At 65.6% G+C, this 57671-nt stretch carries 50 protein-coding genes (1 of these 50 running past the window's edge); 33 read left to right on the top strand and 17 right to left on the bottom strand.

Going from position 1 to position 57671, the window contains the following annotated elements; genetic code table 11:
* The first annotated feature begins 324 nt into the window (after positions 1–324).
* Positions 325–2922, top strand: coding sequence for a TonB-dependent receptor (locus L8F97_RS15855; protein ID WP_242152356.1), 2598 nt, complete (start codon positions 325–327; stop codon positions 2920–2922).
* A 58-nt stretch (positions 2923–2980) separates the two neighbouring features.
* Here L8F97_RS15855 and L8F97_RS15860 read toward each other — a convergent pair whose 3' ends face one another.
* Both L8F97_RS15860 and L8F97_RS15865 read right to left on the bottom strand, forming a co-directional pair.
* Positions 2981–3772 carry a sensor histidine kinase gene (locus L8F97_RS15860; RefSeq protein WP_242152359.1) on the bottom strand — a complete coding sequence of 264 codons (792 nt, stop codon included), beginning with the start codon at positions 3770–3772 and terminating at the stop codon, positions 2981–2983.
* A 76-nt stretch (positions 3773–3848) separates the two neighbouring features.
* Positions 3849–4526, bottom strand: a complete 678-nt coding sequence (locus tag L8F97_RS15865) for a response regulator transcription factor (protein ID WP_242152362.1) — start codon at positions 4524–4526, stop codon at positions 3849–3851.
* 128 nt (positions 4527–4654) lie between these two features.
* On the opposite strand from L8F97_RS15865, the gene L8F97_RS15870 reads away from it, so the two are divergent.
* On the top strand, positions 4655–5734 hold the full coding sequence (locus tag L8F97_RS15870; RefSeq protein WP_242152366.1) for an AI-2E family transporter: 1080 nt from the start codon (positions 4655–4657) through the stop codon (positions 5732–5734).
* Here L8F97_RS15870 and L8F97_RS15875 read toward each other — a convergent pair.
* Complete coding sequence (locus L8F97_RS15875) at positions 5731–6738, bottom strand: L-threonylcarbamoyladenylate synthase (protein ID WP_242152369.1); 1008 nt, start codon at positions 6736–6738, stop codon at positions 5731–5733. The two genes, L8F97_RS15870 and L8F97_RS15875, sit on opposite strands and share 4 nt — an antisense overlap.
* Positions 6739–6785: 47 nt before the next feature.
* On the opposite strand from L8F97_RS15875, the gene L8F97_RS15880 reads away from it, so the two are divergent.
* Positions 6786–7610, top strand: coding sequence for an arylamine N-acetyltransferase family protein (locus tag L8F97_RS15880; RefSeq protein WP_242152372.1), 825 nt, complete (start codon positions 6786–6788; stop codon positions 7608–7610).
* 108 nt (positions 7611–7718) lie between these two features.
* Here the strand turns inward: L8F97_RS15880 and L8F97_RS15885 are convergent, their stop codons facing one another.
* A complete protein-coding gene (locus tag L8F97_RS15885) occupies positions 7719–8075 on the bottom strand; it encodes a GntR family transcriptional regulator (RefSeq protein WP_242152377.1) in 357 nt (118 codons plus the stop codon).
* Between the two features lie 38 nt (positions 8076–8113).
* Positions 8114–8692, bottom strand: a complete 579-nt coding sequence (locus L8F97_RS15890; protein ID WP_242152380.1) for a nitroreductase — start codon at positions 8690–8692, stop codon at positions 8114–8116.
* A gap of 117 nt (positions 8693–8809) precedes the next feature.
* Here L8F97_RS15890 and L8F97_RS15895 point away from each other — a divergent pair, with 117 nt between their 5' ends.
* The 9 genes from L8F97_RS15895 to L8F97_RS15935 all read left to right on the top strand — a co-directional run bounded on the left by L8F97_RS15895 (position 8810) and on the right by L8F97_RS15935 (position 17676).
* A complete protein-coding gene (locus tag L8F97_RS15895; RefSeq protein ID WP_242152383.1) occupies positions 8810–10615 on the top strand; it encodes a peptide MFS transporter in 1806 nt (601 codons plus the stop codon).
* A gap of 69 nt (positions 10616–10684) precedes the next feature.
* Positions 10685–12025: a phosphoglucosamine mutase gene (gene glmM, locus L8F97_RS15900; RefSeq protein ID WP_242152386.1), complete on the top strand. Its 1341-nt coding sequence runs from the start codon at positions 10685–10687 to the stop codon at positions 12023–12025.
* Positions 12025–12255: a DUF1272 domain-containing protein gene (locus L8F97_RS15905; protein WP_242152415.1), complete on the top strand. Its 231-nt coding sequence runs from the start codon at positions 12025–12027 to the stop codon at positions 12253–12255. The genes glmM and L8F97_RS15905 overlap by 1 nt, the downstream gene beginning before the upstream one ends.
* The gene (thiD, locus tag L8F97_RS15910) at positions 12252–13376 is read left to right on the top strand and encodes a bifunctional hydroxymethylpyrimidine kinase/phosphomethylpyrimidine kinase (protein WP_242152418.1); all 1125 of its coding nucleotides are present in this window, start codon (positions 12252–12254) and stop codon (positions 13374–13376) included. Before L8F97_RS15905 ends, thiD begins: the two co-directional genes overlap by 4 nt.
* Complete coding sequence (locus L8F97_RS15915; protein ID WP_242152421.1) at positions 13376–14020, top strand: ribonuclease HII; 645 nt, start codon at positions 13376–13378, stop codon at positions 14018–14020. The genes thiD and L8F97_RS15915 overlap by 1 nt, the downstream gene beginning before the upstream one ends.
* A gap of 150 nt (positions 14021–14170) precedes the next feature.
* Positions 14171–14650 carry a hypothetical protein gene (locus L8F97_RS15920; RefSeq protein WP_242152424.1) on the top strand — a complete coding sequence of 160 codons (480 nt, stop codon included), beginning with the start codon at positions 14171–14173 and terminating at the stop codon, positions 14648–14650.
* A 300-nt stretch (positions 14651–14950) separates the two neighbouring features.
* Positions 14951–16087, top strand: a complete 1137-nt coding sequence (locus L8F97_RS15925) for a site-specific DNA-methyltransferase (protein WP_277925028.1) — start codon at positions 14951–14953, stop codon at positions 16085–16087.
* 96 nt (positions 16088–16183) lie between these two features.
* The gene (gene folP / locus L8F97_RS15930) at positions 16184–17236 is read left to right on the top strand and encodes a dihydropteroate synthase (RefSeq protein WP_242152427.1); all 1053 of its coding nucleotides are present in this window, start codon (positions 16184–16186) and stop codon (positions 17234–17236) included.
* Positions 17237–17277: 41 nt separating this feature from the next.
* Positions 17278–17676: a Rap1a/Tai family immunity protein gene (locus L8F97_RS15935; protein WP_242152430.1), complete on the top strand. Its 399-nt coding sequence runs from the start codon at positions 17278–17280 to the stop codon at positions 17674–17676.
* A gap of 3 nt (positions 17677–17679) precedes the next feature.
* On the opposite strand, the gene L8F97_RS15940 is transcribed toward L8F97_RS15935, so the two are convergent.
* Positions 17680–19101, bottom strand: a complete 1422-nt coding sequence (locus L8F97_RS15940; RefSeq protein WP_242152434.1) for a sigma-54-dependent transcriptional regulator — start codon at positions 19099–19101, stop codon at positions 17680–17682.
* 140 nt (positions 19102–19241) lie between these two features.
* Between L8F97_RS15940 and L8F97_RS15945 the strand changes: the two genes are divergently transcribed.
* The 7 genes from L8F97_RS15945 (at position 19242) to L8F97_RS15975 (ending at position 26618) form a co-directional block, all read left to right on the top strand.
* Positions 19242–19379 carry an aa3-type cytochrome c oxidase subunit IV gene (locus tag L8F97_RS15945; RefSeq protein WP_242152437.1) on the top strand — a complete coding sequence of 46 codons (138 nt, stop codon included), beginning with the start codon at positions 19242–19244 and terminating at the stop codon, positions 19377–19379.
* Positions 19380–19386: 7 nt separating this feature from the next.
* Positions 19387–20508, top strand: a complete 1122-nt coding sequence (locus tag L8F97_RS15950) for an NAD(P) transhydrogenase subunit alpha (RefSeq protein WP_242152439.1) — start codon at positions 19387–19389, stop codon at positions 20506–20508.
* Complete coding sequence (locus L8F97_RS15955) at positions 20508–20867, top strand: PH domain-containing protein (protein WP_242152444.1); 360 nt, start codon at positions 20508–20510, stop codon at positions 20865–20867. The genes L8F97_RS15950 and L8F97_RS15955 overlap by 1 nt, the downstream gene beginning before the upstream one ends.
* 9 nt (positions 20868–20876) lie before the next feature.
* Complete coding sequence (locus L8F97_RS15960) at positions 20877–21188, top strand: NAD(P) transhydrogenase subunit alpha (protein ID WP_242152446.1); 312 nt, start codon at positions 20877–20879, stop codon at positions 21186–21188.
* Positions 21189–21287: 99 nt separating this feature from the next.
* Positions 21288–22799 carry an NAD(P)(+) transhydrogenase (Re/Si-specific) subunit beta gene (locus L8F97_RS15965; protein WP_242152449.1) on the top strand — a complete coding sequence of 504 codons (1512 nt, stop codon included), beginning with the start codon at positions 21288–21290 and terminating at the stop codon, positions 22797–22799.
* A gap of 258 nt (positions 22800–23057) precedes the next feature.
* The gene (locus tag L8F97_RS15970) at positions 23058–24011 is read left to right on the top strand and encodes a MarR family winged helix-turn-helix transcriptional regulator (RefSeq protein WP_242152452.1); all 954 of its coding nucleotides are present in this window, start codon (positions 23058–23060) and stop codon (positions 24009–24011) included.
* A gap of 231 nt (positions 24012–24242) precedes the next feature.
* On the top strand, positions 24243–26618 hold the full coding sequence (locus tag L8F97_RS15975; protein WP_242152454.1) for a TonB-dependent receptor: 2376 nt from the start codon (positions 24243–24245) through the stop codon (positions 26616–26618).
* Between the two features lie 154 nt (positions 26619–26772).
* On the opposite strand, the gene ung is transcribed toward L8F97_RS15975, so the two are convergent.
* The 3 genes from ung to purD form a co-directional block, all read right to left on the bottom strand.
* A complete protein-coding gene (gene ung, locus L8F97_RS15980) occupies positions 26773–27474 on the bottom strand; it encodes a uracil-DNA glycosylase (protein WP_242152457.1) in 702 nt (233 codons plus the stop codon).
* Positions 27475–27514: 40 nt separating this feature from the next.
* Positions 27515–27820 carry a hypothetical protein gene (locus L8F97_RS15985; protein ID WP_242152460.1) on the bottom strand — a complete coding sequence of 102 codons (306 nt, stop codon included), beginning with the start codon at positions 27818–27820 and terminating at the stop codon, positions 27515–27517.
* A gap of 297 nt (positions 27821–28117) precedes the next feature.
* Positions 28118–29380, bottom strand: coding sequence for a phosphoribosylamine--glycine ligase (gene purD / locus L8F97_RS15990; protein ID WP_242152463.1), 1263 nt, complete (start codon positions 29378–29380; stop codon positions 28118–28120).
* Here purD and xseA point away from each other — a divergent pair.
* The 4 genes from xseA to L8F97_RS16010 all read left to right on the top strand — a co-directional run bounded on the left by xseA (position 29379) and on the right by L8F97_RS16010 (position 35067).
* Entirely contained in the window at positions 29379–30758 is a 1380-nt protein-coding gene (gene xseA, locus L8F97_RS15995; RefSeq protein ID WP_242152466.1) for an exodeoxyribonuclease VII large subunit, read from the top strand. The genes purD and xseA overlap by 2 nt on opposite strands.
* 14 nt (positions 30759–30772) lie before the next feature.
* Positions 30773–30970 carry a DUF2093 domain-containing protein gene (locus tag L8F97_RS16000; RefSeq protein ID WP_242152469.1) on the top strand — a complete coding sequence of 66 codons (198 nt, stop codon included), beginning with the start codon at positions 30773–30775 and terminating at the stop codon, positions 30968–30970.
* On the top strand, positions 30970–31890 hold the full coding sequence (locus tag L8F97_RS16005) for a M23 family metallopeptidase (RefSeq protein ID WP_242152471.1): 921 nt from the start codon (positions 30970–30972) through the stop codon (positions 31888–31890). Before L8F97_RS16000 ends, L8F97_RS16005 begins: the two co-directional genes overlap by 1 nt.
* A gap of 210 nt (positions 31891–32100) precedes the next feature.
* The gene (locus tag L8F97_RS16010) at positions 32101–35067 is read left to right on the top strand and encodes a TonB-dependent receptor plug domain-containing protein (protein WP_242152473.1); all 2967 of its coding nucleotides are present in this window, start codon (positions 32101–32103) and stop codon (positions 35065–35067) included.
* 80 nt (positions 35068–35147) lie between these two features.
* Here L8F97_RS16010 and clpB read toward each other — a convergent pair whose 3' ends face one another.
* On the bottom strand, positions 35148–37727 hold the full coding sequence (gene clpB / locus L8F97_RS16015) for an ATP-dependent chaperone ClpB (RefSeq protein ID WP_242152474.1): 2580 nt from the start codon (positions 37725–37727) through the stop codon (positions 35148–35150).
* A gap of 652 nt (positions 37728–38379) precedes the next feature.
* On the opposite strand from clpB, the gene L8F97_RS16020 reads away from it, so the two are divergent.
* Positions 38380–38682, top strand: coding sequence for a hypothetical protein (locus tag L8F97_RS16020; RefSeq protein WP_242152477.1), 303 nt, complete (start codon positions 38380–38382; stop codon positions 38680–38682).
* Between the two features lie 92 nt (positions 38683–38774).
* Here the strand turns inward: L8F97_RS16020 and L8F97_RS16025 are convergent, their stop codons facing one another.
* Together L8F97_RS16025 and purE are read right to left on the bottom strand one after the other, a co-directional pair.
* The gene (locus L8F97_RS16025) at positions 38775–39845 is read right to left on the bottom strand and encodes a 5-(carboxyamino)imidazole ribonucleotide synthase (protein WP_242152478.1); all 1071 of its coding nucleotides are present in this window, start codon (positions 39843–39845) and stop codon (positions 38775–38777) included.
* 30 nt (positions 39846–39875) lie between these two features.
* Positions 39876–40355, bottom strand: a complete 480-nt coding sequence (purE, locus tag L8F97_RS16030) for a 5-(carboxyamino)imidazole ribonucleotide mutase (protein ID WP_409929055.1) — start codon at positions 40353–40355, stop codon at positions 39876–39878.
* 104 nt (positions 40356–40459) lie between these two features.
* Between purE and L8F97_RS16035 the strand changes: the two genes are divergently transcribed.
* The 4 genes from L8F97_RS16035 (at position 40460) to L8F97_RS16050 (ending at position 43996) form a co-directional block, all read left to right on the top strand.
* Positions 40460–41464, top strand: a complete 1005-nt coding sequence (locus L8F97_RS16035) for a fumarylacetoacetate hydrolase family protein (RefSeq protein ID WP_242152482.1) — start codon at positions 40460–40462, stop codon at positions 41462–41464.
* Between the two features lie 23 nt (positions 41465–41487).
* Entirely contained in the window at positions 41488–43170 is a 1683-nt protein-coding gene (gene treF / locus L8F97_RS16040) for an alpha,alpha-trehalase TreF (protein WP_242152484.1), read from the top strand.
* Between the two features lie 10 nt (positions 43171–43180).
* Positions 43181–43597: an ACT domain-containing protein gene (locus tag L8F97_RS16045; protein ID WP_242152486.1), complete on the top strand. Its 417-nt coding sequence runs from the start codon at positions 43181–43183 to the stop codon at positions 43595–43597.
* An 84-nt stretch (positions 43598–43681) separates the two neighbouring features.
* Entirely contained in the window at positions 43682–43996 is a 315-nt protein-coding gene (locus L8F97_RS16050) for a DMT family transporter (protein WP_242152488.1), read from the top strand.
* An 82-nt stretch (positions 43997–44078) separates the two neighbouring features.
* Here the strand turns inward: L8F97_RS16050 and L8F97_RS16055 are convergent, their stop codons facing one another.
* The 3 genes from L8F97_RS16055 to L8F97_RS16065 are packed head-to-tail and all read right to left on the bottom strand — an operon-like array spanning position 44079 to position 50099.
* Complete coding sequence (locus L8F97_RS16055; protein ID WP_242152490.1) at positions 44079–47354, bottom strand: error-prone DNA polymerase; 3276 nt, start codon at positions 47352–47354, stop codon at positions 44079–44081.
* Positions 47351–49438, bottom strand: coding sequence for a Y-family DNA polymerase (locus tag L8F97_RS16060; RefSeq protein WP_242152493.1), 2088 nt, complete (start codon positions 49436–49438; stop codon positions 47351–47353). Before L8F97_RS16060 ends, L8F97_RS16055 begins: the two co-directional genes overlap by 4 nt.
* Positions 49344–50099: an ImuA family protein gene (locus L8F97_RS16065; protein WP_409929056.1), complete on the bottom strand. Its 756-nt coding sequence runs from the start codon at positions 50097–50099 to the stop codon at positions 49344–49346. Before L8F97_RS16065 ends, L8F97_RS16060 begins: the two co-directional genes overlap by 95 nt.
* 166 nt (positions 50100–50265) lie before the next feature.
* On the opposite strand from L8F97_RS16065, the gene L8F97_RS16070 reads away from it, so the two are divergent.
* The 3 genes from L8F97_RS16070 to L8F97_RS16080 are packed head-to-tail and all read left to right on the top strand — an operon-like array spanning position 50266 to position 53998.
* Positions 50266–51552 carry a 3-methyl-2-oxobutanoate dehydrogenase (2-methylpropanoyl-transferring) subunit alpha gene (locus tag L8F97_RS16070; RefSeq protein WP_242152495.1) on the top strand — a complete coding sequence of 429 codons (1287 nt, stop codon included), beginning with the start codon at positions 50266–50268 and terminating at the stop codon, positions 51550–51552.
* 44 nt (positions 51553–51596) lie between these two features.
* Positions 51597–52601 carry an alpha-ketoacid dehydrogenase subunit beta gene (locus L8F97_RS16075; protein WP_313932027.1) on the top strand — a complete coding sequence of 335 codons (1005 nt, stop codon included), beginning with the start codon at positions 51597–51599 and terminating at the stop codon, positions 52599–52601.
* A gap of 56 nt (positions 52602–52657) precedes the next feature.
* Entirely contained in the window at positions 52658–53998 is a 1341-nt protein-coding gene (locus tag L8F97_RS16080) for a dihydrolipoamide acetyltransferase family protein (RefSeq protein WP_242152499.1), read from the top strand.
* 89 nt (positions 53999–54087) lie between these two features.
* Here the strand turns inward: L8F97_RS16080 and L8F97_RS16085 are convergent, their stop codons facing one another.
* Both L8F97_RS16085 and L8F97_RS16090 read right to left on the bottom strand, forming a co-directional pair.
* A complete protein-coding gene (locus L8F97_RS16085; protein ID WP_242152502.1) occupies positions 54088–54234 on the bottom strand; it encodes a lmo0937 family membrane protein in 147 nt (48 codons plus the stop codon).
* Between the two features lie 78 nt (positions 54235–54312).
* Positions 54313–55095 (bottom strand): SDR family NAD(P)-dependent oxidoreductase, encoded by a 783-nt coding sequence (locus tag L8F97_RS16090; RefSeq protein ID WP_242152505.1) that lies wholly within the window; start codon positions 55093–55095, stop codon positions 54313–54315.
* A gap of 116 nt (positions 55096–55211) precedes the next feature.
* Here L8F97_RS16090 and L8F97_RS16095 point away from each other — a divergent pair, with 116 nt between their 5' ends.
* Together L8F97_RS16095 and L8F97_RS16100 are read left to right on the top strand one after the other, a co-directional pair.
* A complete protein-coding gene (locus tag L8F97_RS16095) occupies positions 55212–57302 on the top strand; it encodes a RelA/SpoT family protein (RefSeq protein ID WP_242152508.1) in 2091 nt (696 codons plus the stop codon).
* Between the two features lie 85 nt (positions 57303–57387).
* Positions 57388–57671, top strand: partial view of a hypothetical protein gene (locus L8F97_RS16100; RefSeq protein WP_242152511.1) — the 5' portion only. The gene runs 88 nt beyond the window's last position; only the first 284 of its 372 coding nucleotides appear in the window; it begins with the start codon at positions 57388–57390; its stop codon lies off the right edge, out of view.

Below are 57671 nucleotides of genomic sequence, written 5' to 3' on the forward strand. Positions count from 1 at the left end.
CGACGATCGCGAAAGCATGCGTGGCGCAAACCTTGCGGCCATGCACCATCTCCGCCGGCAATTGCCAAATTACGCGTTCCCAGCCGGCGCGTCGTCATAAGTTCATCAATCTGATTGTCCGCGCGGCGGAAGACGATCTTTGAACAGCTTGGGACCTGCTCCCGAGAGTACCTGCCGACGGCCAACATGGAGAATATTTAATGTACATCGTTGTGATGTGACGCCGTACGGACCCTTGGGTGACGATGGTTGTAACGATGGCGACTTAAACAACGGGTAGCGGCCCGGGCATCGGGAGAACGTCCCGAGGCTAGGGGTAACGACATGAAAACTTCGCCAGGCGTCCGCCTGCAGCTGCTACTCGGCAGCGCTCTTATCGCACTCAGTGCTTCGCCGGCACACGCCGCGGATGCAGCTGCCCCCGTTCCCGCGGCAGCGCCCGCTGATGCCGAGCCCGCAGCAGATACTCAAAACGTCGGCGTACCTGACATCGTCGTTACCGCGACGCGCCGCGAAACCAATCTTCAGAAGACACCCATCTCCATCAGCGTTCTCGGCGCGCAAGGCATTGCCGACCGACACGTGCTCAGCCTGTTCAATCTCGCCGATGGCTCGATACCGTCGCTGCGCGTCGCCACGTTTGAAGCACGTCAGTCAGCACTGACGATCGGGATCCGCGGCATCGTTCCTTACGACCAGAACCAGACCGCACGTGACGGCGGCGTCGGCGTGTATATCGACGGCGTTGCCCTCGGTAAGACCCAGGGTCTCAACGCCGCGCTGTTCGATATCGAGCGCATCGAAGTCCTGAAGGGGCCGCAGGGCACGTTGTTTGGCCGCAACACCGAAGGCGGCGCGCTCAGCCTCGTTTCTAAGGCGCCCACCGGAGAGTTCGACGGTCGCATGACCGCTGGCGTCGGTAATTACGGCAGCCGCAACGTTGACGCGCACCTCGATCTGCCATCCTTCATGAACATCGCGTTGAAGTTCGACGGCGTATACCAGCATCAGGACCCGACCGTGAAGGATCCGCTCTCGGGTTCGACTGGCTGGAACTATTACGATCGCAAGGGCGGCCGCGCCGCCGCGCGCTGGACGCCGATCGACGGGCTGACGGCGGATTTCGCATATGACTATGCGAAGGACAACAACACGCCGAACTTTAGCCAGTTGGTCAACTACAACCCGAACGGCTACGCCGTTGGCAGCTACACCAATCCCGCCACCGGCGTGGTTGGCACGCAGCTATACCAAGCGAATGGCCAGACCTGCGGCGGCACCAGCAGCCGCATCTGTATCGCGCCGAAGGCGCCGCTCGTCGGCGTCCATCCGGACCGCCAGTATGTGGCGGACGTTGGGGTGCCGCAGCAGCCAAGCGAGGATATCACGCATGGTTTCTCATCTAACCTGAAGTACAAGGTTGCGCCTTGGCTCGAGCTGCGTTCGATCACGGCGTGGCGCGGTGTGAGCACGGACCAGTGGGACAATTCCGGCGGTCCGGAACGTCAGACTTTCGCTCCCAACTCGAACTTCAGCCGGTACAGCCTGTCTTTCTTCCGGCAACACCAGTTCAGCCAGGAAGTTCAGGCAGTCGGCAGCGTTCCGCAGTTCGACTACGTCGTGGGTGCCTATTATTATACCGAGCACGCAACCGAATATGCCGCAACCCCGTTGAGCAATCTGTGGAACGCAGACGGCACGGGCTACACGGTTCGCAGCCCGATCCCGGGCAACGCGGCCGCGATCTCGAGCGCGAACTCGGGCTACCAGCAGTACGACCCGTCGTGCAACAACACGCTTGCGCCAACCGTTCCGCAATTCACCAACAGTTGCCAGTTCATCACCCGCGCAAGCCAGGCGCACGACCACAATTACTCCGTGTTCGGCAACCTGACCTTCACCCCGGAGGCGTTGGGCGATGTCGTGCACATTACCGCCGGCGGTCGTTGGACGAAGGACGACCGTCACGGTACGCTGTATGTCGTAAACAACCGCTCGAACCTGGTGACGCCGGCTGTTACGAACGTCGCTTCTCCGTTCAGCTTTAAGAACAGCATCAGCCGATTCGATCCGATGATCAACATCTCGTTCGATGCAACGCAGGACGTTCACCTCTACGCCAAATACGCGACCGGCTTCCGCGCCGGCGGCGCCAACGACCGCTCGCAGAGCTTCAACGCGTTCGGCCCCGAGTCCGTGAAATCGTATGAAATCGGCGCTAAGATGGACTTCTGGGAGCACCGTGCACGTCTGAACATCGCTGGTTACATCATGGACCGCAGCAACACGCAGTTTGACTTCGATCTTTACGACACGTCAGCGACCAGCCCGACCAACGGCAGCCATATCGAGCAGACGCAGAATGCTGGCGACAGCAAGATCCGCGGCATCGAAGCGGATCTGACCGTGAAGCCGATCCCGGACCTTACGCTGACCGGCTCGTATGCCTACACCTACTGGCGCGCACCGTCGGCGGTGAACTCGATCACGGGTGGCCTGCCGCAGCAATTGTACATCGTCTACACACCGAAAAACGCCGCATCGGGCGCGATCGACTATGTGAAGCCGGTCCAGATCGCGGGTGGTGCCAACATTCGCCTCCACCTCGACGCGAACTATGCGAGCAGCCAGTACAGCTTCCAGCTGGAGCCGACCAAGACAAGCGCGAGCTTCGTCGTGAACGGTCGCCTCGCGCTGGCGGACGTGATGGTCGGCGATCGCAGCAAGGTCACCTTTGCGGTGTGGACGCGCAACCTGTTCGACACCACCTACATCTACCGGCGTTCGGCCGCCAACTCCGTGCCGGTCAACAACTATAACGGCACCACGCTGGTTTCGACCAGCTATGCAGGCGTGCTTGGCGACTATGCCAACTTCAACCCGCCGCGCACTTTCGGCGGCGAGGTCAGCGTCAGCTTCTGATCCGCTGAACGCCTACGAAGGGGGCCGGTAACTGCGAAGTTGCCGGCCTTTTCGTTTCCTACCGCAAACGTGGGAAAGAGATCACCAGCCGGAGCCCCGGCGCAGCGTCCTCCAGCCATAGCGTCCCATCGTGCAACCGCACGATCGCTTCGACCAGCGACAAACCAAGCCCCTGCCCCTCAACCTGATCGTTGAGCCGGCCGAATTTCCGCATCGCCAATGCGTGGTGCTCGCGGGCGATACCCGGGCCATCGTCCTGGACTGTCAGCACCACGACGTCCGCCGATCCCGCGAGTGATAGTGTCGTCATCGTACCGGTGGGTGTGTGCCGGATCGCGTTCTCGATCAGATTGACGAGCATCTGGCGCAACAAATTGGCGTCGCCCAGCACCCTTGCCGACACGAGCTGGGTAACGGCAAGCCGATCGCCGACATCCCCCGCCACGGGCTCCAGCATTTCGACCACGTCGCCGACCAAAGTGTCGACATCTACGGTGCCAAACCGTTTGCGCCGCGCGTCTCCTTCAATCTCCCACAAGCGCGTCAGGCTGGTGAAAAGGTCAAGCAAGCGATCAGCCCGCATGACGAGCGCCGCAAGCCCGTCGGCCTGCGGCGAATCAGCCGCATGCCGCGCCAGTGACGCCGCCTCGCCGCGCAGTTGCGCGAGCGGCCCCCTCAATTCATGCGCGATATCCTTTGCACCATGCTGCAGGTTCGTCATGCCAGCCTCGATCCGGTCGAGCATGTGATTGAACGAAGCCGCTTGCCGGTCTCCCGCTGAGCCGGAGCCATCCAGCGGAATGCGTCGGCGCAAATCGCCCGCGACGACCGCGTCGATCGCCGCCTGCATCCTTTGCCGCTCGCGATCCCTCGGTAGCCACGCGCGCACGATGTGCCGTACCCATGTTGCAGGTCGCCACGCCACGTCAGGCCTTGTCGGTGAGCATGTAGCCGACGCCGCGGATCGTCGCGATCGGATCGCGTTCGCCGGCAGTGGAGAGGTGGTTGCGCAGCCGCGTCATATGCGATTCAACGATGTTGGTTCGGGGTACAAAATCATAGTTCCAAACCGCTTCGTAAAGCATCTGCCGGGTCACGATCGTATTGGCATTGCGCACCAGTTCGCACAGGATGCGGAACTCGATATTCTGCACCTTGATCGTGCGCCCCGCCCTGGTCGCGCTGCGCTTGACCTCGTTCACCTCAATATCCCCAGCCCACATCACGCCTGATTTCTGCGTGGAGGCACCGCGCCGCAGGATGACGCGCAGGCGCGCGTCGACTTCCGCAGGGGCTGCGGGCTTGATGAGGTAATCGTCGGCACCCGCCTCAAGCGCGATCAGCCGATGGTCGAGATCATCGACGGCAGAGATCATCATAATCGGCAGATCGATACCACGATCGCGCAGCAGCGCGGTGACGGCGATGCCGTCGACAAACGGCAGCAAGCAGTCGAGCAGGATTGCGTCAAACCGGGTTCCGGTCGCCTGGATGAGCGCGACACGTCCATCGCCTGCGATCTCGCAGTCGTGGCCGAGCTCCGCGAGATCGCCGGCAAGCTGCCGGGCGGCGGCGCCGTCGTCCTCGACGATCAGTAAGCGCATGTTACTCTTCCACTTTGCTAATCTAGCCCCGGGGGTGGGCTTGCCAGCACGCACACGCCAAATCGCGTGAAATTCGCGTCACCTTAGCAATGCTTTCGCAAAGCTGCGATGTCGCTAAAGCTATGCGCATGGATAATGAGATCGTTACGCGCGAACGGGTGCGCCGGATGACCCGCATCGGTCTGGCCGTGTTGCTGGCCGGGCTGGGATTGTGGATCGCCGGTGCGTTCGTGCCGGCATTGGTGTGGGCCGTCGTCATCACGGTGGCGATCGACCCGTTGCGGCAACGCGTCGTGCAGCGATGGCCGGGCGACCGTGCGCGGACATGGCTGGCGGCGATCGGCACGACCGCACTCGCGCTACTGGTGGTGATTCCCCTTATATTGGGCATCGCCGAGGCCGCGCGTGAGGCGCATGATGTGGCCACTTGGGTCACGCTGGCGCAGACGCAGGGGCTGCCGGTACCGGATTGGGTTTCGCATCTTCCGTTCGGTTCCCATGTCCTGTCGAACTGGTGGCAGGAGAACCTCTCCACGCCCGAGCGTGCCACGCTGCAATGGCAGCATTTTCGCGGCGCCGAATGGGTGGCGCGCACGCGGCTGATCGGTAGCAACGTGCTGCACCGCGCGGTGATCTTCGGTTTCACGCTGCTCACGCTGTTCTTTCTGCTGCGGGATCGTGACGCGATCCTCACGCAGTGCCGCCACGCCAGCGACCGTATGCTCGGCCCGCCTGGCGAGCGCGTTGCACTGCTGGCCGCGCTGTCGATTCGCGGCACGATCGACGGGCTCGTGCTGGTCGGGATCGGCGAAGGCGTGGTGATGGCGGTGGTATATCTTGCGCTCGGCGTACCGCACGCTTTGCTGCTCGGCGCGCTGACGGCAGTGGCCGCGATGATCCCGTTTGGTGCGGCGTTGATGTTCGCGGTGGCGGCACTACTGTTGCTCGCCAAGTCTTCGGTGGCGGGTGCGATCGCGGTGGTGGTGATCGGACTCGTCGTCGTCGGTATCGCCGACCACTTCATCCGACCGATCCTGATCGGCGGCGCGACTCGCCTGCCTTTCCTGTGGGTGCTGATCGGCATCCTTGGCGGGGTTGAGGCATTCGGGCTGCTTGGTCTGTTCGTCGGCCCCGCAACCATGGCGGTGCTCATCATGCTATGGCGCGATTTCGTCGGTGAGACACACGTGGAGACGACTGCGATCTAGCGCGGGTGCGAAGCGCGGCGCAGCCGGTCGTTGATCGCGGTGCCGACGCCCTCCCCCGGCACCGGTGCGACGGCGATACGAGCCTTGTCGCTTGCATCTGCCTGATGCAGCAAATCGAACAACCGCGCCGCCGCCTCCTTGAGGTCGCCCGTGCGCGAGAGCGATGCATCCCCGAAGATCGGGCCGAACCCGATCATCCACTCATCCGGCTCAGCGTAGATCGCGCCGGTACGAAGCGGTTTGGTCGGCGCGTAGTGCGAGGCGAGTTGCCCGGGCGCCTCGATCCGCGCCTCGAAGCCGCCTAGTCCCGGATCGAAGCGCTCGACGCCGGGGATCGACTGCCATCGTTCGCCCGCACCTTGCTGGATTGTGGAGAGCAGCGCGTTCACGCCGATCGGCCCGTGCCGCAACACGCGGGTCGTGCCGTCAACTTCGTGCACGATCGTCGATTCCACCCCCTGCTCGCACGGGCCGTCGTCGAGGATCAGCGGGATGCGACCGCCGAGGCTCGCCTGAACATGTGCTGCCCGCGTCGGACTGATCGCCCCACTGCGGTTGGCGGAGGGTGCCGCCAACGGCCGCTCGGACTTCGCGATCAACGCGCGCATGGCGCGGTGGGCAGGAACTCGGATGGCGATCGTATCGAGCCCGGCGGTGGTAATCGCCGCGATCCCCGATCCGGCGCGGCGCGGCACCACCAGCGTCAACGGACCGGGCCAGAATGCGGTGGCGAGCGCCTCGGCGCGTGAGTCAAACTCGCCAAGCCGATGCGCCATGTGCAGATCCAGCACGTGCACGATCAGCGGATTGAATGCAGGCCGGCCTTTGGCGGCGTAAATTTCGGCGACCGCCACCGGCTCGGTAGCGTCGGCAGCGAGGCCGTACACCGTCTCGGTCGCGACTGCGACCACCGCGCGGGCCTTGATAAGCGCCGCCGCCTCGGCGATGGCGGCGTCGCCGAAGGGTAAGATGCGGGTGCTGTCGGTCGGACCGGACGCGTTCATTGGATCGCAGCCTAGCATGTTGCGTCGCAATATATAAGAGGGCCGTGATGAATAGCTTCGACATTGCCGCCTACCTGGAACGCCTTCACCTGCCCCAACCGGAGGCAGCCGATGCGGCTTCGCTGGAGGCCCTGCAACGTGCCCACCGCTTGGCGATCCCGTTCGAGAACCTCGACGTCATGCTGGGCCGAACAATCGCGATCGACAGCGACGCGGCGTTCGCCAAACTGGTGACCGCACGGCGTGGTGGTTATTGTTTTGAGCACAACCGACTGTTCCTCGACGCACTCGCCGCGCTTGGTTTCGCCGCGCGTCCGCAGCTTGCGCGGGTGTGGCTCGGAGCGACCGCCGTACCGCCGCGCACCCATGCGATCAGCATCGTTACGCTGCAAGGCGACGAATGGATCGCCGATGCAGGGTTCGGGGGTAGCTACACGCCGCCGATGCCGTTGGTGGAAGGTGCCGAGGCGCATGCGCCAGATGGCGCGCGCTTCCGTCTGACACGCGATGCCGAACACGGCTGGATGCTGTGGCGCGCCGGCGACATCGCCACGACAGACGGGCGTGGCGGAGGCGACGGCTTCCAGCCCCAGTACAGTTTCGTGGTCGGGCCTGCCTATGCTTCGGATCTGGCGATGGGCAACTTGTGGGCTGCAACCGCACCGGGCAGCCGGTTCCGCACCACCAATGTCGTCAGCATCGTGCTGCCGAAGGGCTTCGCTTCGCTGACCGACCGCCTGTATCGCCGCCGTTCCGGCAACGACACGACGGAGGCGGAGATCACCGATCCGCGCGTTTACCGGATGCGGCTGAGCATGTTGTTCGGCATTGACCTGACCGCCGAAGATGTCGCGAAACTGGGTCTGTTTTGAGAGGATAGATACCGGATTCACGATGCTACGCCGTTTGCCGACGCAGCTACCGCCTCGTGAGGGCGTTCTGAATGACGCTAGGTTTTCACGGCAACGCGATTCAGCCGATCAGGCGTCGACGCCCTCCAACATATCGGCGGCACTCAGTCCGAGCAGGCGCATGTGGTCGCGGATGCGCGGCCAGCTATCGCGCAGGAATCGCGTGCGCTCTGCCTCGCGGAGTTGCTCGGCGGCACCGGGCAGCACGAACATGCCGACGCCGCGCCGCACCTCGACATAGCCATCGTCCTGGAATGTCTGATAGGCCTTGGCAACGGTGAGCGGGTTGGCGCCGTGTTGCGCTGCGAGCGAGCGCACGGATGGCAACTGATCGCCGGCGCGGAAATCACCGCGAAGGATCGCGGCGACGATGATACCGCGCAGCCGGATGTAGACCCGGCTGTCGTCGTTGCTAAGCGCTGTCATGCCGCCCTAATACAGCAACCGTGCCGCCCGTCCAGCGGTCAGCCGCCCCATTCCGAGACGACCGCGCACAGGTCCGGGCGTGGCCGCTCGTCGAGCAGACGTTCGGGCGTGCCGAGGAACATGAACCCGGCGATCCGTTCCGGCGCGGCGCCGAACGCATCGCGCACCGCATCCGAATAGGCGGGCCAGCCGGTCAGCCAGCCGCCGACGAAGCCTTGTGCGTGCGCGGCATGAAGCAGGTTCATGCACGCCGCACCCGCCGACAGTTCCTGCTCCCACACCGGGATCTTGGATGTCGGGTGCGGCGCGGACAGAACGACCACCAGCGCCGGGGCCTGATGCGCGAATTGGACGAGCGCGTCGACCTCAACCTTGGTCGCCTGCGGGCGCTCGGCGCGATAAGCGTCGGTGATGATCTGGGCGAGCCGGTCGCGCTGACCCTCACCCACCACCACGAAGCGCCAGGGGGCGAGCTTGCCGTGATCGGGCGTGCGCGCGGCAACCTGGAGGATGGCCTGCATCTGCTCGGCAGAGGGGCCGGGCGCGACCATGTCGCGCGGTTTGCCGGAGCGGCGGGTGGTGAGCAGCGAAAGCGGCGAATGGGTGTCGTTGAACATGCCGCCGTATGTAGCCTGTGCTTCCAAGTATTTACAGGCCGGCAATTACCGCTAGTTTCATCCGCTACCAACCGCCCCCATTCGAGCGGGCCGGACAGTCTTTGGGAGCTTATCGACATGGTGGACACCCCGACCGCGGACGGCCCGCGAGAGCCGGACATCACCCACGTTCCGCCTTATGCAACGAAAACGTGGATGGGCCATCCACCCCAGCTTGCCCGCCTGTTTACGATCGAGATGTGGGAGCGCTTCGGCTTCTACGGGATGCGCGCGCTGCTGGTGCTATATCTGACCAAGCACTTCCTGCTGGCCGATCATCAGGCGAACGGGATCGTCGGGGGCTATCTCAGCCTGGTGTATCTCACGCCGGTGGTCGGCGGGTGGTTGGCCGATCATTATCTCGGCTCAAAACGCGCAGTGCGATGGGGCGCGATCGTCATGGCGGTAGGCTATTTCATGCTGTGCTTCGGCGGTGAAGCGGCGCGGCCATATGCAACCATCGAAGGGCAGCGTTACGCGGTGACGGTCGCACCGACAGCCTCGGTGCTCGCCACCAGCGACGCAGCGCAGACGGTGACCGTGAACCGCCAGACGCTGACGATCCACGGCCAGCCCAACGGCGCGGTGCAGTTGCGCGCCGCATCGGGCCAGGTAGTGCGGACCGTCGCCAAGGCTGATTTCGTGCCAGGCGCCGAACGCTCGCCGCTCTACACCATGCTGATGATGCTGGCGCTCAGCCTTGTCGTGATCGGCAACGGCTTCTTCAAACCGAATATCTCGACGGTAGTCGGCGCGCTTTATGCCCCGGGTGACCGGCGCCGCGACGCCGGGTTCACGATTTTCTACTGGGGGATCAACCTCGGCTCGATCGGCGGGCAGTTGCTGTGCCCGCTGTTCGCCGGCTGGTTCGGCTGGTGGGCCGGCTTCCTGGTCGTCGCGATCGGCATGTTGATCGGCTATGTGCTGATCCGGTTCGAGGGCGGCCGGCTGGCCGGCTATGGCGAAGCGCCGGCACACGGCGGCCCGGATCGCGCACCGCTGATCTACGTGTTGTCGATCCTGGCCGCGCCGGTCTTCTACCTGATCTTCGCCAACGTGATGAACACGCCAGAAGCGGCAGCGGGCAGCGGTTTGTGGGGCTATATCCTCGCCACGCCGTTTCTGGGCAAAGTGCTGTTCGCCACATTCGTCGCGGCTGTGATCGGCATCCCGATCTGGTCATGGCGGGCGGGCGACCGGACCGAGCGCGAGATGATGCTGGCGGCGATCATCCTGGTCGTATTCAACGTCACGTTCTGGACGCTGTTCGAACAAGCCGCATCCTCGCTCACGCTGTTCGCCGATCGCAGCACGACACTGCACCTGTTCGGTATCTTCATCTCCGCGCCCAACACGCAGCAGTTCAACCCGCTCACCATCGTGCTGTTCGCACCGGTGTTGAGCTGGGTCTGGGTCACGTTGGCGAAGAAGGGGCTGGAGCCGTCGATCCAGGTGAAATTCGCGCTCGCGCTGATCCTGGTCGGGCTTGGCTTCGTGCTGCTGTCCGCCAGCGGGCCGTTCGCCAATGCCGAGTTCCGCGTCGGATTGTGGTGGCTGGCACTGACCTACTTCCTGCACTCCATCGCCGAGCTGTGCATCTCGCCGGTGGGTCTTTCGATGATTACAAAATTGTCTATCGCGCGTGTCGTCGGCATGATGATGGGCGTGTGGTTCCTGTCGATCTCGATCGGCGAATATCTCGCCGGGGCAGCGGCGCAGGCCGCATCGGTGCAGACGGTGGGCGGACAGGTGACAAATCCGGAGGTCGCGCTGCACACCTATCTCGCCACCTTCCTGACCGGCGGCGAATTGACGATCGGCGCGGGCGTTCTGCTGCTCGTCATATCGCCGTGGCTGAAGCGGCTGATGCACGGGGTAAAGTGACGCCCCCGCCCTCTCGCGCTGGCTGCACGCCAGCGCTATCAGAGCGGTAATCCACCCTTGGAGCGACGCATGGCACGCAAGTATTTCGGCACCGACGGCATCCGCGGCCTCACCAACAAGAGTCCGATGACGGCGGCGATGGCGATGCAGGTCGGCATGGCGGCGGGCGCGCATTTCCGGCGTGGCGACCACCGCCACCGGGTCGTGATCGGCAAGGATACGCGCCTGTCGGGCTATATGCTCGAAAACGCGATGGTGGCGGGCTTCACCTCCGTCGGCATGGACGTGGTGCTGGTCGGACCGATGCCGACGCCTGCTGTGGCGATGCTGACGCACGAGATGCGCGCCGATCTCGGCGTGATGATTTCGGCCAGCCACAATCCCTATCAGGACAACGGCATCAAGCTGTTCGGGCCGGACGGCTACAAACTGTCCGATGCCGACGAACTCGCGATCGAGGCGCTGATCGACGGCGAGGTGCCGCTCGCCGCCGCCGAGGAGATCGGGCGCGCGCGGCGCGTCGAGGATGCGCGCGGGCGTTATATCCACGCCGCCAAGCTGACCTTCCCGCCCGGGCTGACGCTCGACGGGCTCAAGATCGTGGTCGATTGCGCGAACGGCGCCGCCTATCAGGTCGCGCCCTCCGCGCTGTGGGAACTGGGCGCGGAAGTGATCGCGATCGGCGTCACCCCCAACGGCAAGAACATCAACGACGGCGTGGGCTCGACCGCGCCGCAACTGCTGTGCGAGACGGTGGTGGCGAGCGGCGCGCATATCGGCATTGCGCTCGACGGTGATGCCGACCGGCTGATCGTGGTGGACGAAACCGGCAAGGTGATCGATGGCGACCAGTTGATGGCGACGATAGCGAGCGGTTGGGCGCGCGCCGGGCGGTTGCAGCAGGGCGGTCTGGTCGCGACTGTGATGTCCAACCTCGGGCTGGAGCGGCACCTCGCCACGCAGGGCATCAAGCTGGTGCGGACGAGCGTGGGGGATCGCTACGTGCTCGAGGCGATGCGCGCGCAGGGGTATAACGTCGGCGGCGAGCAGTCCGGGCACATCATCCTGGCCGACTATGCCACCACCGGCGACGGGCTGGTCGCGGCGTTGCAAATCCTCGCCGAACTGGTGCGCGCGGGCGTGCCGGCGAGCGAACTGCTCCACCGCTTCGATCCGCTGCCGCAATTGCTCAAGAACGTGCGCTTCTCGGGCGGCAAGCCGTTGGAAGCGGAGAGCGTCAAGGCGGTGATCGCCGAGGCCGAGGCGGAACTGGTCGGCAAGGGTCGGCTTGTCATCCGCCCGTCCGGCACCGAGCCGGTGATCCGCGTGATGGCGGAGGGCGACGATTCCGCACAGGTCGAGCGCGTCGTCGACCGGATCTGCGACGCGGTGCGGGCGGCGGCGGCCTGATGCTGGAGATGCGCCCCGATTGCGAACGCTGCGGCGTCGACCTGCCCGCCAATGCGGCGGGCGCGTTCATCTGCTCGTTCGAATGCACCTATTGCGCGGAGTGCGCGGAGGATCTCGACGATCGCTGCCCAACCTGCGGCGGCGAGCTGATGGACCGCCCCGCGCGGGTCGGCAAGGCGCTGGCGGGCAACCCCGCCTCGACCGTGCGCCGCTTCAAGGGGCATGCGTGACGACACCGCGCATCCTCATCATCGCCGGATCGGATTCGGGCGGCGGCGCGGGCGTACAGGCCGATATCAAGACGGTGACGATGCTCGGCGGGCACGCGATGACGGCGATCACCGCGATCACCGCGCAGAACACGCTGGGGGTGCAGGCGGTGATGCCGGTGCCGGCGGAGATGGTGGCGGCGCAGATCGCGGCGTGCGTTGGCGATATCGGCGTCGATGCGGTCAAGATTGGCATGATCGGATCGGCGGAGATCGCGCATGTCGTGGCGGATGCGCTTGGCGACGTGCGCGTGCCGGTCGTGTTCGATCCGGTGATGGTGGCGACCAGCGGCGCGACGCTGGCGGATAATGCGACCGTGGCGGCGTTTGCGCGGCTGATGCGCGCGGCGAGCGTGGTGACGCCCAATTTGCCGGAACTGGCGGCGCTGGGCGGCGATGCGGCGACGTTGGCGGCGGCGAACCGCACGGCGGTGCTGGTAAAAGGCGGCCACGGCGAGAGCGAGACGCTGACCGATCGGTTGATCGGACCCGATGGCGAGATCGCGCGGTGGGATAGTCCGCGCATCGACACACGCCACACCCACGGCACCGGCTGCACGCTCGCCTCGGCGATCGCGGTCGGGCTGGCGCGGCGCGAGCCGCTGCCCCGGGCGGTCGAACGTGCGCGGGCGTTCGTGCGGCTGGCGATGCTGGGCGCGGCCGGCCTTGGCGGCGGGCATGGGCCGATGGCGCAGCAGAGCGTGCGGCTCGATCGTGATGGCCCCAACCAGATCACGCTGCCGCTCACCGACTTCGCGACGAGTGCCTCCTTCTACGAAGCGCTCGGCCTGACCCGCATCGTCGATGCCGCACCGCGTTATGCGCGGTTCGAAAGCGCGAACGGCGTCACCGTCTCGATCGAGGCGGCGGAGGAGATGCCGCACGGGCCGATGCTGTACGTCGAGTGCGACGATCTCGACGCCGCCGTCGCCGCGCTACGTGCGACCGGCGCGGTGGTAGGTGATCCACAGACGCAAAGCTGGGGCTGGCGCGAGGCACGCACGCTCGACCCTGCCGGCAACGCGATCTGCCTCTACCAGGCTGGCGAGGCGCGGCGGTTTCCGACATGGCGGATCGCCTGATGCCGACGCCGAAACGCCCCCTCCCCAGGCCGAGCCTCCGCCACGAGAAGCTGTGCCTCGCCCCCGTCGCGGGGGTGGACGAGGCCGGGCGCGGGCCGCTCGCCGGGCCAGTGGTGGCGGCGGCGGTGATCCTGCCCGCGCGTGGCATCCCGCGCGGTATCGATGATTCCAAGAAGCTCCCCGCCGCCGAACGCCTGCGGCTGCATGACCGGTTGCAGGCTTGCGCGCAGATCGGCATCGGCATCGTCGAGCCGGACGAGATCGACACACTCAACATCTACTGGGCGACGATGAAGGCGATGACCCTGGCGGTCGAGGCGCTCGGTTGCGCGCCCGGCCATGTGCTGGTCGACGGCAACCGTCTGCCGCGCTGGGGCTTCGCCGCCACGCCGATCGTATCGGGCGACGCAATCAGCCTGTCGATCGCCGCCGCCTCGATCATTGCCAAGCATACCCGCGACACGATCATGCGCGCGCATCACGACGCGCATCCGCATTACGGCTGGATCACCAATCAAGGCTATGGCGCGCCCGAACATCTTCGCGCTTTGCGCGAACACGGCCCCTCGCCGCTGCACCGCCGCAGCTTCGCACCGGTCGCGCAGGCCGCGGTCGCGTTCGCGCCAGCCGTCGCGGCGGAATAGCGAGCGGGCGGTTGAGTGGTCGCGGTGGCGACGGGTTAGCGGGGGTGTGGAGGAAACGCACACGTTTGGGAGTGATGCTGTCGCGCGATTTCTGCGGTTCCCGGTCTGTCGGACACCTGCTATCAACGCTCGTCTTGTGAAAGTTCCGCTATGCTTCGCACGTTAACGGCGGCCGCGTTCTTGCCGGTGGTGATCTGCTCTCTGGCTCTCGCCGCTCCTGTGCTGGCATCGCCGGGGCCGCCCCCGCCGGACTATATCGTCGAAGCGGCCAAGCATCTTGTTCCCACACAAACGGCGGCGACATTCGATGGCTATGCTGACGAGTTGGCAGGCGACGTAACAGTCTGGGTCGATGGTGAGAAGATCGCATCGAATAAAGCTGATTGGCTCGTGATGGAGCGTCGCAGGGTTGGGAAGGTCGACCGACGTGTCTTGGGGTATGCGGTTGGGTACAACACGATCCTTGTCTTCGATCAGTTCGACGACAGGTCCGCCTTACCCGATAATCCCGACATGGTATTCGACTCACGTTTCCTGACGCGCGCAGTCCAGTATCGTTTTGGACCTGACCACATGATCCATGCGATACACGTCACGCAAACCGAAGGCGTGCTGCAGAAGCCGTTCTGAACCAGCGAAGCGTTAGCCATGATTGGCCGATACTGCGGCTGCATGAGGGCCGGCCGTTATCCGGGCTCGGGGCCGCAAACCAGTGGCGCGTAGGGAAAATACCTACGCCATTTCAGTGAGTCTTTTGCGCCACACACCATCCCTTGGGCCTGTGGATAACTCCACGACTCAATATGTGGATAAGTCTCGGAATGTTCCGCTGTGTTAACGCTTTAGCAGTGATTCCCATTAACCAATGTTCGCTTGACGCGAGTCCCGCGATCCGCAGGAAGGGGCGGAATGGAACACAGGGATACGGGCATGGGGCTGTTGGAAAAGGTTAAGACGCGCGGCGCGAAGCCGGTTGTGGCAGCGCCTGCGGAACTGCCGCTCGACCGGATCATCCAGCGTGATTGCATCTCCGCGATGCGCGCCCTGCCGGCCGCGTCGGTCGACATGATCTTCGCCGATCCACCCTATAATCTGCAACTCGGCGGCGATCTGTCGCGGCCAGATGGCAGCCATGTCGATGCGGTGACGGACGAATGGGACAAATTCGACAGCCTCGGCGCCTATGACAAGTTTACCCGCGCCTGGCTCGCCGAGGCGCGGCGCATCCTGAAACCGAACGGTTCGATCTGGGTGATCGGCAGCTATCACAACATCTTCAAGGTCGGCTCCGCGATCCAGGATCTCGGCTACTGGATCCTCAACGATATTGTCTGGCGCAAGTCGAACCCGATGCCGAACTTCAAAGGCACCCGCTTCACCAACGCGCATGAGACGCTGATCTGGGCGTCGATGGGGGAAAAGGCGCGCTACACCTTCAACTATCGCAGCATGAAGACGCTGAACGACGAACTCCAGATGCGCAGCGACTGGGAGTTCCCGGTGTGCGGCGGCCCGGAGCGGTTGAAGAAGGATGGCCACAAGGTCCATCCGACACAAAAGCCCGAGGCGTTGCTGTATCGCATCCTGCTGGCGTGCACCAAGAAGGGCGACGTTGTGCTCGATCCGTTCTTCGGCACCGGCACCACCGGCGCGGTAGCGAAGCGGCTCGGCCGGCACTGGATCGGCATCGAGCGCGAAGACGCTTATGTCGCCGCCGCACAGGAACGGATCGACGCGGCGCTGCCGCTGGACGAATCCGCGTTGACGACGATGCAGTCGCCCAAGGCCGCGCCGAAGGTGGCGTTCGGCGTGCTGGTGGAAAACGGCTACCTCACCGCCGGCGCGGTGCTGTTCGACGCCAAACGCAAGCACCGCGTGCTGGTGCGCGCGGACGGCAGCGTGGCGAGCGTGTGCGGCACGCATATCGGATCGATCCACAAGGTCGGCGCCGGCGTGCAGGGCGCGCCGTCGTGCAACGGCTGGACCTACTGGCATATCGAGACGGCGGGCGGGTTGCAGCCGATCGATACGCTGCGGCAAACGTATCTGCTGGCGACGCAGCCTTAGGGGGTCTGGCAACTCTGCTCTGGCCTTCGCCGGGAAAGGTAGCAGGGGTCGACGGCATCTCGACACGAACCGCCCCGCCGGATTACGGCTACCGCCATGACCTTCCACCTGCGCCCTACCCAGTTCGTCGATACGCCCGTCACGCACCCCGACGGCGGCGTGGCGCGGCTGGCAGGGGGGATGCTGTGGTTCGCCGCGTATGAGGTGATCAAGGGATCGCGGCGCAGCACCGTGCCCGTCGCCGAGATCGCCAACCTGGGGCCGGGCGCCGCCGCGATCCACGCGCGCATCACCGCGCCGCGCGCTGCGCTGACGATCGGGGAGCGCACGCTGCGGTTCGATCAGCCGATGGTGGCGGGCATCCTCAACGTAACGCCGGACAGTTTTTCCGATGGCGGCACGCTTCAGGACGATCCTGAGGCCGCCGCAGCGGCGGGGGTCGCGATGGCAGCGGCGGGCGCGGCGATGATCGACGTGGGCGGCGAATCGACCCGTCCCGGCGCCGCGCTGGTATGGGAGGGTGACGAAGCAAAGCGCGTCTCGCCGGTGATCGAGCGGCTGCTGCGCGCGGGCACCCTCGTGTCGGTCGACACGCGCAAGGGCGCGGTGATGGAGGCAGCGCTCGCGCTTGGCCCGGTGATCGTCAACGACGTGTCGGCGTTGCTCTGGGATGAGCGTGCCGCCGGCATCGTCGCGCGCGCGAACGCGCCGGTGATCCTGATGCACTCGCCCGACCCCAAACGCGGACCACATGGCGGCGACGGATATGCGAACGTGCTGACCGAGGTGTACGACTGGCTGGAGGTGCGGATCGAGGCAGTAGTGGCGGCGGGGATAGACCGCGCCAAGGTCATCATCGATCCAGGTATCGGCTTCGGCAAGAGCCTGGCCGACAATCTCGCACTGATCAACGGGCTCGCGCTGTTTCACGGGCTCGGCTGCCCGGTCATGCTCGGGGTGAGCCGCAAACGGCTGATCGGTGCGCTGTCGGGCGAGGCACCAGTGGCCGAGCGGCTCGGCGGATCGATCGCGCTGGCGGTGAAGGGCGCGGAAGCGGGCGTACAGATCCTGCGCGTGCATGACGTCGCGGAGACGGTGCAGGCGGTGCGCGTGTGGCGGGGCCTGCGCGACCGTGCGCTGGTCGGCTGACACAGACGCACACCGAACCTTGCAAGCCGAATGGAGACACCATGATCCTGTTATTGTTGGCCTTGGCATCAACCAAGCCGCCGGTGGTGGTAAGCGCGCTGACGACACGTCATCTCGCCGAGGATTGCCGGGGGAAGGACACCGATCCGACCGCCAATTTCTGCACCGGCTATATCATGGGCGTGTTCGACACGCTGTCGTCATCCTATCAAATATGCCCCTCTGCGGCGGACGTTTCCACGATCGATGCGGTCGCCGTGGCGCGCAAGTACATCCGCAAGAACCGAAAGGGGTGGAGCAGCGCCCCGTGGTTTGTCGTGCGAGAGGCTTTCGTGACCGCCTATCCGTGTCACACTGAACCCGACGCTCAGCCTAAGACCGCTCCCAAACCCGACGCCAAGGCCAAGCCGAAGCCAAGGCACCTCAAGCGGTCCCGTTAGCGGTCAGGCCGCATTGTCGATGCCCAATTCCCCCAGCTTGCGGTACAGCGTGGATCGACCAATGCCGAGCCTCCGCGCAACCTCTGTCATGCGGCCGCGATAATGGCCGATGGCGAGACGAATCACGTCCGCCTCGATCTCCTCCAGCGCGCGCAGATTGCCGTCGGCATGGAACAGCGTGACGCCGCCCGAAGTCGCCATCGGCGCAGGCCCGGGCACGCTGTGGCGTTGCGCGCTGAGCGAGGCGATCTGCGGAAAATCCGCCGAGGTAAGCGCGGCGCCGTCGCACAGCACGGCCGCGCGGAATAATGCGTTCTGAAGTTGGCGGACGTTGCCCGGCCAATCATATTTGCCGAGCAGCGCCAGCGCTTCGTCGGTGATGCCGAGCGGGCGCAGACCGGGTTGCTGTGCGATGCGGGCGAGTAGGTGGCGGGCGAGCGCGGGGATGTCGCCCTGTCGTTCGCGCAAAGGGGGGATCGTCACCTGCACCACGTTGAGCCGGTAATAGAGGTCCTCGCGGAAGCGGCCGGCCTCGACCTCCTCGATCAAGGTTTTGTTGGTGGCGGCGATCACGCGCACGTCGACCTCACGGGCGTGACGCGCCCCGATCGGCTGGATATCGCCGGATTGTAGCACGCGCAGCAGTTTGACCTGCGCCTCCAGCGGCATCTCGCCGATCTCGTCGAGGAATAGCGTGCCGCCGTCCGCTTCCTGGAAACGGCCGATCTTGCGTTCGAACGCGCCGGTGAAGGCGCCTTTCTCATGCCCGAACAATTCGCTTTCGACGAGATTGGACGGAATTGCGCCGCAGTTCACCGTTACCATCGGCTTCTTGCCGCGCGGGGATGCGGCGTGGATCGCCTCCGCCACCACTTCCTTGCCGACGCCGGATTCGCCCTCCAGCAGCACCGGCACGCGCGCGCGCGCCGCCTTGGCCGCAATGGCGAGCGCGGCGCGGAAATCGGGCGCCGAGCCGACGATCTCGTCGAAGGCGAGCAGCGCGGGGATCTTCTCGGTAAGCGGGCGCAGTTCGCCCGCCGCCTTGCCGGCGACCGCCGCGTCGAGCGCGCCGAGCAGCCGTTCGGGCGCGAGCGGTTTGACAAGGAAATCGGTCGCCCCCGCACGCATCGCCCCGACGGCCTGCGCGACCGAACCGTTAGCGGTAAGCAGCAACAGCGGCAGCGCCGGACGCCGGCTGCGCAGTTCGGCGATCAGCGGCGTGGCGTCGGCATCGGGTGCCCAATGGTCAAGCAGGATCGCGTCAAGCTGCATCCCGTCCTGCGTGCCAAGCGTGGCGATCGCCATCTCTCCATCGGCGGCGAAGATCGCGCGCCAGCCGCGCCGCGCCGCGATCGCCGCAACGAGACGACGCTGCGCCGGCTCGTCGTCGATCAGCATCAGCAGGCGTTGCCCGTTACGCGTCATTCCCACACCCCAAGTACCCTTTGGAGCACCTCTGCTATACGATGAGGGTAAAAGCCGCCTTAAGCGCCCCATCGCGGGACTTGAGAGACAGGCCCACACAAGCTAAGCCTGTCGGGAGATAAGCATTGGGGAGATGCGACATGGCCGAAGACGGCGATATTAAGGTCCACGAAGCGACCTATTCGAAGGTGATCGGCCTGCTGAAATACGGCGCGGTGGCGTGCTTTCTGCTCGCCTTCGTCATCGTCTATTTCGCCCTCGCCCCTGCCAGCAAGTAACACGCAGGTGAAGATCGCCGTCCTGCGGGAAAGCGCCCCCGGTGAGCGTCGTGTCGCCGCCACGCCCGAAACCATCAAGAAGTTCATCGCGCTCGGCGCATCCGTCGCGGTTGAGGCAGGTGCCGGCCTGACCGCCGCAATCGCCGATGCCGATTATGCCGCCGCCGGCGCGAGCGTGAGCGACCACGCAGGTGCGCTGGCAGGCGCGGGCATCGTGCTGGGCGTACAGGGGCCGGACCCGGCTGTGCTTGGCGGCGTGGCACCCGGCGCGCTGGTGGTGGCGGGGCTGAACCCGTTCGGCGACCGCGCGCGGATCGACGGCTATGCCGCCGCCGGTGTGGAGGCCTTGGCGATGGAGTTCATGCCCCGCATCACCCGCGCCCAATCGATGGATATTCTGTCGTCCCAGTCCAACCTGTCGGGCTACAAGGCGGTCTTGGACGCGGCCGGCGAATATGGCCGGGCTTTCCCGATGATGATGACGGCGGCAGGCACGATCTCCGCCGCACGCGTGTTTGTGATGGGCGTTGGCGTGGCCGGGCTACAGGCGATCGCGACGGCGCGGCGACTGGGTGCGCAGGTTTCCGCCACCGACGTGCGGTCCGCCACGAAGGAGCAGATCCTGTCGCTCGGTGCCAAACCGATCTTCGTGGAAAACGTGGCCGGGATCGAGGGCGAAGGGACGGGCGGCTATGCCGGTGAGATGTCGCCCGAATACCAGGCGGCGCAGGCCGAGCTGGTGTCGGCGCACATCGCCAAACAGGATATCGTCATCACCACGGCGCTGATCCCCGGCCGCCCTGCCCCGCGGCTGATCTCCGCCGCACAGGTGGCGAGCATGAAGCCGGGCTCGGTGATCGTCGATCTCGCGGTCGAACAAGGCGGCAATGTCGAAGGCGCGGTCGCTGGCGACATCGTATCCGTCGGCGGCGTGAAGATCGTCGGCCACCGCAACGTTCCCAGCCGGCTGGCGGCGGACGCGAGCGCGCTGTTCTCGCGCAACCTGTTCAACTTCCTGTCGGCGTTCTGGGACAAGGACGCGGCCGCGCCGGTCCTGGATGACGAGATCGGCGACGCGGTGCGGCTGACCCGTGGCGGTCAGGTCGTCAACGCGCGGTTGCTCACCTGATGGGGATTTTCAACGCCACCGCGATCGACCCGCATGATGTCGACAAGGTCCATAGGCATGCGCTGCTCGAGTCCGAGCGGGTGCTGTTCGCGTTCAAGACGGTTCGGGACTTCATCGTCTTCACCGAATGGCGGCTGCTCTACATCGACGTGCAAGGCATCACCGGGTCCAAGACGTCGTATCTGACCATCCCCTATCGCTCGATCACGTCGTTCGCGATCGTGAGCGCGGGGACGTTCGACCTCGACGCCGAGATCAAGCTGTCGCTGTCCGGCCTCGCGCCGATCGAATTTAAGATCGGCCGCAGTGCCGATGTGCGCGGCTTGCAGACGTTGCTGGCAAGCAAGCTGGACCGGTAGGAGCAAACCATGGACTTCATCTCGATCCTGTCGATCTTCGTCATGGCCTGCTTCGTCGGCTATTATGTCGTGTGGTCGGTCACGCCCGCGCTGCACACACCGCTGATGGCGGTGACCAACGCGATCTCCTCGGTCATCATCGTCGGCGCGTTGATCGCGGCGGCGGCCGCCGGGATCGGCGCGGGCGGCGCGGTGTCGAAGTGGCTCGGGCTGATCGCGGTAGCGCTGGCGAGCGTCAACATCTTCGGTGGCTTTGCGGTCACCGCGCGGATGCTGGCGATGTACAAGAAGAAGGAGCGGCCGGCGGCCGTTCACAAATAGGCGCCACCCAAGCCGATATCGCGGCTTGGATGGACGCCGCTCCGGCGCGGACGACCGGCGGATGCCGGCCCGGCGCGGGCATGACGAGGTAGGGGGAATATGGAACAGCTGACGGTCAATCCCTGGGCGGCACTCGCCTATCTCGTCGCGGGTGTGTGCTTCATCCTTGCGCTGCGTGGGCTGTCGAGCCCGGCGACGTCACAGCGCGGCAACCGCTACGGCATCATCGGCATGACCATCGCGGTGGCGACGACGCTGATCGTGCATGCACCGACATTGGCAGTCTATGTAGATTCCAGCCCGATGGCAGGCGTTCCGCGTCACGTAGATCGTCCATTTAACCTCGATCTGGTGACTTTGGTCGAAATCCTCGCTGCGATCGGCATCGGCGCCGCGATCGGCCTCGTCACCGCGCGGCGGATCGCGATGACCGACATGCCGCAGCTCGTCGCGGCGTTCCACTCGCTGGTCGGCATGGCGGCCGTGCTGGTGGCGGCGGCGGCGTTCCTCAATCCGCAGGCGTTCGGCATCGCCGACATGGTGATCCCGATGATCGGCCAGCCGTTCCTGGTGATCCATCAGGTCAGCCGGATCGAGATGGGGCTCGGCATCGCGATCGGCGCGATCACCTTTTCAGGTTCGGTGATCGCCTTCCTCAAGCTCAACGGCAACATGGGCGGCGCGCCCATCCTGCTGCCCGCGCGCCACGTCATCAACCTCACCGTGCTTGCCGCGATCCTCGGTCTGGTCGCGTATTTCACGCAGGACCAGAGCGCGTGGGTGTTCTGGACGATCACCGCCCTCTCCTTCGCGATCGGCTTCCTGCTGATCGTGCCGATCGGCGGGGCGGACATGCCGGTGGTGGTGTCGATGCTCAACAGCTATTCGGGCTGGGCCGCGGCGGCGATGGGGTTCACGCTGCACAACAGTGCGATGATCATCACCGGCGCGCTGGTCGGATCGTCGGGCGCGATCCTCAGCTACATCATGTGCAAGGCGATGAACCGCAGCTTCATCAGCGTGATCGCGGGCGGCTTCGGCGCGGTGGCGGCAAGCGGCGGTGGTGGCGCCAAAGTCGACCGCCCGTGGAAACGCGGCAGCGCCGAGGATGCCGCGTTCCTGATGCAACAGGCCGAACAGGTCATCATCGTGCCCGGCTACGGTATGGCAGTGGCGCAGGCACAACATGCTCTGCGCGAAATGGGTGACAAGCTGAAGGAACACGGCGTGCGGGTGAAGTACGCCATTCACCCGGTCGCGGGACGCATGCCCGGGCACATGAACGTGCTGCTTGCCGAAGCGAACGTTCCCTATGACGACGTGTTCGAGCTGGAGGATATCAACTCCGAATTCGCGCAAACCGACGTGGCCTTCGTGATTGGCGCGAACGACGTCACCAATCCCGCCGCGAAGACGGACAAGACCTCACCGATCTACGGCATGCCGGTTCTGGATGTGGAGAAAGCCAAGACCGTGTTGTTCATCAAACGCTCGATGGGTGGCGTCGGGTATGCCGGTGTCGACAACGATGTGTTCTATATGGACAACACGATGATGCTGTTGGCCGATGCGAAAAAGATGGTCGAGGAAATCGTCAAGTCGCTCGACTGACGACTGCCAGCGTCAGACATCGTGAGAAATTGCCACGAGATGTTGAAACATTCAGTTGAAAACGCCACCATCTCGTTACCAGGGAAGATGGCACACTGTATTTTGCCCTCTGTAACGGTGAGATCGCGTTCCGAGCTTTCGCTATTCGAACGAAATCAACGGTTAAATTCGTGAGAATGACCCATATCGGAGATTTTAGACCTGCTCCATTCTGGAGAAATGCGTACTTTAGCTATGGGGAAAAAGCAGGGAATCGATATGCATAGATGGGAAGGATGGGAAACCGCGCGGCCGCCGGCCGCCTCGGTCGCCGCGCTAGTGATTGCCGATCATGATGCCGACGACGCGACCGCAGCAATCGACGCGGTCGGCACGCGCATGGTTGGACGGGTTGGCTGGGCGGAGGTGACGCAACGGCTCGACACGCAGGGTCCGCTTCAACTGATCGCGCTCGATTGCGCGGGTGCCGACGATAACACGCTGGCGGCGGCGCTCCCGCTTATTGATCAGTTCGCACGCGACACCGATGCACGCCTGGTTGCGACGATGGCCGACTCGCAGGTAGATCTGGTTGCGGCCAACCTGTTCGGTCCACATGTCGAGTTGCTCTGCGCGCCATCGCTCGCGGAGCGGGTCGCGGTCTACGCCCTGTCCGTATCGCAGGGCGGCAGCCACCGGTTGTCCGATTCGGCGCGCGATATCGAGGTGGTGCGCCTGCGCCGCTTGAACGAGGAGATCGCGCGTATTGCCGAAACCTTGGCTCGGCTCAGCCGTACCGACTCGGAACACTCGCCGCGGGGCCGGATCGCCGATCGCACGATGGGATATACTGCGCCACCCCCGGCCACCACGGGCGAGGCGCCTCCGGTCGCACCGCGCGAGGTGCGTGCCGCGATTCGGGCACGCCGACTGCGCGACCAGCACTTCGATGCCGGACTGTTCGAGGATCCGGCATGGGACATTCTGCTCGATCTGTTCGCAGCACAGCTGGAACGCGCGCAGGTCTCGGTTTCGAGCCTGTGCATTGCAGCCGCCGTTGCGCCGACCACGGCGCTGCGCTGGATCGCCAAAATGACCGACGCTGGCATGCTGGTTCGCGTGCCCGACCCGTTCGATCGGCGACGCGCCTTTATGGAGCTATCGACCGGATCGAGCGACGCGATGCGCAATTATCTGGGCGCCGTGAAGCGCGCCGGATTGCCGCTCGGATAATCGGCCTCCAGTCTTCGTACCGGCTAGCGTCGCCATGACGCCAAGCGTTGCGGTAGATATTGAGCTCTCATCTGCCCGCCCGGCCTCCTGCCGGGCGGGCATTTTCAACGATGATGCACCAAAGCGCGCAATGAAGAACCTGGATGGCTTGCACTATATCCCACCATATACAATAAGCCGCTTCAGCGCTTAATAAGAGCGTAGCGGATCCGCTGCGCCGAAAGGGGTTTCATGACACATCCGGTCCTCCGCGCCGCGAGCGCGGCGTTGTTGGCGTGCACGCCGGCCACCGCCCTGGCAGCGTCGGCCCCCGCACCCGCCGCAGAGGCTGCCGATCAACCGACGAATGATGCCGACATCCTTGTCACCGCACGCCGCCGCGCGGAAGACCCGCAGACGATCCCGGGTTCGCTGTCCGTGGTGAGCGGTGCGCTGCTCGACCGGTCGTACACGGTCAACACGCAAGGGCTGTCGGTGCTGGTGCCGTCGCTCAACTACAGTTCGGCCAACCCGCGCAACACCGCCTTCACGATCCGTGGGCTGGGTTCGAGCGTAGTGGCGGTGAGCCAGGCGAACGACGGGCTGGAGCCGGGCGTCGGCTTCTACGTCGATCAGGTCTATCACGCGCGCCCGGCCACCGCCGCCTTCGATTTCAGCGATATCGATCATGTCGAGGTGCTGCGCGGGCCGCAGGGCACGTTGTTCGGCAAGAACAGTACCGCAGGCGCAATCAGCATCACCACGCGAGCACCCACCTTCACGCCCGAAGCATATGAGGAGGTGTCGATCGGCAGTCGCGATTACGTGCAGGCCAAGGCCGCCGCATCGGGCGCGCTGATCGGCGATACCGTCGCCGGCCGCATCTCGGCGGTCGTCACCCGGCGTGACGGCGTGATCCGCGACACGCGAACCGGCGCCAATCTCAACACGATCGGCAATCAGGCGGTGCGCGGGCAGTTGCTTATCAAGCCTACGCAAGCTTTTCAGGTGCGCCTCACCGCCGATTTTAGCAACTTCGAGAGTGATTGCTGTACACAAGTGTATCTGCGCGTCGCCCCCACCCTAAAGGCGGCGACGCGGCAATATGCCTATCTGGCCGCGCACGTGCCCGGCGGCGCGTACACTCCGGCGAGCCTCAACCCCTATGATCGCGTAACCGATATCGACGCGGCGCTCGGCACCAACACCAACGAGGGCGGCGTCTCCGCGATCGCCGACTGGAACGTCGGACCCGTAACGCTCACCTCGGTCAGCGCGTGGCGGTTCTGGAACTGGGATGCGGCCAACGACCGCGACTATACGGGCATCCCCATCCAGACGACGCAGCACATCCCCTCGCGGCAGGACCAGTATAGCGAGGAACTGCGCTTCGCCTCGAACGGCTCCCACGCGATCAGCTATGTCGGCGGCCTGTATTTCTTTCGCCAGCGCGTGATCGGGCGGCCGATCTCGATCTACGGGCCGCTTGCCACCTATTGGTTGCTGGGTGGCCCGTCCGCCGCGCTGCCGGGCAATCTGCTCGACGGTTACGGCTCGGACGGGCGTACCGATTTTCAGTCGAACAGCTATGCTGCGTTCGGCGAGGTCAACTGGCGGCCGCTGCCGCGTGTCACGCTGACCGGCGGGCTGCGTTACACCTATGAGGAGAAGACCGGCAGCTACAACACCTTCACCTTCGGCGGCCCGAGCGGTCTCAGCCAGGCGCAGATCAACAGCCAACTGTCGATCCTGCGTGGCCAGTCGTACAATGCCAAGGTCGACGGCGGCGCCCTGACCGGCCGTGCTAGCGTGTCGTATGATGTCACCGGAGGCTTACTCGGCTATGCGAGCTTCGCGCGCGGCGCGAAGTCGGGCGGGATCAACATGTCGGGGCTACCGCTCAACAACGCCGGGCTGCCGGCACTCGGCACGGCGGTGGTACGACCGGAGACCAACACCGCCTACGAAGTCGGCATCAAGACGCGGCTGTTCGACCGGCGGCTGATCCTCAATGTCGACGGTTTCTATACGCGGGTGACCGATTTCCAGGCGAACGTGACCGATACCGGTGCTGCGGCTGCGCTTCGCACCTATCTCGCCAACATTCCGCGTGTGAGCGTGAAGGGGTTCGAAGCGGATGCGACCGCGATCGTGATGCGTGGCTTCTCGTTGCGCGGATCGGTCGCCTACGCGGATGGCAAATATGATTCGTACCCCAACGCGCCCTGCCCGATCGAGCGGATCAGCAGTGCGACCACCGTCTGCAACCTCTCGGGCCGGCCGCTATCGAGCCTGCCGAAGTGGACCGTATCGGCGGGCGGCGATTACACGCTGCCGGTGCCACGGCTGCATGGCGATGTCATCCTGCACGCCGATTCCGTATCGCGCACAAGGCAATATGGCGATCCGACCGATTCCGCGTACACGCTCATCAAGGGGTATACGCTGGTCAACGCCAGTCTCGGCTATCGCAACCGCGCCGGTTGGGAGGTCGATGTGTTCGCGCGCAATCTGTTCGACGCCAACTACCTGCAGAACGTGACGATCCAGGCGGGCAATTCCGGTCTGATCCTCGGCACGCCGAGCGACCCGCGTACGATCGGGCTGACGTTCCGCGCGCGGCAGTAACGCGTCAATCGTTCGTGCCGAGAGATATGCAACGCGGAACGGCGGCAGCGCATCGATCCGATAGCCGATACCGAATGAGAGCGGGGCGCTCATCCGCACCGTCCCGCGCGAGGCCGCGACATACTACGTCATCGCGCACCGCGAGAAGTGAGTTTCAGGCGCGCGCCGGCAACGCCCAGTCGATCGGCGCGCGGCCATGCTCGCGCAGGAACGCGTTGGCCCTGGAGAACGGCCGGCTTCCCAAAAACCCGTTGTGTGCCGAAAGTGGCGACGGATGTGCCGATTTCAGCACGAGATGCCGACCGCCGCGTGACACGTCGTCGATGAACGCCGCCTTCTTCTGCGCGTAATTGCCCCACAGCATGAAAACCACCGGATCTGGCGAGGCCGCCACCACGCGGATCACCGCATCGGTAAACCGCTCCCAGCCTTTGCCCTGATGCGAGGCGGCAGCCCCCATCCGCACGGTCAGTACCGAATTGAGCAGCAGCACGCCCTGCTTCGCCCAATGTTCGAGGAAGCCGTGGTCGGCCCGCGCGATGCCGAGATCGGCATGCAGTTCCTTGTAGATGTTGACGAGACTCGGCGGCGTGCGCACGCCCGGTTGCACCGAGAAGCACAAGCCATGCGCCTGCCCCTCACCGTGATACGGGTCCTGCCCCAGGATGACGACGCGCACCTCCTCGGGCGGCGTCAGGTCGAGCGCACGGAACCAGTCCTCAGACTTGGGGAACACGCGCGCGCCAGCAGCTTTCTCGTTCGCCAGGAAGCACCTCAGCGCAGCCATGTACGGGCTGTCCAACTCGCCCCGCAACGCGGCGAGCCAAGCGGGGTCGAGGGTAATCTGGTCGCTCATCGACAAACGCGTGGCCGATGGCGCGCGCGCCTGTCAATCGTCAGCCGGGCTCGCCCATGTCGGCAGGGGGATGCTCGGGATCGAAGTCAGACACCTTGGCGTCACCATATGCAACCAGATCGGAGGAAACCGATACACTATACGCCGGCATCGGCTCGACGCGTGGTGGCGCGACCGGGATCGGCGCGGTGATGACGATGGGCGCCGGCGCGGGCGCATTGCTCGCGCGCGTCGCTACGATCGTCCCGGTAGCGTGTGCGGCCGGCGAGACCATACCGCCGAGATGGGGTGTAGCAACGGCGACCACGGCGAGAAACCCCGCGAACCCAGCGAGTTGATGTGACACGTGCGACCTCTGTATTTTCCAGATTGTGTGCACTGGCTTAGTGGTCGCGATCTAAAGAGCCGCTTACAAGCTGCGGTAAAGAAAGGTTTGTTTCGCGCCTACGCAAACCTCCGCGATGGCGGCTTTTCCTGCGGTTCCACCCTTCGCACCACACGAAGAATGTCATCCAATCTCAAGCTTTTGGGCGGCCCCGCCGCGACCTCCCGCCGACCTGCTGCGGCAGGCTCTCGCTCCGACATCCGTGTTCGTGCGGAGTGTCGTTTCCCCAGCCGCAAAGCAACGACGGTGGCGCGTCAATCACCCAGTTCGGGCGATTTCGCGCCAGCCGATGTCGCGCCGGCAGAAGCCGCTCGGAAAGTCGATCACGTCGAGCGCGGCGTAGGCGGCGGTCTGCGCGGCCTGTACGTCAGCGCCGCTCGCGGTGACGGCCAGCACGCGGCCGCCGGCTGCGACGAGCTGCCCCTCAGCCAACCGCGTGCCCGCCTGGAATATCTTCGCGCCACTCGCCTCCGCCGATACCACGCCGCCGATCGTGCCGCCGGATTGAGGCGTGCCGGGATAGCCGCGTGCCGCCATCACGACGGTCAGCGCGGTATCGTCCGCGAAGCGCGCGGGCCCTCGCTCGCCAAGCCGTCCTTCCGCGACGGCAAGCATCACGTCGAGCAGATCATCCTCCAGCCGCATCATCAACACCTGGCATTCCGGGTCGCCAAAGCGCGCGTTGTATTCGATCAGCTTCGGCCCGTTGGGTGTCAGCATCAGCCCGGCATAGAGCACACCCGAAAACGGCGCACCCTCCGCCGCGAGCGTGCGCACGGTGGGCCAGATGATCTCTGCGATCGCGCGGGCTTCGAGGTCGGGCGTCAGCACCAGGGCGGGGCTGTAGGCGCCCATGCCGCCGGTATTGGGGCCGGTATCGCCATCCCCGACCCGCTTGTGATCCTGCGCGGAGCCGAACGGCAGGATCGCCGTGCCGTCGGTCAACACGAACAGGCTGGCTTCCTCACCTTCGAGGAACTCCTCGATCACCGCCTCACCGCCGGGTGCGGAGAACAGGTCGTTCAAGGCGGCTTCGGCCTGCTCGCGCGTCTCGGCGACGGTCACGCCCTTGCCTGCCGCCAGCCCATCCGCTTTCACCACCACCGGCACGCCGAAACGGTCAAGCGCGGCCAGTCCATCGTCCAGCGACGCGACGTGCGCGTAACCGGCGGTCGGGATGCCGGCGCGGTCGCACAGCGCCTTGGTGAAGGCCTTCGATCCTTCCAGCCGCGCCGCCGCCGCCGAGGGGCCGAACACCGCCACGCCTGCTGCCCGCAGCGAATCTGCGAGGCCGTCGACCAGCGGCGCCTCAGGGCCGATCACGACCAGTTTAATCGACTGCGCTGCCACGAAATCCACCACCGCCGCGTGATCGGTCACGTCGACCGCGACGATTCGCGCATGCGCCGCAATGCCCGGATTGCCCGGTGCGGCGAACAGCGTATGGAGGCGCGGCGATTGCGCGAGCTTCCAGGCGAGCGCATGTTCGCGGCCCCCCGAGCCGATCAGCAGGACATTCATGGCGGACCCTTTTTACGACACCCAGACGCGGCTGGTAGCCGACGACGTGCCCGGCGACAACGCCGCGCCGCTGTCGGTCGGCGAACTGGCGGCAAAGCTGAAGCGCGTGGTGGAGACAGAGTTCGGCCATGTTCGGCTACGCGGTGAAATCTCCGGCTACAAACGCGTCGCCTCGGGCCATGCCTATCTCAGCCTGAAGGATGACGGCGCGGTGATCGACGGCGTGATCTGGAAGGGGCAGGTCAACATGCTGCCGTTCCAGCCGCAGGACGGTATCGAGGTGATCGCGACCGGGCGGATCACCACCTATCCCGGCCGCTCCAAATACCAGATCATCATCGAGCGGATGGAACTGGCCGGCGAAGGCGCGCTGATGGCATTGCTCGAGAAGCTGAAGGCCAAGCTCGCCGGCGAAGGGCTGTTCGAGACGACCCGGAAAAAACGGCTGCCTTACCTGCCGCGCGTGATCGGCGTCGTCACCTCGCCGACCGGCGCGGTGATCCGCGACATCATCCACCGGCTGGAGGATCGCTGCCCGAGCCACGTCATCGTCTGGCCGGTCAAGGTGCAGGGCGAAGGCTCGGCGGCGGAGGTGGCGGCGGCGATCCGGGGCTTCGACGCGATCCCGCCGGGCGGTCCGGTGGCGCGGCCCGATCTCGTCATTGTCGCGCGGGGCGGCGGCTCGATCGAGGATCTGTGGTCGTTCAATGAAGAAGTGGTGGTGCGCGCGATCGCGGACTGCTCGATCCCGATCATCTCGGCCGTCGGTCATGAGACGGATACGACGTTGGCGGATTACGCCGCCGATCTGCGCGCACCGACGCCGACCGCGGCCGCCGAAATGGCGGTGCCGGTGCTGGCCGACCTGCGCCTGACCATCGCCAGCCACGGCCAGCGCACCGAGAAGTGCGTGCGCCGCTATCACGAGCGCAACCGCGAGCGGCTCGATGCGCTGGTACGCGTGATACCGAAGCGCGACGCCTTGCTCGGCCCGCAGCGGCAGCGCGCCGACGATTTGGGCGCACGGCTGGACCGTGGGCTGGAACGGCGCGTGACGGTCTCGCGCGGGCAACTCGACCGATCGGCCGGCGCGCTTCGACCGGCGGTACTGGAGCGCCAGCTGGAGGGCGCGCGCGACCGGCTGGACCGGACGTGGCGACTGGCCCAGTCGCTCAACCCCGATGCGCTGCTCGATCGCGGCTATGTCCGCGTGACCGCGCGGCCGGGCGGCGAGACGCTCGTTTCCGGCGTGGCGGCGCGTGCGGCGGGCGCGGTGACGCTCCACTTCCGCGATGGCGCGATCGACGCCAAGGTTGAGCGCGCCGGCGGCAAAGCCTATGACCGCAAGCCCGAACCGGCCCAGCCCGACCTGTTCTGACAAGAGACGTTGCCATGCTGATGCCCAACACCGATCGCCTCGCCCGCCTGCACTACATGGCCAACGGTTTTCGCGTGCTCACGCCCGGCGATCACGTTGTGTGCGCTGCGAGTGGCGCGCAGATCGCCCTGGAGGATCTGCGCTACTGGAGCGTGGCGCGGCAGGAAGCCTATGCGACCGCCATCCTCGCCACCGAATCATTGAAGGCTTGATGCGCCGCGCAGGCATCGGCGCGAGCCTTACCATCCTGCTGCTCGGCAGTTGCGCGATCGTGCCGCCGCCCGTCGACGCCAATGTGCGGCCACTCCCCGCCGATCCGGTCATCCACGCGCCAGACGTCCAGCCGCCGCGACCTGCCGAGCCGGTAACGTTCAGCTACGCCGGCAGCATGACGCAGGGCGGTCTGGTGATCGGTATCGCCCCAGCTGGTACGACGCAGCTGACGGTGAACGGCGCGAACGTCGCCGTCGCTCCGGACGGCCGCTTCGTGTTCGGGTTCGACCGCGACGCCGGCCCGTCCACCACTCTGGTTGCGACGCTTGCCGACGGGCGCCAGGTGCGCGACGAAGTGACGGTCGCGCCGCGCGACTGGAACATCTCCCGGCTGTCGACCTTGCCCAAGTTCCCGGTGCCGGAAGCGGAAATGGCGCGGATTCGTCCGGGCGAGCTCGCACAGATCGCCGCGGCCCGGCGCGCTCAGACCGATGCACAAGGCTGGCGTCAGCACTTCCTCTGGCCAACGACCGGACGAATCTCCACGTTGTTCGGCTCGCAGCGCATCTACAAGAACGGCGAAGCGGGTGCGTACCATTCCGGTCTCGATATCGCGAAACCCACCGGGACGGTGGTACTTAGTCCTGCCGACGGCGTGGTGATCCTGGCAGCGGACCACCCCTTCACGCTGGAGGGCAATTTGTTGATGATCGATCACGGCATGGGACTGAACACCGCCTTCCTGCATCTGTCGCGGATCGACGTACATGTCGGCGACCACGTCCGCCGCGGGCAGGCGGTCGCGCTTTCGGGCGCGACTGGGCGCGCTACAGGGCCTCACCTGCATTGGGCGATCCGCTGGCGCGACGCCAAACTTGACCCGCTGCTGATCGCCGGGCCGATGCCGCATCCGGGATAGCGCGACGCCGATGGTACGTAAAAAGCCCGATGTGGCATAATTACTACAAAGAATGTGAATCACACATATTCACAGTACAGAAGCTTTACAGCCACTCCGGCCCCGTTATGCCTCCTTCATCCGCTCCGGGATCGACCTGAACAGGTTCGAGGGGGGCTTTGTATCTCCCGCATCGTCGATACGGCGGGCGGGGGGTCGCACAGGGGGTATATGATTTTGCATTCGACTCTGAAGAACCGTCTGCTCGTCGGCGCTGCCTCGCTCGGCGCGCTGGCTGCGTTTGCTGCGCCTGCGTTTGCACAGGATCAGGCTGCACCCGCGACACTGCCTTCCGACGCGCCCGCAACCGGGCCGGCAGCCGCGCCGACCGATGATATCGTGGTCACGGGCTCGCTGTTCCGTCGCACCAACACGGAAACGCCGTCACCGGTTACCGTGCTGACCACCGAAACCCTGTCGCGTGCCGGCATCACCAACATCAACGACGCGGTGCGCTCGATCTCGGCCGATGGTGCTGGTTCGATCTCGACCGGCTTCACCAACGGCTTCTCGGCCGGCGGCGCCGCCGTCTCGCTGCGCGGTCTCGGCGTTTCGTCGACGCTGGTGCTGATCGACGGCACGCGCTCGACCAACTTCCCGCTGAACGACGATGGCCATAACGCCTATGTCGACCTCAACTCGATCCCGTTCAGCGCGGTCGAGCGCGTCGAGGTCCTGAAGGACGGCGCATCGTCGAGCTACGGCGCCGACGCGATCGGCGGCGTGGTCAACATCATCATGAAGAAGCACTTCACCGGCCTCGCCGGCACGGTCGAAGGCGGCGTGACCGAAAAGGGTGACGGCGCACGCTATCGCGGCAACCTGACTGCAGGCTACGGCGACTATGACGAGAAGGGCTGGAACTTCTACGTCAACGGCGAATACCAGAAGGATCAGCCGATCTCCGCCACATCGCGCGGCTTCCCGTACAACACCAACGATCTCAGCTCGATCGGCGGCCTCGACAACAACACCGGCGACAGCGCGCTGACGACGCAGTCGACCAACGCGGTCGTGCGCCGTGCGCCGCAGACCGATCTCAACAACCCGTTCGCGGGCGGTGTGGCGACTGGCACCTACACGCTGCTCGGTGGCACCGCAGCATGCAACTACGGCACCTTCACGGTCGCCGGCGCAGCCGGCGGCACCGGCTGCAAGCACGATTACGGCAAGGAATATGGCACGCGTTACAACGACATTCAGCCTGCGCAGGAGCGTTACAGCTTCACCGGTCGGCTGAGCTTCCGCGTCGCGCCGACTGTAGAAGGCTATCTGACCGGCAGCTACTCGCACAGCGAAGTCACGATCGGTCGTCAGCCAAGCGGCATCCGCCAGACTCAGCCTTACGGTGCCTCGCCGACGCAATCGTCCAGCAACCCAGGTATCGTTCTGCCGGTGTACATCTGCTCCACCGGCGTAAACTGCGCCACAGCAAGCGACCGCACGCTGAACCCCAACAACCCGTATGCAGCGGCTGGTGCGCTCGATCCCGCCAACAACGCAGCCCGCATCTATTATGCATTCGGCGACATCCCCGTTTACAGCAAGCGCGACAACGAGGTGTTCCGTGGCGCGTTCGGCCTGAACGGCGACATTGCTGGGGACTATCACTGGAAGATCGATGCGGTCGGCGCACGCGACAACTTCTCGATCGAGAACCACGGCGTGCTCGACATTGCCGGGCTGAAGAAGGCGGTCAACACCGGCGCGTACAACTTCGTCAATCCGGCGCTCAACACGCAAGCCGTGCGCGACATGATCGCACCGGTTTATACCACGCCGTCGCATACCTCGCTGATCTCGGTTGACGCATCGATCGCCAAGGATCTGTTCGCGCTGCCGGGTGGCAATCTCCAGGTCGCAGTCGGTGGTCAGTTCCGCCACGAGACCGAGGAAAACAACAGCAACAACCCGGGTCTGACCAAGTACGCCAACACCTCGGCGGCATTCGGTACGCATGACGTGACGGCAGGCTACTTCGAAATCAACGCGCCGATCCTGACCACGCTGGAGGTCAATGGTTCGGGTCGTTACGACCACTATTCGGAAGGGTTCAGCCACTTCTCGCCGAAGATCGGCGCCAAGTGGACGCCGATCAAACAGCTGGCGATCCGCGGCACCTACTCGAACGGCTTCCGTGCACCGACTTTCGCGGAGAACAACCCGCTGTCGAGCTACGCCGGTTTCGTAACCGTTACCCCGCCCGCTTCCTTCCAGCAGGCGCACGGCGGCCTCATCACCGGCACCAATCCCAACACCAATCCCTATGCCCAGGCTTACAGCCTCGGCTCGGGTGCCACCGGCAACCCCAACCTCAAGCCTGAGAAGTCGCGTAGCTTCACCGGCGGCGTGGTGGTCGAGCCGGTTCGCAACGTCAGCTTCACGGTGGACTATTACAACATCAAGAAGACCGACGTGATCGTGACCGGTCCGGATGCTGCCATCGCGCGTGCGAACTATTTCGCGGGCACCGCGCTTCCGGCAGGGTACACCGTTTCGGCTGTCGATGCGCCCGATCCGCTGTTCCCGAACGCGCTGCCGCGCGTGCTCATCATCAACGTGCCGTTCGTCAATGCGGGCTCGATCAAGAGCTCGGGGCTCGACTTCGGCGCCAACGTGAGCGTTCCGATCACCGATACGATCAAGTTCACCAGCCGCCTCGATCTGACCTACGTGATCCAGTACGACCTCGATCCGGGCAACGGCAGCAAGATCCAGAAGTATGTCGGTACGCTTGGACCTTACGAGCTGTCGTCGGGCGCCGGCACGCCGCGGGTGCGTGGCAACTGGCAGAACACGATCGAGTTCGGTCCGGTCGCTCTGACCGCGACGACCTATTACGTGTCGCGGATCAAGGAAGTCGCGGCGGACGAGGGTGATGACCTTTCCTGCGCCGGCGGCAACCTGTACGGCACGGGTGACAAGTTCTGCTACGTCAAGCGCTTCATCTACGCAGACGTCAACGCGGCATTCCGCGTCAACGATGCCTTCACCCTGAACCTGTTCGTCGGCAACATCACCGGCGAGAAGGCTCCGCTCGCGCCGGCTTCCTATTCGGGCGCGAACTACCTGCCGACCTGGCACATGGCCGGCATCGTGGGTCGCAGCTTCCGGGCGGGCGCGAACTTCAAGTTCTGATCGCTTCCGATCTGACCTGAACACAAATGGGGCGGCTTCCTCACGGAAGCCGCCCCGTTCTTTTTTGCCCGACGATGCGGTTAGGCTACAGTCAGCTCCAGCTTGCCGTCACCCTCGTTGACCCGCACCGTAGCACCATCCTTCACGCTGCCGCGCAGGATCAGATCGGCGAGCGGATCCTGCAAGTAGCGTTGCACCGCCCGCTTCAAGGGCCGCGCACCGTATACGGGATCGTAGCCGACCCGCCCCAGCCACGTGCGTGCACCCGACGTGAGATCGAGCGTCACCTTGCGATCGGCAAGCAGCTTGTCGATGCGCGACACCTGGATATTGACGATCGGCGCCATCTCGCTCTGCCCCAGCCGGTGGAACAGCACGATCTCGTCGAGCCGGTTGAGGAACTCGGGGCGGAAGTGCCCGCGCACGATCTCCATCACCTGCGGCTCCACGCTCGCGACATCCTGCCTGTCCTCCAGCGTGGTCAGCACCTGACTGCCAAGGTTCGAGGTTAGCACGATGATCGTATTGGTGAAATCGACGGTGCGGCCCTGACCATCAGTCAGCCGTCCATCATCGAGCACTTGCAGCAGCACGTTGAACACGTCGCCATGCGCCTTCTCGACCTCGTCGAACAGGATCACCTGATACGGCCGCCTGCGCACGGCTTCGGTCAGCACGCCGCCTTCCTCGTAACCGACGTAGCCGGGCGGGGCACCGATCAGCCGCGCGACTGCGTGCTTCTCCATGAACTCGCTCATGTCGATCCGCACCATTGCCGATGGGTCGTCGAACAGGAACTCGGCGAGCGCCTTGGTCAGTTCGGTCTTGCCAACGCCGGTTGGTCCCAGGAACAGGAACGAGCCCATCGGCCGGTTGGGATCCTGCAACCCGGCGCGTGAACGCCGCACCGCGGTCGACACGGCGCGCACGGCGGCGGCCTGCCCGATCACGCGCTTACCAAGCGCTTCCTCCATGTGGAGCAGCTTCTCGCGTTCGCCCTCCATCATCCGGTCGACCGGGATGCCGGTCCAGCGGCTGACCACGCCGGCGATATCGTCGGCGGTGACTTCCTCGCGCAGCATCGCGCCCTTGGTCGCGCCCTGCGCCTCCGCCACCTGACGTTCCAGCGCGGGGATGCGTCCGTAGGACAACTCCCCCGCCCGCGCGAGATCGCCCGCACGCTGCGCCTGTTCCAGTTCAAGCCGGGCTGCGTCGAGCTGCTCTTTCAGCTTCGACTCAGCTGCGATCTTGTCCTTCTCCCCCTGCCAGCGTGTGGTCAGTTCGGCGGATTGCTGTTCGAGATTGGCGAGATCTTCCTCCAGCGTGGCAAGCCGGTCCTGCGAGGCATCGTCGCTCTCGCGGCGCAGCGCCTCGCGCTCGATCTTGAGGCGCAGGATGCGACGGTCGAGTCCCTCGATCTCCTCCGGCTTCGACTCCACCTCCATGCGGATGCGGCTGGCGGCCTCGTCCATCAGGTCGATCGCCTTATCGGGCATGAAGCGGTCGGTAATGTAGCGGTTCGAGAGCGTCGCCGCCGCGACAATCGCACCATCGGTGATGCGGACGCCGTGGTGAAGCTCGTACTTCTCCTTCAGCCCGCGCAGGATCGAGATGGTATCCTCGACGGTCGGCTCGCCGACGAACACCGGCTGGAAACGGCGCTGGAGCGCTGCGTCCTTTTCGACGTACTTGCGGTATTCATCGAGCGTGGTCGCGCCGACGCAGTGCAGTTCGCCGCGTGCGAGCGCGGGCTTGAGCAGGTTGGAGGCGTCCATCGCCCCATCGCCCTTGCCCGCGCCGATCAGCGTGTGCATCTCGTCGATGAACAGCACGACCTGCCCCTCCGCGCCCTTCACCTCGTCGAGCACGCCCTTCAGCCGTTCCTCGAACTCGCCACGATATTTCGCGCCGGCGATCAGCGAGCCCATGTCGAGCGCCATCAGCGTGCGGTCTTTGAGCGTATCGGGCACGTCACCATTGGCGATGCGCAGCGCGAGGCCTTCGGCGATCGCGGTCTTGCCGACACCCGGTTCGCCGATCAGCACCGGGTTGTTCTTGGTACGACGCGCGAGGATCTGGATGGTACGGCGGATTTCCTCGTCGCGACCGATTACCGGATCGAGCTTACCATCGCGCGCCGCCTGCGTGAGGTCGCGCGCGAACTTCTTCAGCGCATCGTAGCGATCCTCGGCACTGGCGGTGTCAGCGGTGCGGCCGCCGCGCAAGGTGTTGATCGCCGCGTTGAGCGCCTCGGCCTTCACGCCCGCCGCCTGCAACGCCTTGCCCGCAGCCGTGTTCAGCGCAAGCGCAAGCGCGACAAGCAGCCGCTCGACGGTGACGTAGCTGTCGCCGCTCTTCTGCGCGATCTGCTCGGCGCTATCGAGCACGCGCACCAGATCGTTATCAATGCCCGGCGCATTTTGCGCGCCGCTGCCCGACACAACCGGGATTTTGGCAAGGGCGAGGTCGGTTTCGGACAGAGCGCGTTTGGCGTCACCGCCGGCAGACTGGATCAGGCCAGAAGCCATCCCCTGTTCGTCTTCGAGCAGCGCCTTCAGCAGATGTTCCGGGGCGATGCGCTGGTGGCTCATGCGGATGGCAACCGTCTGCGCCGATTGCAGGAAGCCCTTAGCGCGATCGGTGAATTTTTCGAGGTTCATGGGTGTAAGTCCCTCCTTTACTGGATCGCGATATGGTGTTGCCTTTTTACAACACAAGGGCTGTTGCTGATCATTGTAGGGTAGTGACATTCTCCCGGCATCAACAACGGCGTCTTATGCCCCTCATGCTCGTCGAGACCGTCACCGGAACCGGAAAACCGCTGCCAGTCACCGCCGCCAACGATGCGTTAAGCGGCGATTCCGCATAGGATCGACATGGGCGGGGACAAGCGTCCGGGGAGCTTCAACACGCAGCTTCGTAAGGCGTTCAGGTTCCGGTGGAGGCCGCCGCATTGAGAACGAATGCGGCGGCTAAGTTGCCATCGCTGAGGTGACGCCGCTTAAGTTGTAAAGAGCGATTACCGATGAACGCGCGCGGTACCGGCCCATTTCAAAACGTGGGCGCGCGGCTACGCGACATTCAGAACAAGAGTGTTGTGGTCAGTACGCAACGGTACGCGCGCTTACGCTCCGCCAAGCGCCGTCGACAGCGCGTGCAACGATCGATCCTGCACAGGCGTTCTGGGTCATGATTGGTGATGCCAAGGTGGAGCGCCCGCAGCTTGACAGTCGCGGCCCGCCCGTCGAGGTGATCCCGGCAGCGTCGGTCGCGACCGCGCGTTGATGAGTGCGAATGTAGAGGAGTGACGTGATGGCGGCAGTCGATGGCAATTGGGATGTCGTGGTGCGCACCCCGCTCGGTGATCAGAAAGCGGTTCTCGCCGTGCGCAGTTCGGGCAACAGCTTCACCGGCTCGCTCAGCGGCGCGCTTGGATCGGTCGAGATCCCCGAAGGTACGGTCAACGGCGACACGCTGGGCTGGGTGATGTCGATCACAACGCCGATGTCGATGACGCTGGAATGCGGCGCCACGATCACGGACGACGTGCTGACCGGATCGGTCGGCGCCGGCATGCTCGGCAGCTTCCCGCTCTCGGGCACACGTAAGCCCTGATTGCACGGCGGTGGGCAGCGGCTACCTGAGCTCACTTTCACGATGCTATGAGGCTCTCCTGCAGAGCTAAACCTGATGCCGCCAGCCCGTGTTCAGAGCCGGCCGATCCTTGTGACGTGGCCCATCTTCCGGCCGGGGCGAACATCCTTGCCGTAGAGGTGCAGATGCGCGCCCGGTTCGCTGAGGATGTCGGCCCAGCCGTTTGCCTGATCGCCGATCAGATTCTCCATCACCACACTCGGCGCGGTGAGGCCGGTATCGCCGAGCGGCAATCCGCAGATCGCGCGGATGTGGTTCTCGAACTGCGAAGTCATCGCGCCTTCGATCGTCCAGTGCCCTGAATTGTGCACGCGCGGTGCCATTTCGTTGAACACCGGGCCGTCCGCGCCGGCGAAGAACTCGCACGCCAGCACCCCGACATAACCGAGCCGGTCCGCAACGCGCCCGGCGAGCGCCGCCGCCTCGCCCCACTGCGCCGCGATCTCGGCAGGGGCGGGCAAGGTCGAACGCGCCAGGATGCCGTCCTGATGCTCGTTCCATGGCGGCGGATAGCTCACCATCGCGCCGTCCGCACCGCGTACCAGAATGATCGAAAATTCGTGGCTGAAGCGCACGAATCCTTCGAGGATGGCGGGCCGGCCGCCGATCGCGTTCCACGCGGCTTCCGCCTCGGCGGCGGCGTGGATGCGGACCTGACCCTTGCCGTCATAGCCCATCCGCAGCGTCTTGAGGATGGCGGGCGTGCCGATCGTCGCGAGTGCGGCGTTCAGTTCCGCCAGCGTCTCGACCTTTGCCCATGGCGCGGTGCGGCCGCCGAGTTCGGCGACGAAGCTCTTCTCCTCGGCCCGGTCCTGCGCGACGCCGAGCGCGGCGGGGGCGGGATGTACCGTGACCTTGGCGGCGAGATACACGATCGGGTCGAGCGCGATATTCTCGAACTCATAGGTGACGACGTCGGCGAGTCCGGCGAATTCGTCGAGCACGATGCGGCTGTGATAGTCGGCGCGGGTGAAGCTGCCGGCGGTCTGCGCGGCGACGCTCTCCGCATCGGGCGCGAGGACGTGGGTGCGATAGCCGAGCTGTGCCGCCGCGACCGCAAGCATCCGCCCGAGTTGGCCGCCGCCGAGGATGCCAATGGTCGAGCCGGGGGGAAGCGGGGTCATGGTCTACTTTCGTTGGCGGATCTGCACGGATTACGCCGGTTCGGTGGCGACGCCGTCGGTTTGTGCGGTCCGCCACGACTGCAACCGCGCGGAAAGCGGCGCATCCGCCAGCGCGAGGATCGCGGCGGCCAGCAGCGCCGCGTTCTTGGCGCCGGCCTTGCCGATCGCGAGCGTGCCGACGGGGATCCCGGCGGGCATCTGAACGATCGAATACAGGCTGTCGAGGCCGCTCAGTGCCTTGGACTGAACCGGTACGCCGAGCACCGGCAGATGCGTCATCGCCGCCGCCATACCGGGCAGATGCGCCGCGCCGCCGGCGCCCGCAATGATGACCTTGAGGCCGCGCCCGGCCGCTTCGCCGGCATAATCGTAGAGCCGCTGCGGGGTGCGATGTGCGGAGACGACCCTGCTCTCATGCGGGATGCCGAGTTCGCTCAACAGATCCGCGGCGTGGCGCATCGTCTCCCAATCGGAAGTGCTGCCCATGATGATGCCGACCTGCGGTTCCATCATCTGCCCCTAGCGAGGCCGCGCGGCAAGGGCAACGGCGGAAAGCGGGTCGACAGCTTCGGCGAGAGGGTTATGTTCGGCCCATAACAAGCAGGAGAGCGCGCATGAAACTGGCCAGCCTCGAAGGGGGCCGCGACGGCCGCCTTGTCGTCGTCTCGAACGATCTCGCCTGGTGCGCCGATGCGGCGCATATCGTGCCGACCCTGCAAGCCGCGCTCGACGATTGGGACCAGGTGGTTACCGTTCTCCAGAACCTCGCCACCGATCTTGAGCATGAAACGATCCCGATGCGGCGCTTCCACGAACATGCCGCCGCCGCCCCCCTGCCCCGCGCCTATCAATGGGCGGACGCCTCGGCCTATGTGAACCACGTCGCGCTGGTGCGGCAGGCGCGCGGCGCGGAGGTGCCTGACAGCTTCTGGCATGATCCGCTGTTGTACCAGGGCGGATCGGACGGGTTCCTCGGCCCTCGCGACCCGATCCCGCTTGCCGACGAAAGCTGGGACCTCGACCTGGAGGCCGAGGTGGTGGTGGTGACCGGCGACGTGCCCGCCGGCGCCACTCGCGAAGAAGCACTGGGCGCAATCCGGCTGGTCGGCCTCGCCAACGACGTGTCGCTGCGCGCGCTGATTCCGGGCGAAGTCGCCAAGGGGTTCGGGTTTTTCCAATCGAAGCCGGCAAGCGCGCTGTCGCCGGTGTTGGTCACGCCCGAGGCGCTCGGCGACTGGTGGCAAGACGGCAAGCTCCACCGACGCATCAACGTCGACGTCAATGGCAGCCCACTCGGTCGGGTCGAGGCGGGTGTCGACATGACGTTCGATTTCGGTGCGCTGGTCGCGCATGCGGCGAAGACACGCGCGCTGGCGGCGGGGACGATCATCGGCTCTGGAACCGTCTCCAACCGCGATGCAGACGGTGGCCCCGGCAAGCCGATCGTCGAAGGTGGCGTCGGCTATGCCTGCATCGCCGAACAGCGCAGCGTCGAAACGATCCGGGGCGGGCAACCGTCCACGCCGTTCCTCAAACGCGGCGATACCGTGCGGATCTGGGCCGAAGACGATAGGCATCATGCCATCTTCGGCGTAATCGAGCAGACCGTCGGCGAATAAGACAGGGGGCAGGTTTGCGAGCGATGAAGGCGATGCTGGCGGCGGCGCTGCTCGCGCTGGCCGGCGGTTCGGTCGCGCAGGCCGCGTCGCCGCAGCGCGCGACCGCACACAAGACGGTGAAGGGCAAGGCGGCGAAGCACCGCAAGGCACGCCGCCCGCGCCACCACGCCGCCGCCGCCCCCGAGGTCGTCGCCGAAGTCGCGTCGTGCATCCCGCCCGCGACGCCGATCGCGGGGGCGGTGCCGACCCCGCTCGATCTGTACGGCCCGATCTTCACCGCCGTGCAGGCCGCGCGGCTGTATCCGGACAGCAAGAGCTTCGCCGACGCGACCCCGCTGCGCCCGCATGCCGCGATCCTCGCCAACTGGTGCGCGACGCAACCCGAGACGCCGGACCAGTTGCATGCCTTTGTCCAGCGCAACTTCACCGTGCCGATGGCGGCGCCGACTCCGCCGGCCGACCCGTCGCGCCCACCGGTGCAGGACCATATCGCCGCATTATGGCCGCACCTGACGCGCCCGCCGCTCGTCGCGACACCCGGCGGCTCCGCGCTGTCACTGCCGGAACGCTATGTCGTGCCGGGCGGCCGCTTCCGCGAGATGTATTACTGGGACAGCTATTTCACGATGCTGGGCCTGAAGGCGGACGGGCATGGCGACCTCGTCGACTCGATGCTGGCTGATTTCGTGTCGCTGGTCGAACGCTATGGCCATATCCCCAACGGCACGCGCAGCTATTATGTCGAACGCTCGCAGCCGCCGGTGCTGTATCTGATGATGGCGCTGTCCGACACGCACGACCCCGCGATCGAGGCGCGCCGGCTAAAGGCGTTGATCCGCGAGCATGACTTCTGGATGCAGGCCGAGCATGTCGTGACGATGCCGGACGGCAGCGTGCTCAACCGCTATTACAGCCACGCCGACCGCCCGCGCGAGGAATCGTGGCGCGAGGACGTCGCCCTTCAGGCGCGTACCGGGCGGGACGCCGGGCCGCTGTACCGCGACATCCGCGCTGCGGCCGAAAGCGGCTGGGATTTCAGCTCGCGCTGGTTCGCCGACGGTAAGACGCTGGCGACGATCGACACCACCAACGTCGTGCCGGTCGATCTCAACAGCCTGCTGTACGGCATGGAGGGTGCGATCGCCGATTCCTGTCGGGGCGACGGCGATGTGGAATGCGCCAAACGCTTCGACGCGCTCGCCAACGCACGCCGCGCGGCGGTGGAGAAGTGGCTGTGGGACGACAAGGGCGGCCGGTACGGTGACTGGGATATCGCCAGGCACGCTTTGCGCCGGGGTCTGAGCGCCGCCACCGCCTTTCCGCTGTTCACCGGACTTGCCGCGCAGGACCGGGCGGAGATCGTCGCGTCGACCATTTCGGACTCGCTGGTCGCGCCGGGTGGCCTTCGCACCACGCAGGCGCGCACCGGCGAGCAATGGGATGCGCCCAACGGCTGGCCGCCGCTGCAATGGATCGCGATTGAGGGACTGAACCGCGCCGGCCACGAGACGGCGGCGCGCGAACTGGCGCAGCGTTTCCTCGCGACGGTGTTGCACGAATACCGGGCGAGCGGGCGGATGCTGGAGAAATACGATGTCGAGCAGGCCCGACCCGGCGGCGGCGGCGAGTATGCGTTGCAGGACGGCTTTGGCTGGACCAACGGCGTGGTGCGCGCGCTGATCGCACGCTACGGCAGGGCCCAGTGAGCAAGGCTTCGTGACCGTCGTTACCGGGCGCGATGCGATGATCGCGGGCATGGCGCCTGTCCTGCGCGAGGGATGCTTCGTGTTCTGCACCGCGCCCGACCTCGAACGCTTCGGAGCCGATGCGATCAGCCTGTTCCGCGAGGATGAGGGCTGGTCCGCGATCCTGCCGCTCGATCGCGCAGTCGTGCTTGGCTTTGATTGCGCCACACCGATGCGCCAGATCACGTTGCAGGTGTTCTCCGCGCTCGGCGGCGTCGGGCTGACCGCGGCGGTGGCGGGCGCGCTCGCCGGGGCGGGCATCGCCTGCAACATGGTCTCGGCGTTCCACCACGATCACGCCTTCGTCCCCGCCGCGCATGCCGATCGCGCGCTTGCCATGTTGCAACGGCTGCAGGCGGACGTTGCCGTCGCCTCGTCCGCCGACTAAGGCGCGCCTCCGGGGCCACGTCCTCGTACCGCCCACGCGGTTGCATGTCCGGGACGACCCGGCTTCTCAACTCGGGAGGGCGGTATGCCCTGGATTGCACTGACCATCGCCGGACTGCTCGAAATCGTATGGGCGTATGCCATGAAACAATCGGCCGGCTTTACGAAGCCCGGACCGGCCGCGGTGACGATCGTCGCGGTAATCGCGAGCTTCAGCCTGCTCGGCTATGCAATGCGGACCCTGCCGCTCGGCAGTGCGTACATGATCTGGACCGGCATCGGTGCGCTTGGCGCATTCGTGCTGGGCATCGTCCTGCTTGGTGAAGCGGCGACGCCGGGGCGGCTGGTCGGCGCGGGGCTGCTGCTGGCAGGATTGCTGATCCTCAAGGTGACGTCTTAAAGCGGATGCCGAAGCGGCATGACGAGCCGCTGCGCGCACTCGCGCGACACGGCCCGCACGCCAGTGGGTTCGGCGAGCTGCCTTAATGAAAATCGTGGCTTTTTACCGGAATCGCCGGCTTCTCGCGGTAATGCCAGTCGATCCGGCCACGCTTCCACTCCGGGTCGCGCGGGTCGATGGTACCGCCGTGCGTCGCACCATCGCCGGGCATGGTGAGGCGCGGCAGTTCGATGTCGCCAACCTGGCCGAGCAGACCGGTAAGATCGACAACGCGGTCGGCGACGACATGGATCACCAGCCCCTCCTTCTGTACGCGCCCGATGATCGAGACCATCGTCGCGGTCATCACGGTGCGGCGCTGCGCCTCGAACCGGTCGGGCCACAGGATACCGTTGGCGACGCCGGTCTCGTCCTCGATGGTGATGAACAGCACGCCCTTCGCACTGCCCGGCCGCTGCCGCACGAGGATGATCCCCGCCACCTCGACACGCGCGCCGTCCCTTATGTGTTGAAGGTCGCCGCATGCGCGGATACCGCGCCGGGTGAGGTCGCCGCGCAGGAAGGTGAGCGGATGCGCGCGCAGCGAGAGTTGCGTCGCGCGGTAATCCTCCACCACCTCACGCCCGGCGGTGAGCGCGGCGAGCACGACCGGCGGCTCGATGCCCGATGCGCGCGCATCCGCGGCGGCGAACAGCGGCAGCGGCTTTGCGCCGAGCCCACGCACCGCCCACAACGCCTGCCGCCGATCAAGCCCGAGTGCATGGAACGCATCGGCCCGCGCGAGCTTCTCGAGCGCGAGCGTCGACAGTTTCGCACGCCGCCACAGGTCCTCGACCGAAGCGAACGGCCGCTCGTCGCGCGCGAGCACGATGCGGCCGACGTCCGCGCCGGCCAGCCCCGAGACGATACGCAGGCCGAGGCGGAGCGGTGCCAGCAGACCGCTCGGGGCTGGCGTGAGGATGGTGTCCCACTCGCTCGTGTTGATGCACGGCGGCAGCACCGTAACGCCATGCTCGCGCGCATCGCGGACGATCTGTGCGGGGGCGTAGAACCCCATCGGCTGTGCATTGAGCAAGGCGGCGCAGAATACGTCGGGGTGATGATGCTTCATCCAGCATGAAGCGTAGGCGATCTTGGCAAAGCTCGCCGCGTGGCTTTCGGGGAAGCCGTAGCTGCCGAACCCCTCGATCTGCTTGACCAGCCGCTCGGCGAATTCCTGGGTGATGCCGTTCCTGCGCATCCCCTTGATGAGATCGTCGCGGAACTCACCGACACCGCCGGTTTTCTTGAACGTGGCCATCGCCTTACGCAGCTTGTCGGCCCGGGTCGGCGGAAAGCCAGCACCGATGATCGCGACCTGCATCGCCTGTTCCTGGAACAGCGGCACGCCGAGCGTCTTTTTCAGGACGCTTTTCAACTTCGTGCTGGGATATTCGATCTCTACCTTGCCCTCGCGCTCCTGCTCGCGGCGTTTGAGATATGGGTGCACCATGTCTCCCTGGATCGGCCCCGGCCGCACGATCGCCACCTGAATGGCGATGTCATAGAAGTTCGTCGGCTTCATGCGCGGCAGCATCGACATCTGGGCGCGGCTCTCGATCTGGAACACGCCGAGCGTGTCCGCCCGCTGGATCATCTCGTACACCGCAGGATCGTCGACCTGCATTTCCGGACCGGACATCACGAGGTTCAGCCCCTTGTGCGCGCGCAGCAGCTCAAAGCAGCGCCGCATGCAGCCGAGCATGCCGAGGCCGAGGATATCCACCTTCATGAAGCTGAGATACTCTATGTCGTTCTTTTCCCACTCGATTACGCGGCGATCGACCATCGCCGCAGGTTCGATCGGGATCAGCGAATCCAGCCGGTCCCGCGTCAGCACGAAGCCGCCGGGATGCTGCGAGAGATGCCGCGGCGTGCCGATCAACTGCGCGGCCAGGCTGAGCGCAAGCGCAAGCCGCGGTTCCGTCTTATCGAGGTTGAGCGCTTCGACATGTTCGTCGGGAACGCCCTCGCTCGACCAGCCCCAGATCTGGCTGGCAAGTCCTGCGGTGACGTCCTCGGCCAGGCCCAGAGCCTTGCCGACTTCACGGATGCTGCCCCGCGAGCGAAAACGGCTGACGACGGCCGTCAACGCAGCATGATGATGGCCGTACGTATCATAGATCCACTGGATCACTTCCTCACGACGTTCGTGCTCGAAATCGACGTCGATGTCGGGCGGCTCCCCACGATCTTCCGACAGAAATCGCTCGAACAGCAACTGGTGCCTGACCGGGTCTATCGAGGTGATGTCGAGCACGAAACAGATTACGGAATTTGCCGCCGAACCGCGCCCCTGGCACAAAATACCTTGGCTACGGGCGTATTGCACGATGGAATGAACTGTCAGAAAATAGGCGGCATAACCCCAGTGCTTGACCAGTTTAAGTTCCTTTGTCAGCAGTTTGCGATAGGCCGCACTTGGCCGCGCATCTTTACTTCTGATGTTAAGCGCGCGCCACGCCAACTTCTCCAGCGCCTTTTGTGGGCTGTGCCCGCTCATCACCAACTCATCGGGATATTGGTGACCGAGTTCGCGCAACGAAAAGGTGCAGCGCTCCGCGATCGCGGCGCTGGCCGCGATTGCGTGCGGAAAGCGACGGAAGCGGCGCGCCATCTCCCCCGGACTTTTAAGATGCCGGTCGGCGCTGCGTTCGCGGCGAAAGCCCAATGCGTCGATGGTGCATTTCTCCCGGATCGCGGTAACGACATCCTGCAACATGCGCCGTTCGGGCAGGTCGTACAGCACGTCGCCGCTGGCGAGCGGCGTCAGCCCGAAACGCCGCGCGGCATGGTCGAGTGCGTGCAGGCGTGCCACGTCGCCGGGGCGGCGCAACTGGGTGAGGCAAACGTGGCCGCGCGTGCCGAACACGTCCGCCATCCACCGCAACGCTACCGCATCCGCGCCGGCGATGCCGGGCACCAGCGCCGTCACCAGCCCATCGGCATACGCCGCGACATCCTCCCAATGCAGAAAGCAGCGCCCCTTTTCACCGGCCTTGCGGTCGGCACGGCTCTTGCCGAGCGTGAGCAGCCGCGTGAGGCGACTCCACGCGGCACGGTCCTCGGGCCAGACCAGCAGCGACGTGCCGTCGACCAGATCAAGCCGACAACCAGGGATCGACCGGATCGCAACGCCGATTTCGGCGAGTTGATCGCAGGCGTAGAGGGCTTGCACCACTCCGGCGACGGAATTGCGGTCGACGATGCCGAGCGCGGGCAGACCCAATGTCGCAGCGACCTTGAACAGTTCCTCAGGCGACGCCGCCCCGCGCAGGAACGAATAATGCGTCGTGACCTGGAGTTCGCAGTAGGTCACCCGAACGCACCGTGAATGAACCAGGCAAGGTCGCCGGTCTCGGCCCGCTCGCCATCGCCGCGACGGAACAGCCAGAAGCGATGGCCGATTTCGTCCTCGACCTGAAAATAGTCGCGGACCAGTTGCGCCTCCGCGGTGCGATGCCACCATTCGCCGAGGATGCGTTCCGGCCCGTCGGCACGGACGATCCGGTGCGTCTGCCCGCGCCAGGTGAAGCGGCGCGGCGGCTGGTCGGGCAGTTCGGCGATGACATGATCGAGCTGTTCGGGCCGCCGCAGTAGGCGCGCCGGACGCGGCCAGCGTGGATGCCAGGGGTGCAGATCGACACCGCGATCGAGTTGACGGATGTCGTCCGACTTGAGGCGAGGGCCGGCACGCGGCGCCTCGCTCATGGGCGGCGCGGGTGCAAGCGAGCGTTCGGGCACATCGCTTTCGACCGCGCGCATCCGCCATAGCCGCGCATCGCCGATGCGGTTGGCGAGCGTATCGACGAGGGGAGCAAGGTCGGCGGGTCGATCCTCCAGCCGTTCGTCGAACGGCTGCGCATCGAGCCGGTCGGCACGGCGGACGTGGAGCGCGAGCGCGTCGATGCCGTAGCCCGGGGCGATCTCCTCGATACGGCGGGTGATGAGACGCAGCATGTGTGCGCCATCGCGGCTTGGCCGGGCGAGGCCGATGTGGAGGCGCTGCGGTATGCCGTCGATGCGATCGGCAACGAGTTCGATTCGCCGTGCCCCCTGCCCGACCTGCGCAAGCGCGGTGACGAGGCGCGGCATCAGTACACCAAGCCAATGCGCAATCGCCTCGGCCGTGGCGATCGGCTCCATAAAGCGCTGCTCGACCAAGATCGGCTCGGGCGGAACGACCGGATCGAGCGGCTCGGCGACACGCCCGCTCGCCTGATCGATGCGGGTGACGAGCGCGTCTCCGAACCGGCGCACGAGGGGCGCGCGCGGCATTGCGACAAGCTGGCCGATTGTATTCACACCAAGGTGAACAAGCGCATCGACCGCACCGGCATCGAGACGGAGCGCGGCGAGGGGCAAGCCGGCAATCGCCTCGACATGACGCGTGGGCGGCACGATGCTGCACCCCCGTCCACCGAACCGCGCCATCGCCCAAGCCGCACCCGCCGTGTCCGCCACCGCGATCCGCGCGGTGAAGCCCAGTCGCCCAAGCAGTCGAACAATGCGCTGCGCCATCCGGGCCTCACCGCCGAACAGATGCGCGGAGCCGGTGATATCGAGCATCAGCCCGTCCGCATCCCCCCCGTCCGTTGTGGAAAGCGCAGTGAGCGGCGTCCAGCGGCGTGCCGCCGTGATGGCGAGGCGCAGCAGATCGGCGGCGTCACCTGCGGGATCGGCGTCGCGGATATCGAGTTCCGGCACCAGCGCACGGGCCTGCGTTATCGCCATGCCGGGGGCCAGGCCGAGCGCACGTGCGCCGGCGCAGGCTGCGGCGATGACGAGGCGGCTGCCCTGTTTGATGCTGGTGACGAGCGGGCGATCCTCACCGCTATGGCGGACCGGGGTCGGACGCTCGGGCACGGCGATGTCACGCAATCTCGGACGCTGCAACGTCTCGCGTCCGGAAGAGTCCGGATGCCCGGCCATGCTGCGCGGGTCTGGCCCGAGCGATTTCGGAACCGAGCCCGCCGGGCGGAAGGGTTGGCCCCCGGTCGCCTCGTCGGCACGCATCGCGCGGAACGGTGGTGCGGCCGCTTCGCTGCGACGGCCGAGGTCGCGAAACGGAGGCCGCTGGTGTGCGGGCAGAGCAGCGATCTGCGCTTCGACGTCTTCCCGAGCCCAGCGCGCGCCCGGACGCCAACCTCCGCCGCGAGGGACAGAGCATGTTTCCGCACGTTCGGCGGCAGCGGCTTTCTCGAGGGGGGTAGCGCCACGGCCAAAGCCCGTGTCGCCGGACAGCGCTTCGCGCCGCCGGCCGCCTTCGTCGCCGTGCGAAATAGCTGCGCTATTTGGTCTCGCGACGTCAGGCCGCCTCGACATAGACGTATCGATCTGCGTCATCCGTCGCAGCCGTTCGATCGACCAGTCGGGCAGGTAGAGCGAGGCGACCCGTTTCATCGCATGCCTCCATGATGGTTTGGAAAGGCTCGCCGCCGCGCTGGCGGACGAGGTCGATGTGCCAGCAGGCGCGCCCCACCCCCTCGACCGGCAGCGGCGTGGAGGGCGCGCTGCCGATCCGCCAGCGTGTGATTGCGGCGGAGGGGACGTGAAGCGGATTGCCGCCTTCCCTCGCATGGCGTTTCAGCAGCAGCGCGATGGTCTTGCCGCCTTCCGCCGCCAGTTGCAGGCGGCGCGTATTGGGCATGGCGGCGCGCTTGACCTCGCCGATCACCGCACCGAGGCCACGGTGCCGCAGCCCCTCCTCCATTAGCGCCAGCACCTCGGCATCGTCGGCGGCCTCCGCATAAAGCACGCGGTCAGGATCGAGCCCGGCCTGATACAGGCCCGGCGCGAACAGATCACGCCGGCGTACCACCCACAATACCGGCCCCCATGCCCGCGCGGCGGCGCCCGCCATGAACAGCGTCGCAGCGGCATCGTCGCCGGGATTCGGGCTGGCGGCGGCAACCTCATGCAACGAATCGAGCCGCAAACCGCCGCCCGCGATCCGCTCGTCGAGCGCCGCCACACCGAACGGCAACACCGGGCGACGCTTGTAGCCGTCGCCCTGGATCGCTCGCAGGCTTTCGCGCAATTCTGCTATAGTGGCTGACGACACGATTCGACTCGCTGCTAACTGTTCCTATTTTGTTCTGTTTTGATGCGGCGAGTCAATGGCCTTGCGCAACGGAGATCTAGCAAAGCCGGTTGAAATATAATAACAACAGTGCACAAGATGATTTCGGGCGCTGATGAAGGCGATCCGAACCGAAGCCGGAGATGTGATGTCCAGCGACCGTCAAGGCGCGAACCTGCCCCCCCTCTCGCTGTACGTGCCGGAGCCGCGCTTCCGACCGGGCGATGCGGTTGATTTCACGCAGGTAAAGCTGCCCCCAGCCGGCCAGGCGCGTCGGCCCGACACCGCCGACCGCGCCGAGGATTTTACCGACCTTGCCTATGATCTCGTGCGCGTGCTGGACGAGGATGGACAGGCGGTCGGTCCGTGGAACCCGCGACTCGACCCCGATACGCTGCGCGGCATGCTGCGCAGCATGGCGACCGTGCGTGCGTTCGACGAACGCATGTTCCGCGCGCAGCGACAGGGCAAGACCAGCTTCTACATGAAGTGCACCGGTGAGGAAGCAGTGGCCGTGTCCGCCGCGTTCGCGCTCGATCGTGACGACATGTGCTTCCCGTCGTACCGCCAGCAGGGCCTGCTCATCGCGCGCGGCTGGGATTTGGTCGACATGATGAACCAGATCTATTCTAACAAGGGCGACCGGCTGCAGGGCAAGCAGTTGCCGATCATGTATTCGGTCAAGGAGGCGTCGTTCTTCTCGATCTCGGGCAACCTCACCACGCAATATCCGCAAGCGGTCGGCTGGGCGATGGCGAGCGCAGCCAAGGGTGACACCCGCATCGCCGCCGCCTGGTGCGGCGAGGGATCGACCGCCGAGGGTGACTTCCACTCGGCCTGCACCTTCGCCAGCGTGTACCGCGCGCCGGTGATCTTCAACGTCGTCAACAACCAGTGGGCGATCTCGAGCTTTTCCGGGTTTGCCGGCGCGGAGGCGACGACCTTTGCGGCGCGCGCGATCGGCTATGGCATCGCGGGCCTGCGGGTCGACGGTAACGATGCGCTTGCGGTCTATGCCGCCACTGCCTGGGCGGCGGAGCGCGCCCGCACGAACCAGGGACCGACCCTGATCGAGCATTTCACCTACCGTGTCGAAGGCCATTCCACCTCGGACGATCCCGGCCAGTACCGTTCCGCCGGCGAGGCGAGCGCATGGCCGCTCGGTGATCCGGTTACGCGGTTGAAGAACCACCTCATCGCACTCGGCGAGTGGGACGAGGAGCGGCACGTCGCGCAGGACAAGGACGTCGCCGAAATGGTCCGCGCCGCTCAGAAGGCGGCCGAAGCGAACGGCATCCTCGGCCACGGGCTGCACCAGCCGCTCGACACGCTGTTCGACGGCGTGTTCGAGGAAATGCCGTGGCACTTACGCGAGCAACAGGCACAGATGATGGCGGAAGAGACGGCAAGCGGCCGTCCGTGGGCGCGCAAGTGATGGCTGAGGACGCAAACGTGCAGGCTACCGAACCCACCACGCGCATGAACATGATCCAGGCGATCAACTCCGCGATGGCGGTGATGATGGAGCGCGACCCCGCCGTGATCGTGATGGGCGAGGATGTCGGCTATTTCGGCGGCGTGTTCCGCGCAACCGCCGGGCTTCAGGCCAAGTTCGGCAAGACCCGCGTGTTCGACACGCCGATCACCGAATGCGGCATCATCGGCGTCGCGGTCGGGATGGGCGCCTATGGCCTGCGCCCGGTGCCGGAAATCCAGTTCGCCGATTACATCTACCCCGCGCTCGACCAGTTGGTGAGCGAGGCGGCGCGGCTGCGCTATCGCTCAGCCGGTGAGTTCATCGCGCCGATCACGGTGCGATCGCCGTTCGGCGGCGGCATCTTCGGCGGCCAGACCCATTCGCAAAGCCCCGAGGGCATCTTCACCCACGTCTCGGGCATCAAGACGGTGATCCCCTCGACGCCGTACGACGCCAAGGGGCTCCTGATCGCCGCGATCGAGGACAACGACCCCACGCTGTTTTTCGAGCCAAAGCGCATCTACAACGGCCCGTTCGACGGCCATTGGGACAAGCCGACGCAGAACTGGTCGCAGCATCCCGCCGGCGCGGTGCCGGAGGGCTATTACAAGATCCCGCTCGGCAAGGCGAACGTGGTGCGCGAGGGGGAGGCGCTGACCGTGCTGGTCTATGGCACGATGGTGCACGTCGCCTCCGCCGTCATCGCCGAAGCGGGCGTCGATGCCGAGATCATCGACCTGCGCACTTTGGTGCCGCTCGATATCGAGACGATCGAGGCATCGGTGAAGAAGACCGGGCGTTGTATGATCATCCACGAGGCGACGCGCACCGGCGGGTTCGGCGCGGAGCTGTCGGCCTTGGTGCAGGAGCGCTGCTTCTACCACCTTGAGGCGCCGATCGAACGCGTTACCGGCTTCGACACGCCCTACCCGCACAGCCTCGAATGGGCGTATTTCCCCGGTCCGGTGCGGATCGGCGAAGCGCTCAAGAAGGTGATGCGCGATTAGGGATGGGTTCCCATCCCCTTGTGTTTCCAGATTTCGCTCGAACAAACGGATTTGAAATGGCGCGTTTCACCTTCAAGCTGCCCGATATCGGTGAAGGCATTTCCGAGGCGGAGATCGTCGCGTGGCACATCGCCGTGGGCGACCGGGTCGAGGAGGACCAGCGTGTCGCCGACATGATGACCGACAAGGCGACGGTCGAGATGGAATCGCCGGTGTCCGGCGTTGTCGTCGAACTGGCGGGCGAGGTCGGCAAACAGGTGTCGATCGGCGCGGCGCTGGTGGTGATCGAAACTGACGCGGTCGACGTCGGGGCCGAAGAAGCGCCCGCGCTCGGACCGATCGATCTGGTCGATCCGACGGAGCAGGTGTTCGAGGCGGAGAACCCCGGTGTCGAGGAGGTTCTCGCACCCGCGCACTCCCCGGCACAGGCATCGGTGCCGTCTGAGGGGGCTGAACCCGAAGCGCCGCGTCCCGCTGCCGCAGATGCTGGCCCGCGGTCTGCACCGGGCAAGGCAGACGAGGCGAAGGCGCCGGCGACCGTATTAGCCTCGCCTGCGGTACGCGACCGCGCCAGGACGCTCGGCGTGGATCTCGCGCAGGTGAAGCCAGCCGAGGGCGAGCGTATCCGCCATGCCGATCTCGACGCATTCCTGCGCTACGGCTCCGCACAGGGCTATCACGCTCCACACGCGAACCGCGCACGCGCCGACGAGACGGTAAAGGTGATCGGCATGCGCCGCCGCATCGCCGAGAACATGGCGGCGTCGAAACGCGCGATCCCGCACTTCACCTATGTCGACGAGATTGATGTCACCGCGTTGGAGGACATGCGCGCCGACCTCAACGACAATCGCGGCGACCGCCCCAAACTGACCATGCTGCCGCTATTGATCGCGGCGATCTGCAAGACGATCCCCGCCTTCCCGATGCTCAACGCCCGCTATGATGACGAAGCCGGCGTGGTCACGCGTCACGGCGCGGTGCATCTCGGCATGGCGACGCAGACCGACGCGGGGCTGATGGTGCCGGTGATCCGCGACGCGCAGGATCGTAACGTCTGGCAGCTTGCCGCCGAGATCACGCGACTGGCGGAAGCCGCACGGACCGGCAAGGCGACGAGTTCGGAACTGTCGGGATCGACGCTGACGGTCACGTCGCTGGGGCCGCTTGGCGGCGTTGCGACCACACCGGTCATCAACCGGCCGGAGGTGGCGATCATCGGCCCGAACAAGATCGTCGAGCGGCCGGTGTTCCGGGGCGACGACATCGTGCGGGCGAAACTGATGAACCTGTCGATCAGTTGCGATCACCGCGTGGTCGACGGCTGGGACGCGGCGAGCTTCGTGCAGGCGCTGAAGCGGTATCTCGAAACGCCGGTGCTGCTGTTCGCCGACTGAACGGCGATTGGCGCGCCGTTGAACAGGCCGCACTCTCAAATGTGACGCCGCCCCGGTAACACCCCCGGGGCGGCCATCACGTTTGCCGGTTATAAGGAGCGGCGACCGGTGATGAGTTGGAAGATCACGACGATCACGGCGATCACCAGCAGGATGTGGATAAGCCCGCCGCCGATATGGATCGCGAAGCCAAGCAGCCACAGCACGACGAGAATGACGGCGATTGTCCAAAGCATATTGAGGCTCCCTCTAGTAATACCTGATCTGAACGTCGCGTGATGCAGAGCGTTCCGCCTGCGTGACAAAAGCTTCGATTAACCTGCCAACAGCCTTTGCACGTGCGCCGAGATCCGTCGTGCGACCCCGCGCGGCAGCAGGCGGACCGAACCCGCCATCGCCGCGTTCCTCGCGCCCGCCACCTTGATCGCCCTGCCCTGCGCGAGCGCCGCCATACCGTCGCGTACCACCGTCTCCGCATCGGCCGCGTTTTTCTCGAAGAAGCCGCTGCTGCCCATTCCGGCGATCCCCGCGAACTCGGTGCGGGTCGGGCCGGGGCATAGCGCCGTCACCCGCACGCCCTGCCCGCGCACCTCCTCGTGCAGCGCCTCGGAGAAGCTCAGCACGAATGCCTTGGTGGCGTAATAGACCGCCATGCCCGGTCCCGGCTGGAATGCTGCGGTCGAGGCAATGTTGAGGATGCCGCCACGCCGCTTCGCGACCATTCCCGGCAACACCGCATGCGTGAGTTCGACCAGCGCACGACAGTTCAGGTCGATCATCGCCGCCTGCACGGCGCCGTCACTATCCGAAAGCGCACCGCGAACGCCTAAGCCGGCGTTGTTGGCGAGCGTATTCACCGTCAGCCCGCGTGCGGCGATCTCGCGCATCAGTTCAGGCACAGACCCGGCCGCGCCGAGATCGCAGGCGATCACGTGCGCCGAAACGCCCGTGCTGGCGATCCTAGTCGCCAGCGCCTCCAGCCGCTCGGCCCGCCGCGCGACGAGTATCACGTCGTTGCCGGCCGCCGCCGCGCGTTCGGCGAACAGCGCGCCGAGCCCGGCCGATGCGCCGGTTATGAGCCAGGTGTCGCGTGCCATATCGTCGTCTCCGTGTCGCCGCAAAGCGTTGCAACAACGCCACCATGCAGCAAAAGCCCACTGACACGATCAAGATTGTATTGCCAAGCAGCGGGGCACGCCCCACTCTTGGGGGAGTGCTGCGCCAATACGAACTGGTCGATCGGGTTTTGAGCTACGATCCGAATGCCGACGAGGCGTTGCTCAATCGCGCTTATGTGTTCTCGATGCAGGCGCACGGCAGCCAGAAACGCGCGTCGGGCGACCCGTATTTCAGCCATCCGATCGAGGTGGCGGGTATCCTCACCGACCTGCGGCTCGACGACGAGACGATCGCCACCGCGATCCTGCACGACACGATCGAGGATACCGTCGCCACGCCGGAGGAGATTACCCGGCTGTTCGGACCGTCGGTGGCGCGACTGGTCGATGGCGTGACCAAGCTTTCCAAGATCGAGGCGCAAACCGAGAACGAGCGCGCGGCGGAAAACCTGCGCAAGTTCCTGCTCGCCATGTCCGACGACATCCGCGTGCTGCTGGTGAAGCTGGCCGACCGGCTGCACAACATGCGCACGCTGCACTTCATTTCGAAGCCGGAGAAGCGCCGCCGCATCGCGCGCGAGACGATGGATATTTACGCGCCGCTCGCCGAGCGGATCGGCATGTACGAATTCATGAAGGAGATGCAGACGCTCGCCTTCGCGCAGCTCGAACCCGAAGCGTATGAATCGATCACGCGACGGCTGGAGCAGCTGAAGGACGGTGGTGACGACCGCATCGAGAAGATCGGCTCCAGCCTCAAGATGCTGCTGTCGCGGCACGGCATCGAAGCGGAGGTCAACGGCCGCGAGAAGCACCCCTATTCGATCTGGAAGAAGACCAACGAGCGTCACATCAGCTTCGAACAATTGTCCGACATCATGGCGTTCCGCGCGATCGTGCCGGACGAGGAGGCGTGTTACGCTGCGCTCGGCGCGATCCACCGGCGCTGGCCGATGGTGCCGGGACGGTTCAAGGATTACATCTCGACGCCAAAGCGCAACGGGTACCGCTCGCTCCACACCTCGGTGATCCATGCCGAGAACCGCCGCATCGAGATCCAGATCCGCACACCCGACATGCACGAGGAGGCCGAACTCGGCCTCGCCGCACATTGGGCGTACAAGCAGGCCAACGCCCATCCCGAAGCGCAGGTGAGCTGGATCCGCGATCTCGTCGAGATCCTCGACAATGCCGAGAGCCCTGAAGAGCTGCTCGAACATACCCGCATGGCGATGTATCAGGATCGCATCTTCGCCTTCACGCCGAAGGGGGAACTGCACCAGTTGCCCAAGGGCGCGACCCCGATCGACTTTGCCTATGCGGTCCACACCGATCTTGGCGATCAGGCGGTCGGTGCGAAGGTCAACGGGCGGGTCGTGCCGCTACGCACGATTATCGCCAATGGCGATCAGGTGCAGATCTTGCGATCCAAAGCGCAGCACCCGCAGGCAAGCTGGATGAATTTCGCGATTACCGGCAAGGCGCGTGCGGCGATCCGACGCTTCCTGCGCCAGACCGAGCGCGAGGAAACTCATGCGCTGGGCCGCAAGCTGTACGACGAGGTTGTGTCGCGCCTGCCCGCGCCGCTTGGGGCCGAGGCGATCAAGGTCGCGCTCACCCGGCTTAAACTTGCCGATGAGGCCGCGTTGATGGAGGCGATCGCCCGGCGGCGCATCACCGATGCCGAGGTCATGGAAGCGCTGATGCCCGGATCGGTGCAGGCGAGCGGCCAGCAGCAGGCGCCAGCGCAGACCAAGGCGATCTCGATCCGTGGTCTCACGCCGGGCGTCGCCTACGATCTCGCCGAATGTTGTCATCCGGTGCCGGGCGACCGCATCGTCGGCCTGCGCCGACCGGACCAGGGCATCGAGGTGCATGTCATTGAATGTCCGGTGCTCGCCACCGCCGACGATGCTGACTGGGTCGATCTCGCCTGGGGCGACAAGACCGAGGGCGGCACGGCGCGCATCGCCGTGGGGGTCAAGAACGAACCCGGCTCGCTCGGCACGATCGCGACGATCATTGGTGGACAGAAGGCCAACATCGTCAACATGCGGCTCGACAACCGCGACACGGGTTTCCACACCAATACCTTCGACGTGGAGGTGCACGATACGCAGCACCTGATGCGGCTGATCGCGGCACTGCGCGCGGCGGATGCGGTCAGCGGCGTGGAGCGGATCTAGCCGTGCCATGGGCCGCCCGCGCGCCGCGACCGATGCTTTTGCAGCCAGACCGGTTCGGGTCTACAAGCGCAACATGATCCGTTTGATGCCACGCCCCGCCCACCTGCTCGCGCTTGCCGCTGCGGCATGCTGTTGCCCGCTTCCGGGTTCAGCGCAGACACAGGCGGCACCGGAGACGGCGCAGCCGACCGCCGCGCCCGATGGCGACACGATCCGCCTCAGCGACGAACAGCGCGACAAGATCCTCGACAGCAACACCATCGAAAGCGCGGCGCGCGCGCGGGGCGAGATGGACGCCGGCGGCGCCCCCCTCTCGGGCATCCACGGCGAAGTCGGCGCGATGATCGGCTCGAACGGCACGCGTGGCAT

Origin of the sequence: Sphingomonas sp. BAUL-RG-20F-R05-02 (assembly GCF_022662305.1) — a bacterium.
Taxonomy (GTDB): Bacteria; Pseudomonadota; Alphaproteobacteria; order Sphingomonadales; family Sphingomonadaceae; genus Sphingomonas.

Coding starts and splice junctions, on each gene's coding strand:
- L8F97_RS15855 (WP_242152356.1), top strand. CDS start 325: ATGAAAACTTCGCCAGGCGTCCGCCTGCAGCTGCTACTCGGCAGCGCT.
- L8F97_RS15860 (WP_242152359.1), bottom strand. CDS start 3,772: ATGCAGGCGGCGATCGACGCGGTCGTCGCGGGCGATTTGCGCCGACGC.
- L8F97_RS15865 (WP_242152362.1), bottom strand. CDS start 4,526: ATGCGCTTACTGATCGTCGAGGACGACGGCGCCGCCGCCCGGCAGCTT.
- L8F97_RS15870 (WP_242152366.1), top strand. CDS start 4,655: ATGGATAATGAGATCGTTACGCGCGAACGGGTGCGCCGGATGACCCGC.
- L8F97_RS15875 (WP_242152369.1), bottom strand. CDS start 6,738: ATGAACGCGTCCGGTCCGACCGACAGCACCCGCATCTTACCCTTCGGC.
- L8F97_RS15880 (WP_242152372.1), top strand. CDS start 6,786: ATGAATAGCTTCGACATTGCCGCCTACCTGGAACGCCTTCACCTGCCC.
- L8F97_RS15885 (WP_242152377.1), bottom strand. CDS start 8,075: ATGACAGCGCTTAGCAACGACGACAGCCGGGTCTACATCCGGCTGCGC.
- L8F97_RS15890 (WP_242152380.1), bottom strand. CDS start 8,692: ATGTTCAACGACACCCATTCGCCGCTTTCGCTGCTCACCACCCGCCGC.
- L8F97_RS15895 (WP_242152383.1), top strand. CDS start 8,810: ATGGTGGACACCCCGACCGCGGACGGCCCGCGAGAGCCGGACATCACC.
- glmM (WP_242152386.1), top strand. CDS start 10,685: ATGGCACGCAAGTATTTCGGCACCGACGGCATCCGCGGCCTCACCAAC.
- L8F97_RS15905 (WP_242152415.1), top strand. CDS start 12,025: ATGCTGGAGATGCGCCCCGATTGCGAACGCTGCGGCGTCGACCTGCCC.
- L8F97_RS15915 (WP_242152421.1), top strand. CDS start 13,376: ATGCCGACGCCGAAACGCCCCCTCCCCAGGCCGAGCCTCCGCCACGAG.
- L8F97_RS15920 (WP_242152424.1), top strand. CDS start 14,171: ATGCTTCGCACGTTAACGGCGGCCGCGTTCTTGCCGGTGGTGATCTGC.
- L8F97_RS15925 (WP_277925028.1), top strand. CDS start 14,951: ATGGGGCTGTTGGAAAAGGTTAAGACGCGCGGCGCGAAGCCGGTTGTG.
- folP (WP_242152427.1), top strand. CDS start 16,184: ATGACCTTCCACCTGCGCCCTACCCAGTTCGTCGATACGCCCGTCACG.
- L8F97_RS15935 (WP_242152430.1), top strand. CDS start 17,278: ATGATCCTGTTATTGTTGGCCTTGGCATCAACCAAGCCGCCGGTGGTG.
- L8F97_RS15940 (WP_242152434.1), bottom strand. CDS start 19,101: ATGACGCGTAACGGGCAACGCCTGCTGATGCTGATCGACGACGAGCCG.
- L8F97_RS15945 (WP_242152437.1), top strand. CDS start 19,242: ATGGCCGAAGACGGCGATATTAAGGTCCACGAAGCGACCTATTCGAAG.
- L8F97_RS15955 (WP_242152444.1), top strand. CDS start 20,508: ATGGGGATTTTCAACGCCACCGCGATCGACCCGCATGATGTCGACAAG.
- L8F97_RS15960 (WP_242152446.1), top strand. CDS start 20,877: ATGGACTTCATCTCGATCCTGTCGATCTTCGTCATGGCCTGCTTCGTC.
- L8F97_RS15965 (WP_242152449.1), top strand. CDS start 21,288: ATGGAACAGCTGACGGTCAATCCCTGGGCGGCACTCGCCTATCTCGTC.
- L8F97_RS15970 (WP_242152452.1), top strand. CDS start 23,058: ATGCATAGATGGGAAGGATGGGAAACCGCGCGGCCGCCGGCCGCCTCG.
- L8F97_RS15975 (WP_242152454.1), top strand. CDS start 24,243: ATGACACATCCGGTCCTCCGCGCCGCGAGCGCGGCGTTGTTGGCGTGC.
- ung (WP_242152457.1), bottom strand. CDS start 27,474: ATGAGCGACCAGATTACCCTCGACCCCGCTTGGCTCGCCGCGTTGCGG.
- xseA (WP_242152466.1), top strand. CDS start 29,379: ATGGCGGACCCTTTTTACGACACCCAGACGCGGCTGGTAGCCGACGAC.
- purD (WP_242152463.1), bottom strand. CDS start 29,380: ATGAATGTCCTGCTGATCGGCTCGGGGGGCCGCGAACATGCGCTCGCC.
- L8F97_RS16000 (WP_242152469.1), top strand. CDS start 30,773: ATGCTGATGCCCAACACCGATCGCCTCGCCCGCCTGCACTACATGGCC.
- L8F97_RS16005 (WP_242152471.1), top strand. CDS start 30,970: ATGCGCCGCGCAGGCATCGGCGCGAGCCTTACCATCCTGCTGCTCGGC.
- L8F97_RS16010 (WP_242152473.1), top strand. CDS start 32,101: ATGATTTTGCATTCGACTCTGAAGAACCGTCTGCTCGTCGGCGCTGCC.
- clpB (WP_242152474.1), bottom strand. CDS start 37,727: ATGAACCTCGAAAAATTCACCGATCGCGCTAAGGGCTTCCTGCAATCG.
- L8F97_RS16020 (WP_242152477.1), top strand. CDS start 38,380: ATGGCGGCAGTCGATGGCAATTGGGATGTCGTGGTGCGCACCCCGCTC.
- L8F97_RS16025 (WP_242152478.1), bottom strand. CDS start 39,845: ATGACCCCGCTTCCCCCCGGCTCGACCATTGGCATCCTCGGCGGCGGC.
- purE (WP_409929055.1), bottom strand. CDS start 40,355: ATGGAACCGCAGGTCGGCATCATCATGGGCAGCACTTCCGATTGGGAG.
- L8F97_RS16035 (WP_242152482.1), top strand. CDS start 40,460: ATGAAACTGGCCAGCCTCGAAGGGGGCCGCGACGGCCGCCTTGTCGTC.
- treF (WP_242152484.1), top strand. CDS start 41,488: ATGAAGGCGATGCTGGCGGCGGCGCTGCTCGCGCTGGCCGGCGGTTCG.
- L8F97_RS16050 (WP_242152488.1), top strand. CDS start 43,682: ATGCCCTGGATTGCACTGACCATCGCCGGACTGCTCGAAATCGTATGG.
- L8F97_RS16060 (WP_242152493.1), bottom strand. CDS start 49,438: ATGAAACGGGTCGCCTCGCTCTACCTGCCCGACTGGTCGATCGAACGG.
- L8F97_RS16070 (WP_242152495.1), top strand. CDS start 50,266: ATGTCCAGCGACCGTCAAGGCGCGAACCTGCCCCCCCTCTCGCTGTAC.
- L8F97_RS16075 (WP_313932027.1), top strand. CDS start 51,597: ATGAACATGATCCAGGCGATCAACTCCGCGATGGCGGTGATGATGGAG.
- L8F97_RS16080 (WP_242152499.1), top strand. CDS start 52,658: ATGGCGCGTTTCACCTTCAAGCTGCCCGATATCGGTGAAGGCATTTCC.
- L8F97_RS16085 (WP_242152502.1), bottom strand. CDS start 54,234: ATGCTTTGGACAATCGCCGTCATTCTCGTCGTGCTGTGGCTGCTTGGC.
- L8F97_RS16090 (WP_242152505.1), bottom strand. CDS start 55,095: ATGGCACGCGACACCTGGCTCATAACCGGCGCATCGGCCGGGCTCGGC.